This is a genomic window from Ignavibacteriota bacterium, assembly GCA_013285405.1.
Taxonomy (GTDB): domain Bacteria; phylum Bacteroidota; class Ignavibacteria; order Ignavibacteriales; family Ignavibacteriaceae; genus IGN2.
In genome coordinates, this window is sequence record CP053446.1 from 2,616,372 (window position 1) to 2,674,042 (window position 57,671).

A 57,671-nucleotide genomic window follows, 5' to 3' on the forward strand; every position below is an offset into this window, starting at 1 on the left:
AATCTATTGAGCAAAAAATATATTCCGGACAATACAGAGCTGAATCAGTTGATTATTTGCCACCTCCAACACTTGGAGTGCAGTTTGATCAAATACCAATCAAGGAAATTAATATCTGGAATAGTGCAATTTCTAATTCACTTTCACTTTCTCAAATGTTTCCTCTCGGTGGAAAGTTAAGTGCAATGAACAAAGTTGAACTTCAGAATGTTGAAGTAACAAAAAGAGATTACGACTCATATAAAATAAATCTTATTGCACAGATCAAAATGCAATACTATAATATCTGGCAGATCGAAAGAAAACTCGATGTTCAACAGGGCACAATTGATTTATTAAATAATATTTTAAGTTCTGTTGATGTCAGCTATCAGGTAAACAGAATTAATCAGGCGGATCTTTTAACAGTTAAAAGTGAAGTCGCATCGAATAATGCTCAGCTTGTAATTCTGAAAAAACAGCGTGAAGCCGAAATTTATAAACTGAACAAATTGCTTGGTAGAAAACTCAACTCAAATGAAATTGTAATTGAAAAGTCTATTGCAGAAGATTCACTCACTTATTCACAGGATGAACTGGAAACAATTCTGATTGATTCAAATCCTTCTCTCCGAAAAATGGGAACGATGATCGAAATGAACAAAGCAATGGTGAATGCAAATAATAGTGAACTTGTTCCTGATCTTATGATTGAAGGAATGTTTATGCGAATGCCGCAGGGAATGATACTCACATCTCAGTCAGATATTAGCATGATTGGTATGGAGTCAGCAAGTACTGAATATATGTACTCACTGATGGCTTCAATCACTTTACCTTTCGTTCCGTGGTCATCTGGAAAATACAGCAATAAAGAAGAAGAACTTCTATCTGATATTAAAGGTATTGAGTATGAAAAGAATAATATGCAAAGAGAAATGATAACAGAACTGCAAACAGCTTTTGTTAAACTGAAGACAGCACAGGAGTTGATTAACCTTTATTCAAAAGAAGTCATACCAAGTTATGAGCAAGCTGCAGAATCACAACTGGCAAATTATCAGAACAATCGCACGAATATCACGACTGTAATTGATTCATACAGAATGCTTCTTATGCAACGAATGAATTTTTATATGGCACAAGCTGATCGTCAAATGGCTATCGCTGAAATTGAAATGATGGTTGGAAAAAGGTTGTGATAGAAGATGTTGAGCGAACCTGCCTGCCAGTAGGCAGGGCGAAATCCCGCCTTGCGGGAGAAAATGGAAGATGGAAGATGGCAGATGGTAGATGGGAAATGGATATAATAATGAGGTAATGTAAAATGAATCCTAAAACCGAAGAATTATTAGAAAGAACATTTCAATTTGGAGTTGATACTCTGAAATTTTTAATGTCTTTACCAAAAGATAAAGTTTTTGGAATAATCGTCTATCAGTTAGGAAAATCTTCAACTTCATCAGGATCAAATTATTCACCCCGTCAAATATGAAACAAAAATATATTGTATACATTTTACAAAGCAAATTAGACAACAAATTCTATGTTGGATTTACAAACAATTTAAAGAAGAGATTAATAGAACATAATAGTGGGAAAGTTAAATCGACAAAATCAAGGAGACCTCTTGATTTAGTTTATGCGGAGGTTTGTTACAACAAAAGTGATGCGCTACATAGAGAAAAATATTTGAAAAGTTCTTACGGGAAAAGATTTATTAGAAATCGGCTGAAAAATTATTTGACGGGGTAAAGAAGCACAAGCTGCTGAATCGGCAATGGATTTCAATCATAAAATTGGAATTGTTCTTAAAGAAATCTGTGAAAGTAATTATTGGTACCGAGTTTTAAATGCAATACTAACAAATTTTAAAAAAGATATAGAGTTACAAAGACTTTTAAATGAAAGCTTTGAATTAAAAAAAATATTTTCATCTATAAAGATTAAAACCAGTTTGAGAAAGAAGGATAAATAATATGTTTAAAAAATTAAAAATACATTTTCCATCTGCCATCTACCATCTACCATTAGTAATAATTTTATTGTTAACGATATCAACAGGATGTTCATCTGATAATGGAAATGACAATGCGGAAAATAATAAAGTAGTTTACACCTGTCCTATGCATCCGCAAGTTATCTCCGATAAACCAGGATCGTGTCCAATCTGTGGAATGGATCTGGTAAAAAAATCTTCTGAAGAAGCAAAGTTAGAAGATATGGAAGGAATGATAATTTTGAGCGATCAAAAAATTGCACTCGCTGATGTAACTACTATCAAAGTTAAAAAACAAAATTTGGTTAAAGAAATCAGTGCTTACAGCTATCTCGATTTTGTTGAAGAAAACAGAAAAACGATTTCAGCAAAATTCAACGGAAGGATTGAAAAACTTTATGTTGATAAAACCGGCGACTTCATACAAAAAGGTAAACCTCTTTTTGATATTTATAGTCCCGATCTTGTTCAGGCACAAAATGATTATCTGATTGCAATAGGAAATAAACAAAGCTCAGAATACAATTCAACTGGTAATTCCGGGACTAAAAATGATCTTAAAAATTCTGCCAGAAAAAAACTTGAGCTACTTGGAATTACAGACAATCAGATAAAAGAACTTGACAACTCCGGTGAAATAAAATTAACCATCACATATTATTCTCCTTATTCTGGAACTGTAATCGAGAAAAAAGTTCAGGAGGGGATGTATGTTAGCGAAGGAAGTTCCATTTATGAAATTGCAGATTTATCCTTACTCTGGAATATTGCCGAAGTTTATGAGAACGATTTAAACGTAATAAAACCCGGAAGTAAAATGGAGCTTATTCTTCAAGCTTTCCCTGGAGAAACATTTACCGGAAGAATTTCATTTGTATATCCTGTAGTAAATCCGGAGACAAGAACAATTAAAATCAGAAGCGAAATTCAGAATAAAGGAAACAAGCTTCGCCCGAATATGTATGGTCAGACAATATTTAAAAATAATTTTGGAGATGGATTGATAATTCCGTCAGATGCAATTTTGTTTTCGGGCAAAAGAAATATAGTTTGGGTGCGATTACCCGATGGAATGTTTGAATCACGTGAAGTGAAAGTTGGCAATAAATTCGGAGATAATTATCAAATTCTTTCCGGATTAAAAGAAGGTGAAGAAGTTGCGGCAACTGGCGGATTCCTTATTGATTCTGAAAGCCAGTTGAAAAGCGGAATGCCTACCGGACATCAGCATGGAGAAGTTGATCAGGAAAAGAAGGAAGTAAATGATCATTCCCAGCATTCATCTGAAGAAATGAAAAATATGAATGAGGAAAAAGATATTGTTAATAAAAGAGACGTAAAAGTTTCTACTCTCGATATAAATAAAGATGGTTTTGTTTATCAATGTCCGATGGATTGGGAAGTAATTTCTGATAAACCGGGAACCTGTCCTTTATGTAAAATGGATTTGAAAAAATTCACAGTCAATGAAGCTCAGAAGAATTTAATCGAATATCCTTAATTATGTTAGAACTTATTCCGCAGAGAAACTTTTGCGGAGTGGAAAGTTTTAGAACTGAATTAAAATTAGAATTATTTAAATAAACAATTAACACTATATTTATTAATAAACCGGAGAACAAAATGTATCAAATAAAAAATCTCAACTCAATTCTTTTAATTGCTGTAATAGTTTTTTCTATTGCACTAATTTCTTGTGCACAGGATGAAGGACATAAAAATCATAATAACGATATGCAGAAATCAGATGCAGTAAAAGTTGATTCGTCAATTGTTCGTGAAGGTGTAATTGATCTTGCAGTTATTGATGAAAATACAGACGGAAAAGTTTATCAGGATCAAATGTGTTGGAACGTTGTTTCTGATAAACCTGGTGAGTGTCCTTTATGCGGAATGACTTTGAAAGAAGTTTCTCTTCAAAAGGCTGAAGAAAATCTTCTTAAACATAATTTTAAAGTAAAAGAGAATTAAACATTATGGAAATACTTATCGGTTTAAGTTTTATAGCAATAGTAGCCATATTTGGATATTTTAAGTTCAAGCAAGCAAGTAAAGGTAAAGATTGTTGTAAGTGAGTGAAGTTGAATCAACTAATTATTCACAAAAAAATAAACAGAGATGACATCTTCTAAAAGGATATCATCTTTTATGAAGGAGGATATATGAAAATCTTATTAAGTGTTGTCATAACATTAGTAGTTCTTTTTGGGCTTCTAATGATTTATATGTACAGCGGATGGCATGATGTAAGTGCAATGCACGAGGATCACGGGATGATGAAATGGATTATGAGAACTACAAAAAATAATTCAATTGAATCCCGTATAAAGGAAATCTCGGTTCCAAATCTGGAGAACCCTGAGATGATAAAAGAAGGCTTTGAACATTACAATGCAATGTGTGCGGGCTGTCATGGTGCACCTGGAATGGAAGAAACAGAATTATCAAAAGGGTTAAATCCCCACGCTCCATATTTGCCAAGAGTGGCAGCATTTATTGAACCCGCAGAAATTTTCTGGGCTACAAAAAATGGAATAAATATGACCGGTATGCCAGCATGGGGCAAGACACATTCGGATGAAAAAATCTGGGCGATTGTTGCGTTTACAAAAAAACTTCCGGATATGTCCGCCGATGATTATAAAAAAATGGCAAATGAAACTGAAGAAAATGAAAATCATCATAATGGAGAAGAACATAACAACCATTCTCACAATTAAAATGAAATTATTCACAGATTATTTTCAACACACTGAATGGAAAGTTTCCTGAACAAGTAGTTCATTGATTAATAAAAGATGGAACATCATACTTCACATACAGAACATAATCATCACAAAGTTGAACACCAACAACATTCAAGTCATAGTCAAAGCGGACACGACAAACACGCAGGTCACAATGTTGCTGATTTTTGGAAAAGATTTATAGTTTGTTTAATAGTATCCATTCCAGTGCTTGCTCTATCACATATGATACAACAATGGTTGGGATTTGAATTATCTTTTCCTGGTGACAAATATGTGTTAGCATTTCTTTCCACTTTCATTTTCATTTACGGCGGTTTTCCATTTTTAAAAGGATTGTATGATGAAGTGAAAGATAAAGCTATTGGAATGATGACACTCATTGGTGTGGCTATTTCAGTAGCCTGGATTTACAGTGTTGCTATCACATTTGGTTTACAAGGGATGGATTTTTATTGGGAGATGGCAACACTGATAGACATTATGCTCATCGGTCATTACTTTGAAATGAAGTCAGTTATGGGTGCTTCCCGTTCATTAGAGTTGCTTGTAAAAATGATGCCTTCCACTGCGCATCATATTATGGGAGAAAACATTCACGATATGCCGGTTAGTAATTTGCAAATTGGAGATATGGTAATGGTGAAGCCGGGAGAAAAAGTTCCTGTTGATGGTATTGTAGCTGAAGGTGAAAGTTATGTAGATGAAAGTATGCTTACAGGTGAGAGCAAACCCGTTAAAAAAGAAAAAGATGTCAAAGTTATTGGTGGAGCTATAAATGGAAATGGTTCTTTGATCATAAAAGTAATTAGTACGGGTAAAGACAGTTATCTGAATAAAGTAGTGAAACTTGTGGAAGATGCACAAAAAATAAAATCCAAAACACAAAATTTTGCAGATCGTGCCGCAAAGGTTTTAACCTTTGTTGCTTTAGGCGGAGGAGTAATCACACTTGTAGTGTGGCTGCTTTTAGATTTTCCATTTGTTTTTGCTTTAGAAAGAATGGTTACAGTTATGGTGATCTCCTGTCCTCATGCTTTGGGTTTAGCTGTTCCATTAGTTGTGGCAATCTCAACTTCTATTTCTGCACGAAAAGGTTTGCTCATTCGCAACCGGACAGCATTTGAAAATGCAAGATTGATTTCCACAATTATCTTTGATAAAACCGGAACACTTACAAAAGGTTCACACGAATTACAGGAAGTAAAAGTTCTGAACCCAAAATTTGATGAAAGAGAATTACTTCGTTTGGCAGCAGGTATTGAGCAACATTCTGAACATTATATTGCTGCCGGCTTAATTCGAAAAGTAAAAGAGTTGAATATTAAAATCCCAAAATCAGAAAACTTCAATTACCTTCCGGGAAAAGGATTGGAAGGAATTGTTGAAGAAAAAGAAATAAAAGTAGTTGGTCCGAATTATTTGAAAGAACAAAACATCGGCTTATCTGAAATGAATGATGAATTTATTGGAACTGTTGTTTATGTGCTGATAGACAATCAAGTCTCAGGTTATTTTATATTTTCGGATCAAATAAGAGAAACCGCATTTGAAGCTATTCAAATACTCAAAGAAGTTGGAATTAAAAATTTACTTCTCACAGGCGACAACGAAAAGGTAGCAAAAAAAGTTAGCACTGAACTAAAAATGGACGGCTATTTAGCAAATGTTTTACCGCATGAGAAATTAGAAAAAGTAAAAGAACTTCAGCAAAAAGGTGAATACGTTGCTATGACAGGCGATGGTGTAAATGATGCACCGGCACTGGCACAAGCAGATGTAGGTATTGCCGTTGGCTCGGGAACAGATGTAGCAGCAGAAACAGCGGACATTATTTTAGTAAACTCAGATCCGAAAGATATTGCCAGTTTAATTTTATTCGGTAAAGCTACATACAATAAAATGATACAAAATCTTTGGTGGGCTGCTGGCTATAACATTGTTGCAATTCCATTGGCAGCAGGTGTTTTGTTTAAATGGGATATTTTGCTCAGTCCGGCAATAGGTGCTGTGTTGATGAGTTTAAGCACCATTGTGGTAGCTATAAATGCACAACTTTTAAAAAGACAATTACATTGAAAAATTATAATTTGCAATCCCGGATTTTTAACAGAAAAAGTTAAAACCGAATAATATTATATTGCACTGGTAGAATAAAATTGTCATCAATTATATAATTAAAACGTAAATAATCACTAACAATTAACATAATATATACAGAAAGGAAAAACACAATGTTCAAACAACTCATCTTTATCATTTCAATGACAGTAGTTTTAGCTGCATTTGCATTTGCGCAAGAACAACCCGAAACTACGAAATCAGAAAAGAAAGAATGTTCAACCAATTCGAAAGGCTGCTGCAGTACAAAAGAAAATCATAGTGAAGTAAATATGGAGAAGACTGATGAAACTGAAGTCGTTCAGATTTGGAATAAATTCTGCCCGGTAAAAGGCGAAGAAGTTGATGCAGATGTTCCAACCTTTGAATACCAAGGAAAAGTAATTGGCTTTTGCTGTCCGGGATGTGATAAGAAATTTCAAAAAGATCCTGAAACTTATTTGAAGAATTTAAATGAGGATGGATCAGAATTTATTGGCAGTTAATTTCAAAATTAGGGATGCTTTTGTGCTTCCCTTTTTATTTTAATAATGCAATGAAAAGTTTAATCAAAAAAGCGTTCGTACTCAGCTTAATTACAATCTTCTACAATCTTGCAGAAGGAATTATTTCAGTTTATTTCGGTGCGAATGATGAGACCCTTGCTTTGTTTGGTTTCGGAGTGGATAGTTTTGTTGAAGTTATTTCCGGAATCGGAATTGCTCATCTGGTATTCAGGATGAAATATTCAAGAGTGGAAAATCGTGATGCGTTTGAAAAAACTGCTTTGAGAATTACCGGGACTGCATTTTATTTGTTGGCGATTGGTTTAATTGTTGGATCAGTTCTCAATATTATTAATAATGTAAAACCAGAATCAACATTACCCGGAATAATTATCGCTGTGATATCCATTGCAACTATGTATTGGCTGATGACTTCGAAATTAAAAGTTGGCAAAGCATTACACTCCGATGCGATAATTGCCGATGCAAATTGTACTAAAACATGTTTTTATCTGTCATTCATTCTTCTTGTAAGCAGTGGATTGTATGCATTATTTAGTATTGCATATTTTGATATTCTTGGTTCAGTAGCAATAGCTTATTTTGCTTTCAAAGAGGGCAGAGAAGCATTTGAAAAAGTTAAGAGTGGAAAGCTGATGTGTAATTGTGAATCTGAATCTGTGTATATTGCCTGAGTCATTTAAATAATATAATAACATTTGAATAGACTTTTACCATTAATAATAATTTTAGCTGAACATACCCTGACTCCAATTAATAAAATACTGTCAATCATAATATTAGCAGGACTTGTCTTCAATTTCACTCATTCAGAAATTATTGATCAGATTGAAGGAAACAGCGAATGTAAAACTATGTTTGATTATTGTACGCTCGTCAAATCAGCTTCGATAAGTACTTACTCTGTTAATAAAATTCTGGGGAATGATTATTTCTTAATAGATATTATCTATCAGGATGATACTTACCATTCTCAAAACTCAAATGCATTTTATCAAAAGCATCAGAATTTTAATTTTCATCATTTAGAAAATCCTGCAATTCATATTATTAACCAATCATTTCTTATCTGATTTTTACCGGTCAACTTATCTAATCCAGCTATTGGCTTTCTGCCGATTGACATAATATTAACATTCAGGAATATCTATGAACAAAATATTTATCTTGTTTATATCTATAAGTTTATTTTTGTATGGATATGCACAGGATTTAAACGAGAGTAACAGTATCACTTTAACCGAAGCGATTGAAATCGGATTAAAAAATAATCCGGTTATCAAATCTGCTTATGAAAATATTTCAGCAGTTGAAGGAAAATTCTGGAGCGGGATATCTTTACCATCTCCGGAAATAGGTGTCAGCTATGAATTTGTTCCGCTTGGTTCGGGTTTAAACAATTACGAAGAACGAACTTTTGGAATCAGTCAGGCATTTGAATTTCCCACAAATTATTTTTTAAGAGGTTCTATCTCTGGTGATGAAAATGATATCGCTTACTTAAATTTTAAGCAGAGTGAAATTCAGATCACTCGTCAGATAAAAACTGCATACTACAATGTACTTGCAAAGCAAAAACTTCTTGCGATTGCAAAAGAGAATCTGCAAATCGCTGATGATTTTTCTAAGAAAGCTGAAATAAGATATAATGTTGGCGAAGGAACTAATCTTGAAAGATTAACAGCAAAAGTTCAGTTTACTGAAGCAAAGAATATTCTGGCTCTTGCTCAGAATGAATTGAAATCTTCTTTCGCCGAATTGAATTATTCATTAGGGTACAGCAGACTCTCAGATGAAAAATTTATTTTAATCGATAGCCTTGCTTTTTCAAAATTCGATACTCTGTCATTTGAAAATTTGTATCACCTTTCATTAAGCTCAAACCAGCAGATAAAAATATCCGAACTAAACGTCAATGCTTTGTCAACAGAGAGAACTCTTGCATGGTCTTCTTTACTTCCTGGTTTTAACATTTCATATTTCAGGCAAAGTCTGGGAAGTGATAATAATTATTACGGAGCTTCGCTTGATATTTCTGTTCCGCTTTGGTTTCTTTTTGATAACCGTGGTCAGATACAATACGCTTCTGCAAAAGTTAATATCGCTGAATCTGAGTTGGTATCAGTGAAGAACGAAGTTTATCTCAATCTGACAAATGCATATAACGATTATTCAAATAACCTGCAGCAGGTCAGTCTTTATCAAGAACATATTTTACCGCAGGCAGAAGAAGTTTATCGCTCAGCTTCCGCAAGCTACGATGCTGGTGAGATTACCTATATTGAATATCTGCAGGCACGTCAAACTATAATATCCTCAGAGAAAAATTATACTGAAGCATTACTTAATTATTATCGTTCGATATTTTCTCTCGAAGAGATTGTCGGACAAAAACTTTTGAACTAATATGAAGGAGTTTTAAGTGGAAATAAAATTATTAAAAATCATTCTTGCGACCATTATTTCACTGTCATTGATGAGGTGTGGTAGTGAAGAACAAGTACACGATGAGCATTCTGAAGAAAGTCATCACGAAGAATCACATTCTGAATCGATAATGATACCGGAGGTATCTATAAAAGAAATTGGTTTAAAAACTGAAACTGTTACATTAAAACCTTTTACTGGCTTAATGAAGATTCCGGCAATAGTCACAACGAATCAGAATTTTGAGGCTCAGGTCGGTTCTTTGGTTCAGGGACGTGTTCACAAGGTTTTTGTAAATGCTGGTGATTATGTAAAAGCAGGTCAGGAATTGATGCTCGTTGAAGGATTGGAAATCGGTGAAATAAAAGCTGGCTATTTAAAAGCAAAAGCAAATCTTGATTTTCATCTGGCAAACTTTGAACGGCAGAAAAAGCTTATCGAACAAAATGTTGGCTCTCAGAAATCATTTCTCGAGTCGCAGGCTGAATATGAAAAAGCACTCGCAGAATTTAATGCAGAAGATAAAAAAATTCACTCGATCGGATTAAATGATGAAGATGTTCTCAACGGAAATGGTAATCATCCTGATCAACATACTTCAGGAACCTTACCTGTGAAAGCACCAATTGATGGAATAGTTGTTGAAAGAAATGTTGTTATCGGTCAGTTGGTTGATGGAACTACAAATGCATTTAAAATAATAAGCACTGCTTCCGTTTGGATTGATGGTCAGATTTATGAAAAAGATTTTTCAAGAATAAATCAAAAAACAAAAGTTGATTTTATCTCATCAACATATCCCGGTGAAAAATTCAGCGGCTCAATTATAAATATTGGTCAGACAATAGATGAAAGATCCAGAACGATTACAATCAGGGCTGAATTCAGAAATCCGGATAGAAGATTAAAACCACAAATGTTTGGCGAAATGCTTATCCCATCAAATGAAAATTCGACAGCAATTCTTATTCCTGCTGAATCAATTATAAAAATTGAAAATCAGGATTATGTATTTGTTCGGTTAGAAGATTATTCATTTCAAAAACGGAAAGTAGTTCCGGGTTCTTTAATGAATGAATTAATTGAGATCAAGGAAGGATTAAATGAAAATGAGCAGGTCGTTATCAAAGGAGCTTTTTATCTGAAATCTGAATCACTAAAAGATCAATTAGAGGAGCATGATCACTGATGCTTGAAAAAATAATTTCATATACTTTGAAGCAGAAAGGATTTGTAATATTCCTTTCTCTTACAATTGTCATGTTCGGTATTTATTCGTTTGTGAAGTTGCCAATTGATGCGTTTCCTGATGTAACAAATATTCAGGTAGAAGTTGTGAGCTATGCAGATGGTTTGTCCGCAATTGAAATTGAGCGATCAGTTACTTATCCGATTGAAATGTCAATGCGTGGTTTACCTGGTGTAAAGCAAATGCGTTCAGTTACAAAATTTGGTCTGTCACTCATCACAATTGTGTTCGAAGATGACATGGATATTTATTTTGCACGCCAGCTTGTTTTTGAAAGACTCAATGAAGCGAAAGAAAATGTTCCTGATGGTGTGGAAGTTTCGATGGGTCCGGTTGCAACCGTGATGGGCGAGATTTATCAATTCACACTCAATGGTAAAATGCCTGAGGATACTTCCGAACGACAAAAATATTTCACTGAGTTAAGAACATTGCAGGAATGGATTGTAACTCCATTGTTAAAAAATGTTCCCGGAGTAAATGAGATAAATTCTTTCGGCGGTTATTTCAAACAATACCAGGTGATTGTGTATCCTGATAAGCTGCTCAAATATGATATAACAGTTGACGATGTATTCACGTCAATCGAAAACAATAATAAAAATGTAGGCGGTAGCATAATTGAAAGATATTCGGAACAATATATCGTCAGAGGAGTTGGTCTTATAAAGAATATTCCTGACCTCGAAAATATTGTACTTAAATCTTATAACGGAACTCCTGTTTATGTAAAAAATGTTGCGGATGTGCAAATTGGTGAAGCAGTGAGGCAGGGAGCTGCTATAATAAATGGCAAGGAGGAAGCAGTTGGTGGAATTGTTATGATGCTGCGAGGTGAAAACAGCCGCGAGGTTGTTGGTCGTGTTAAGGAAAAGGTAAAAGAAATAAATGATAACAATATTCTTCCTGACGGAATTAAAATCGTTCCCTACTATGACCGGACAGATATCGTTGATGCGAGTGTGAGTACAGTAACAACGGCATTGATTGAAGGCTCCATACTTGTATTAATTATTCTTTATCTCCTTCTAAGAAGTTTTCGTGGTTCAGTTGTTGTACTTATTGCTCTCCCGCTTTCATTACTAACCACCTTCATTGTTATGAAATTAGTTGGCTTAAGCGCAAATCTTATGTCGCTTGGCGGATTAGCCATCTCAATAGGAATGATAATAGATGCAACGATCATCCAGGTTGAAAATGTCCAGCGTCATTTAAGTGAGAATGGTCATCCCGAAAGAAAATTTTCGACAGTCTTGAAAGCAGTGCTCGAAGTAAGAAAACCAAGCATTTTTGGTGAACTAATTATTGCAGTAACTTTTATTCCCGTTCTTTCTCTTGAAGGAATAGAAGGGAAAATGTTTGGTCCGCTTGCTCTGACGGTCGCAATTGCACTTTTATCATCATTATTTCTTTCCATCTTTGTTATTCCTGTACTTTGTGCAATATTTTTAAAATCTGAACAGGAAAAAGAAAGTGTGATAATGAAATTTTTGAAAAGACGATACATTCCTGTTCTGCAGTATTGTATGAGAAAAAGAAAATCAATGCTGGCAGTTGCAGGAATTTTTCTTGTAGTATCTCTGATTATTCTTCCGCGTTTAGGTACAGAATTCATCCCGATTATGGATGAAGGATCTTTTGATATGGATGTTGCTCTTTTACCAGGAGTATCTTTGGAAAAAGCATTGGAAATAAACAAACTTGTTGGTGAAAAATTGAAAAAGTTTCCTGAACTCAAAACTGTTGTTTCCAGAACGGGTCAAACAGGAGTTGCGCTTGATACACGCGGTGTTGACAAAACAGGATACGTTGGAGTGTTCTATCCAAAAGATGAATGGGTAAGTATTAAAAGCCGTGATGTTATTACTAATGAAATGAGACAATCAATTGAAGAGATTCCGGGAATCGGTATTGGATTTAGCCAACCTATTCAGTGCAGGATTGATGAAATTGTTGCCGGAACACGTGCACAATTAATTATAAAACTTTTTGGTGAAGATATTAATCTGCTTAAAAGCAAAGCTGATGAAATCGCACGCATTCTCTCAAAAGTTGATGGTGTAACTGATCTGCTGACTGAAAAAGTATCCGGTCAGCCGTATCTTACAATAGAAACAGACAGAAGTAAAATTGCACGCTATGGTTTGAATATAAATGATGTTCAAAAAATAATTGAGGTAGCAATTGCTGGAAAATCAGCTTCAAAATTTTATGAAGAGAATCGTAATTTTGATATTATTGTTCGTCTTCCGGAAGAAAACCGCAATTCCATAGAAACCATCGGAAATATTTTGATTCCAACAAATTCAGAATTAAAAATTCCACTCAGTCAGCTTGCAGAAATTTCACTGAGTGAAGGTCCGGTTCAGATTAGCCGCGAAGATGGTTTGCGAAGAATTGGTATCGAAATGAATATTTCCGGAAGAGATATTGGCAGCTTTGTTAAAGAAGCAAAAGAAAAGATCAAAGAAAATGTTGATCTTCCAGCCGGATATTTTTTAACATGGGGCGGACAGTTTGAAAATCAGCAGCGCGCAATGGCTAAACTTATGATCATCGGACCTGTTGCAGTCGGACTGATCCTGCTTTTATTGTTTGTAACTTTTCGATCTTTAAGATTAGCGTTACTTGTTATTTCAAATTTGCCATTTGCATTAATTGGTGGTGTGTTATCATTATGGATATCAGGTTTATATTTATCAGTTCCTGCTTCAGTCGGCTTTATCGTATTATTTGGTGTTGCAGTGTTGAATGGGGTGGTACTTGTATCTTACATCGCTCAATTACGTGATGAAGAAGGACTTAGCATTAACGATGCTATTCTAAAAGGAAGTGTTAACAGATTAAGACCTGTTTTGATGACAGCTTCCATCGCAGTGTTTAGTTTGCTCCCCATGTTATTTACAACCGGCACTGGTTCTGAAATACAAAAACCACTTGCAACTGTTGTAGTTGGCGGTTTGATTACATCAACACTTTTAACACTGCTTCTGATTCCATCTATGTACAGCTGGTTTGAAAAGAAAAAAGTCAAAAATGGAATGTAAGATTTGAGGGGATGCCATTTAATTAATTCATTCTGAAATATGCCGTGCTGCAGTTATCAAAATAAAGTTATGTGCTTAAGTTTGATTATGCACTGGAGGAAATGCTGTCACGATATGAATAAAAATTGTCAAAAGAAATAAATTGAATATATTTATCAGTAATAAAAATGACGCATAATCATTCACATACACACAATACTGAGAATTATAGCAGAGCTTTTATAATTGGCATAGCTCTTAATTTTATTTATATCCTTATAGAGGTAGTGTATGGTGTTATGATAAACTCAATGGCATTAATTGCCGATGCCGGTCATAACTTTAGTGATGTGCTTGGACTTCTTCTCGCCTGGGGAGCTGCTTATCTGGCTAAAAGTGCTGCAACAAAAAAAAGAACTTACGGTTTCAGAAAATCAACAATACTTGCTGCACTGTTCAATGCAATATTATTATTGATTGCCGTTGGTGCAATAGCTATTGAAGCAGTCAGAAAATTTTTTTCCCCAGAACCTGTTCAGGGTTCCGTTATGATGATTGTTGCAGCGATTGGTGTTGTGGTGAATGCTGTTACTGCATTTCTGTTCATTAAAGGCAGAGAAAAAGATTTGAACATTCATGGTGCTTTTCTTCATATGGCTGCTGATGCCGGAGTTTCTCTCGGAGTTGTACTTGCAGGACTAATCATTGTTTCAACAGGTTGGCTCTGGGTTGATCCTGCAATTAGTCTTGTTATCGTCGTTGTCATCACAGTTGGGACATGGGGATTACTCAGAGATTCTTTTCATCTTTCTATGGATGCTGTGCCGAAAGGAATAGATCTGAATCAAGTTTCTGATTATCTCCAATCAATTAATGGAGTCAAGGAAGTTCATGATTTACACATCTGGGCAATGAGCACTACGGAAATTGCTTTAACTGCACATCTCGTAATTCCTGATGAAACCAAAGATGATTTCTTTCTGAAAAAGATTTGTGTTGAACTGCACTCACGTTTTGGGATAGAACATTCAACAATTCAGGTTGAAAAATCGGCGCAGAGTGCAAATTGTGAGCACCGAAACGTTTAGCAGCTCTGCAAATCATATATTCCCAATATAATTTCTTTATTTCGTCCCTTACGGGACTTTCAGTTTTTGATATGATTATCGTGTTTTATAAATATTATGTCCCTAACGGGACAAAAAAACTTTTTATATTTGTTTAACACTGCAAAAATCCCGCAGGGATTTAATAATTATAGACATGTTTCCAACCGTATGAATAAAAGTCCCGTCAGGGACGACATGGCTTTTCATCAATAAGCAATTTAGAAATTCATTTGCACAACTAAGCATTATTATCCTTAAATTTCGTTAGTAATTTTCCTCTGATTATTAGGAGATTTCTGATGAAAGACACACCAATCAACTACGAAATAGTTTCAAAAAAAATAAAAGAAAGCCGTATTGAAAAAATTGGTACGGCATCTATTCGCGAATTAAAAAAACTTGTTGATGATATAGAAAAGTCAACCGGTGAAAGATTCGTACGAATGGAAATGGGAATTCCGGGATTACCTGCTGCGGAAATTGGAATTAATGCCGAGATTGAAGCAATGAGAAAAGGTATCGCCAATACTTATCCGGATATTCAGGGAATTCCACAATTAAAAACAGAAGCTTCCCGTTTTGTAAAATTATTTTTGAATATTGATGTTGATCCGGAAGGTTGTATTCCCACTGTTGGTTCGATGCAGGGAAGTTTTGCTTCCTTCCTGATTACCAGCCGGATGAACGCCAGACAAGATACAATTCTCTTTCTTGATCCGGGATTTCCGGTTCATAAACAACAACTAAAAGTTCTCGGACAGAAGTTTGAAACTTTTGATGTGTATGATTTTCGCGGCGATAAATTAAAAGCCAAAATTGAATCGTATTTATCAAAAGGAAATATTGCTGCAATGCTTTATTCCAATCCTAATAATCCTTCCTGGATTTGTTTTACGGAAAAGGAATTGAAAATCATTGCTGAACTTGCTGATAAGTATAGTGTTGTTGTGCTTGAGGACCTTGCATACGTTGCGATGGATTTCAGAAAAGATCTTTATCATCCGGGAAAACCACCTTACCAGGCAACAGCAGCAAGATACACAGATAATTATATTTTATTTATCTCGAGTTCCAAAGCTTTCAGTTATGCCGGGCAAAGGATCGGACTTTTGATTATGTCAGATAAACTCTATGAAAAAAAATGTCCTGATTTAAAAAGATATTATACAACTGATATTTTCGGAAGAGCAATGATTTTTGGAACAGTTTATCCTTTGAGTGCCGGTGTTACACATTCCGTTCAGTATGCATTTGCAGCAATGCTTAAAGCAGCAAATGATAATGAATTTAATTTTGTGGAGATTGTAAAAGAATACGGTGAGAAGGCAAAGATCATGAAAAAACTTTTTACCGATAATGGTTTTTATATTGTTTATGATAAAGATGAGAATGATCCGATTGCAGATGGATTTTATTTCACCTATGCTTATCCTGATTTCTCAGGTGAAAAACTTCTCGAAGAGATGCTTTATTACGGAATAAGTGCTATTTCACTTGCGATCACCGGAAGTCAGCGATTGGAAGGTATCAGAGCTTGCGTTTCTCTTGTTCAACGTGATCAATTTCCTGACCTGGAAAATCGCTTAAAAAAATTCCACGAAGATCATCGACCGAATTGATTCTACAAAATGTTTGTTAAACGAACTGATGATGACTAAATTCACAATTAGAATTCAAATTATTATACCAAACATTTTATTATGAAAGTTCACGAGTTACTAAGCACAGGAAATATTTTAACCAATTTCAAAAGTGTACATAAGGATGACGTTATTAATGAACTCATCGATTTACTTAATGCTGATAGTCGGGTAACTGATCTTGAAGAAATAAGAAAATGTGTTTTTGAAAGAGAAGAAAAAATGTCAACAGGTGTTGGAAAAGGATTTGCAATTCCTCACGGCAAGACAAATTCAGTTACGGATATTATTGCTGCTTTTGGTAAAAGTGAAACTCCAATTGAGTACGATTCCCTCGATGGAGAACCTGTTCATCTTATCTTTTTGCTTATTGGAAAAGAGACGTTACTTGCTAAACACATTAAGCTGCTAAGCAGAATCTCGAGGTTGATGAACAATGAAGAGTTCAGGAAAAAACTGATTGATGCAGATAGTCCTGAATCTATATTGAAAATATTCCATGATGAAGAACAGAGCTATTCAGATGTTTAATCAGAACATCACAAATCTATTCCTCCCAAAAAAATGATTAAGGCAGTAACCGGAACAAAAGATATTCTTCCATCTGATATTCCACGATGGAAATATCTTGAGAAAACTGTTGAAAGAATTTTCAGTAATTTTAATTATAAGGAAATCCGAACACCGGTATTTGAAGAGACATCATTATTTGCAAGAGGAATTGGTGAAGAAACTGATATCGTTGGAAAAGAAATGTACACTTTTAAAGATAGAAGTGATACAAGTTTAACTCTTAAACCTGAAATGACAGCATCGGTCGTACGTTCTTTTGTTGAACATTCACTCGGTGCACAGCAGTCATTAGTAAAATTATTTTATATCTCACCGATGTTCCGGCAGGAAAGACCACAGGCAGGAAGGTTCAGACAATTTCATCAGTTTGGTGCTGAAGCAATCGGAAGCAAGTCTCCTTTGCTCGATGCTGAAATGATACAGATGGCTTATGAAATATTTAAATCACTTGGATTAAAAAACCTCACGGTAAAAATAAACTCACTTGGCACTCCTGAAACGAGGGAGAATTATAAAAAGATTCTGAAAAATTTTCTGGAAGATAAAAAGAATAATCTTTCTGAAGACAGCAGAAGAAGATTTGAAACGAATATCCTGAGAATATTTGACAGCAAAGTTGAATCAGATCAAAAAATAATTAAGGATGCACCGAAGCTAATCGATCATCTTGATGAAGAAAGTAAAAATGATTTTGATGTTGTGAAAGATCAATTAAAAAAATCAAATATTCCGTTTATAATTGATTCAACTCTTGTAAGAGGATTAGACTATTATACAAAACTTACATTTGAAATAGACAGCGGGAGTGTTGGTGCACAAACAGCTTTGTGTGGTGGTGGAAGATACGATTTGCTTATTGAAAATATCGGAGGAAAACCAACTCCTGCAACCGGATTTGCTGCAGGTATCGAAAGAATTCTACTTGCCTGTGAGAATGAAAAAAGTTTTATTGTTCCGATTGCTACGATTGATGTTTATCTGATCAGAATTGATAATGATTTAGAGATTGTTGTCAGTGAACTCGCAGTAAAATTGCGCAAAGAAAATCTCTCCGTTGATTTTGATTATCTGCAGAGAAGTGTTAAAGCACAAATGCGCGAAGCAAATAAGTTGAATGCAAAGTATGTGCTATTTATTGGCGGCGATGAATACAAACAAGGAATGATAAATTTGAAAAATATGGCTACCGGTGTTGAAGAGAAAGTTGCAATTACTGAAATCAGTAAAACAATTACAAGAATTAAAACTAACCCAATTTCTTAAAGAAATTGGGTTAGTCTGAAAGTTAAAATGCCATATCGAATAAATTCCTCCTATAAAAATCAGTTCTATCATGTTTATAATCGAGGTAATAATCGGAATAATATTTTTTTTGAACTAAAAAATTATTATTACTTTCTAAGAAATATTAAAGAAAAATTTTATGATGGTATTGAACTGATTGCGTACTGCCTTATGCCAAATCATTATCACCTGGTGGTAAGAATTAAGAATGATGGTGAACTTGAAAAAGCAATGCAAAAAATATCTACCGGTTATACGAGGGCAATAAATAAAGCTTATCAGAGAACAGGTCACTTATTTACTGGAAGATATAAGAATAAACTTATTCCGGGTGATAATTACTTGATCCATTTAGTCAGATATATCCATCTTAACCCGATTAGAGCAGGATTGGTAAACAAAATAGAAGATTGGGAGTTTTCAAGCTATAACGAATATTTGAATTTGAGGGGGAGCGAAGTTATTAATACAAATATTTTATTTGAATATTTTAAAACAAAAATGGCATTCATAGATTTTCATAATAATTTTCAGGAGGAGCAGAATCACTATGTCAAAGATCTATTATTGTATTGAGAGGGAGGAACAAACCCAATTTCTTAAAGAAATTGGGTTTGTGTCAGTTAAATGAACATAATCATCGGAAGAAAACCTGTACTTGAAGCTCTAAACTCAGAAGAAGAAATTGAACAAGTTTACATTCTTTTTGGTCAGCAGGGAAATATAATTAATGCGATCCGGGTTGCAGCAAAAAAACGAGGAATAAAATGCAACCAGATTCCACTTGAAAGATTTAAAACTTACACACCAGACCTACCTGACCGGCAGGCATGCAAAAACTCGCAAGGTGTTATTGCACTTAAACAGGATTTCAAATTTTCTACACTTGACGAAATACTTCGAAAAGCCCTCTCCTTCGGAGAGGGTTTGGGAGAGGCACTTATTTTAATTCTTGATGAAATTCAGGATCCACATAACGTTGGTGCAATACTTCGTTCTGCTGAATGCAGCGGAGTGAACGGGGTTATTCTAACAAAACATAATAGCGCAACAATCACATCAACAGTTGTAAAAGTTTCTGCAGGTGCAACTGAACATTTGAAGATCTGCCAGGTAAATAATCTTTCGCAAACAATTGATGAACTGAAAGAAAAAGGTTTCTGGATAGTTGGTTCATCGCTTGAAAATGCAAAAAACTACAATGAAGTTGATTACAAAATTCCGATTGCATTGATAGTGGGCAATGAAGAAAAAGGAATCAGAAAACTCACTGCAAGCAAGTGTGACTTTTTAATTAAGATTCCGATGAGTGGAAAAATCCAATCGCTGAATGTTTCTGTTGCAACAGGAATTTTACTCTTCGAAATACTCCGCCAAAGACAATTGAATTAACTGGTGTCATTCTGAGGAACGAAGTGACGAAGAATCTTTAATAGTAGTTAGTATTGAGACTCTTCATTTTGCTCAGTGAGACAGAATTTTAATCGCTTTTTAAGTTGACATCCTCGTAATATTTCCTTACGTTTCATACCAACAATCAGGAGGAGTTATGAAAAAGTTAGCAGCAATTTTATTTGTTTGCTTATTTACAAATAATTTTTCACAAACAAACGTCTCACCGCAATTCTCTGAGCTGAAGGGAATAGAAGATCAGCTTGGTAACACACATTTGTTTTATAGGATTTATGAGTACTTTTCTAATCAATATGGTTTCTCACAGGACAATAGCATTTATCATTTTATTCCTGCTACAACAATAGATAGTCTGTTTTTATCTGACTACATTTACTCAAGTCCGGTTATGGAAGCAGGTAGATTTGTATATGACTATGATTTTTGGGATGAAAATTTTATTGAATTTATTTTTTGTGGTATGACTGCATTTGGACCAGAGCCAATAGCATACATTGAAAGATTTGATGGTAATACAAATTATTATCAGTGGGGTGAGATTAATAGCATTGAGATTTCAAATCAGGATGACAGCTTGATATATGCCGGAGGAGAAATTTTTTCCGCTTTGGAGAAGTCAATTGTCAGCACAGATGGTGGATGGAATTGGACCTCAATAGATGATACTCTCACTTTTTTATCATTAAATCCGTTCAATGATAATATTTTATTTCTTGAAGGTTTCTATGGTTTCTTATATAGATCAACAGATGCAGGAAACACTTTCAATTTAGTTGATGTTTTAAATCAACCGGCTCATTCAACATCATTTATCTATGATCCGGATCAATTACATATTTACAGGTTGTTTGCAAATCAAACTTTACGAGTTTCTTCAAACAATGGCGAACCATTTTCCTGGGCAACAAAATATTCCAGCGATTCTGAAATTTTTATAAGTATCGATGAATCAACTTCAGGAACAATTTATTTAGCTGACAAGAAAAACATTTTAGTATCGACAGATTACGGTAACAACTTCACTCTTTACAAAACCTTGGAAAGAAAAATCGTTGGCATTTACAAAAAGCCAAATTCCGATAAACTCTATGCTGCAACAAAGTATAAGATTTATGAAATAACTCCTGATACAATTCAGGTAATAAAAAGCCTTCCAGCGATTGATGACCTCCAGTGGTATCCATTTTCAATTGGCAACAAGTGGGTCTTCGAAAATTATCGACAGGAATTTAATCCTCCAGGTATTAAAGAATTTATCGGATTAAGTATAATGGAAATAGCAGGAGATACATCAATCAACGGTAAGATCTATTATAAATTAATGAATGAGCCATTGTATTGGAATATTGATGTTGGTTTAATTAGACAAGATTCTTTAAATGCAAAATTGTTTATTTACTTACCTGAAGAAAATGAGGAAGTACTATATGAAGATTTTTTAGCACAGGTTGGAGACACTATCTGGGTTGACTCGATAGAATATAAAATTCTTCAAAATGAAGAACCTTTTTCTGTTTGGGGAATAAACACTTACAAAAGAACAATAGATTATCAATTTCGATTTCAGGAATATGAATTAGTAAAGGATATTGGTTTGTATGAATTGGGATTTTCCGATTTCTTTGCGAGATATACAATGGAACTAAAAGGCTGCATAATTGATGAAGTAGTTTACGGTGATACAACAACTGTTGGAGTCGATAATGATGAAACACAAATAGTAAGTGAATTCAAACTCGAGCAGAATTATCCAAATCCGTTTAATCCAAATACAGTAATCAGTTATCAGTTACCAGTAACCAGTAATGTCACACTAAAAGTTTATGATATTCTTGGTAATGAAATAGCGACACTTGTTAACGAAGAAAAACAGCCCGGAACTTATGAGGTCGAATTCAATGTAGGGACAAGTCGTAACTTGTCCTTGACGAGTGGAATTTATTTTTATCAGTTAAAAGCCGGTTCATTTATTCAAACTAAAAAAATGGTTTATTTAAAGTAGGGAGACTACAAATGAAAAAGTTTTCTATAATCTTTTTACTGCTGTTCAACACTTACTTATTTTCTCAATCATATTCTCATATTACTGAATTGAGGGGACTTGAAGATTCACTTGGTACCACTCATCTGTTTTACAGATATATCTCTCCGCATTCCGGTTGCTGGTCAAGGAATATTTTTCACTATGATTTGCAAAATTATATAGACACACTATTTATTCCGGATTTCGGTTACGAGGTGATACCGGAATGGGGATGCGAAGGAGATTTTGTAAATGATTATGAATTCTTCAATAATATCCCTGCAAAATATTTTTATTGCGGCTATCATCTTTGGATTGATCCTGTTGCATTATTGAGGAGATATGATGGTGATATCCCGATTGAAACATTTGCCTTGACAGAATTAGAAATATTTAAATTTAATGAAAGCCTCGTTTATGCATCAGATGGCCAGAGATTATTTAAATCAACAGACGGTGGTTACAATTTTGAATTCGATGATAGTTCGCAGCTTATTGATGCTTCGATAATTTCACTAAGTCACAACAATGATTCCCAGATTTACGGAGTAAACAATAATCAACTCGTTCGTTCTGAGGATGATGGTTTGAGCTACATTATTGTTGATAACTCATACTGGGTAGAAAACTCTGAATTATATTATGATGTCGACGGTGAACATATATATGGATTATCTGGAGCATTCAATTTTCAATTACAGACGTACTTATCCAATATTTATATATCTGATGATGATGGAAATCCATTCACCTGGAATAGTATTTTAGAATACCAGGGCAGAGTTTGGTTTGCAAATGACGAAATTAACACTGGAGAAATTTATTATTCAATGAGGAATAAAATTTTTAAATCAACAGATTTTGGGAGTTCATTCCTTTTATACAGACAGCTAGATAGAAACATTTCCGGGTTGTACAAAAAATCAGGGACAAATGTTTTATATGCATCAACTCCACTAAGAATTTACGAAATCACTCCTGATACAATTCTGGCGATTAAAAATTTGTCAGTACCGGAAACGGCATTAAAATTTTATCCTCTCGAAATCGGTAACCGATGGGTTTATGATAAATACACATATATTGAATGGAACACTTATCATGATTTTTATATTCGGGAGATAACTCGGGATACTGTACTATCAAATGGAAAAAAGTACTATCAGATAGAAGAGTACGATTTCGGTCAACCTTATATAAATTATTCTTTTGAAAGGATTGATTCATCCCAGGGAATGATTTACAGATACGACAATACTCAAGGATTACCTGAAGATGAATATTTAATAGATGATTTGCTTGCAATTATTGGGGATACTATACAAAGTTTTAGGATGGGCTATCCATGGATAGATGGATACACTTTACTCCTGGAAGAAAGTATTTTTACTAAATGGGGATTAAGCAAACCGAAAAAAATCTTCGAGCAATATGATCTTATGATGCCACGATATTCATTAACACAGGATATAGGTTTGGATAGTTTAACGTATTCATTCGATTTTGGCTACACTGAAGCTTATCTTAAGGGTTGTGTAATCAATGATATTCTATTAGGAGATACAACAGTCGTTTCAGTTGAGGATGAAGAAATTCCAATCGCAACTGAATTCAGACTTGAGCAAAATTATCCCAATCCTTTCAATCCAAGCACAAAAATTAAATATCAAATACCGGCCACCCTAAATCCCTCCAAAGGAGGGACTTTAGTTCAATTAATTGTATATGATATTTTAGGGAATCAAATTGCAACACTTGTCAACGAGGAAAAACAATCGGGTGTTTATGAAGTAGAATTCGATGGTAGTAATCTTCCAAGCGGAATTTATTTTTATCAGCTTCGTACTGGAGACATTGTTCAAACAAAGAAAATGGTTTATTTGAAGTAGGAGGAATTATGAAAAAGTTAGCAGCAATTTTATTTGTTTGTCTGACGGCAAATAGTTTTTCTCAGACAAATATCCCACCACAATTCTCTGAGTTGAAGGGAATGGAAGATCAGCTTGGTAACACACATTTGTTTTACAGGATTTATACTGCAGGATCTGGATCAATGGGTTACTATTATTCAAATAGTATTTGGCGATTGGAACCATTTACAGGAATTAATACTTTCTTTTTAGGTGATGGTGGATTTGCAGATCAATTTGATCAGGTAAATGATCTTGAATTTTGGGGAAATGATTTCGAACGATATACTTATGCAGGCACACATATTTATATTGAGCCATTTCCTGAGGTTCATCGTTATGATCAATTGAATCCGATTTTTGCACCGCAAATTTGGGGAGTAAGTAGAAATATTGAGTTATCAAAACAAGATACTAATTTAATTATGTTTTCAGTTGATAATGGATTCAACTATAAAAGTACTGATTGGGGAAACAATTGGGATTCGGTTTCAATCGGTTTTGAAATATTATCTCTTTCACCATTCAACGATAAAATTTTATTTGCAAATCAAGTAATATCACTGTTGAAATCTACAGATGGCGGTAATACATTTTTCACTGTTGATACTGGGAAAATATATTCTCCGAATTTTATTTATGATAATGATGTATTACACATATATGCACTCAATAACAGATTTGGAAGTCATCTCATAGTATCAAATAATAAAGGTGAACCATTCTCCTGGCAAACAAAATATTCAAGCGATTCTGAAATTTTTATAAGTATCGATGAATCAACTTCAGGAACAATTTATTTAGCAGATAAAAAAAATATTTTTATCTCAACTAACTATGGAAATAATTTCAGTCTTTATAAAACTCTTGACAGAAAAATTGTTGGCATTTACAAAAAATCAAATTCAAATAAATTGTATGCTGTAACAAAATATAAAATTTATGAAATCACTCCTGATACAGTTCAGATGATTAAAAGTCTTCCGATACCACAAGAAATTTTAAACTTTTATCCACTTGCAATTGGAAATAAATGGATTTATAATACGTGGGGATGGTGGTGGGATGGTACGTATCATTCTTATAGTGGAATAACATCAAGAGAGGTTGTCGGTGATTCCATTATGCCAAATGGAAAGTTTTATTATAAGTTAAATGATCCGACAACGATGAATTATCCTTTTATTCTCTTTGAAAGGATTGATACAACATCAGGAAAAGTCTTTAGGTATGATAATACATTGGGATTGCCTGATGATGAATATCTGATTGAAGATTTATTTGCGGAAGTAGGAGACAGTATTTGGAGCAGCAGACACCAATATCAGGATTATGCACCATTTATTTGCATTGATGAAAGACCGTACAATTTTTGGGGAATACAAGGAGTAAGAAAAATATTTACAATTTATGATCTAACAGGATTTACATATTCACTTGCGCAAGGAATAGGAGTTGATAGTATGTATAGCAGCTTTGATTTTGGAGAAAATTTTACAACTCTCAAAGGCTGCATCATCGACGGAATTGTTTACGGCGATACAACAACAGTTGGAATTGAAGATGAAGAAACACCGATGGCAACTGAATTCAGACTTGAGCAGAATTATCCCAATCCTTTCAATCCAAATACAGTAATCAGTTATCAGTTACCAGTGATCAGTAATGTTACATTAAAAGTTTACGATATACTTGGAAATGAAATTGCAACACTCGTTAACGAAGAAAAACCTGCCGGCACTTACGAAGTTGAATTCAACAGTCATTCCGGCTTGTCCGGAATCAGAGATTTACCAAGCGGAATTTATTTCTATCAGTTATTAGTCTCGGCTGGGCGAAGCCCAGACGGAAAAGCTGGTTCGTTTGTTCAAACAAAGAAAATGGTTTTACTCAAATGATATGATCAGTTTCAGCTTCAAATACATTCTGCTAATCATATTATTTGTAAATAATAATGGTATTACACAAACCCTTTGGCAGAAATATCCTCAAAATCCTGTGCTTGGAAATGGAGCACAAGGTTTTTGGGATGATAGTGGTGTTTATGCCCCTTCAGTCGTTTTTGTTAACACAGTTTATAAAATGTTTTATGCAGGTTACAATGGTTTCAACTATCAAGTAGGTCTGGCTACTTCCACAGATAAGTTAAATTGGACCAGACATTTTTCTCTCCCGGTTCTTGAATATGGATCACCCGGAAGTTGGGATGCACGTTATGTAACTCAACCATCTGTATTGTTTATTAATGGCATCTATAAAATGTGGTATACAGGTTCTGCAGCTGATTTGCTTCCATTTTTCAAGATAGGTTATGCTATTTCTTCAAACGGAACTAACTGGGATAAATACGACTTCAATCCTGTTCTTTCGGCAAGCACTATTGGTAACTGGGACCCCGAAGGAATATCGAGTCCCTCCGTTATTTATAAAGATGGAATATATTATATGTGGTTCACTGGTCATAAAAATATCAGTTCAGCCATCGGTCTAGCAACATCTTCAAATGGAATAAATTGGGACTGGTACCAGGGAAATCCTGTACTGGAAGGCGATATTAATTCGTGGGATAAAAATGTTGCAAATTGCGAAGTACTCGAAATCGGTGGAAATTTTTTAATGTGGTTTTCCGGAAAAGATGGCAGCACTTCCAGGATTGGATTTGCAAATTCTGAAGACGGTGTTAACTGGGAAAAGTATCAAGGTAATCCAGTACTCGAAAATGGTCCGGGTTTCTGGGAACAGTTTTCAGTCGATGAGCCTGATATACTTTATATTGAAGGAGAATACTTGTATATGTGGTATTCAGGATTTGATAATCCGAATCATTCGCAGATTGGTTTTGCAAATCAACTTACAATTGGTGTTGAACAGGAAGGATTTCTATTAAATGAGTTTAATTTATTTCAGAACTATCCCAATCCTTTCAATCCAAATACAGTAATCAGTTATCAGTTACCAGTGATCAGTAATGTTACATTAAAAGTTTATGATCTTCTTGGAAGAGAAATTGTAACTCTTGTTAACGAAGAAAAACCTGCGGGCACTTACGAAGTTGAGTTCAACAGTCATTCCGGCTTGTCCGGAATCAGAGATTTGCCAAGCGGAATATATTTCTATCAATTAAAGACTGGAAATTATATCGAAACTAAAAAAATGTTGATGATTAAATGATGAAATCATTTTATCAGAAATCACGACCATTTCGGGAATTCTCTTAAAATAGGAAATGTTATGAAAAATATTTTACTCTTATATTTAATTTATTTTTCGGTTGCTTACTCACAATACATTCCAACTTATGTCGAATCGTCAAGTGGATTGAATAATCCATTTCTTGAGGGTGGAAGAACAGAAGTCGAACTTGCCGATATGAACAACGATGGCAATCTGGATATAATTTCTGTTGGTGATCACGGTTCGCCATATATTAATACTGCCGAACACGGAGTGATGATCTGGTTTGGAAATGGATCAGGTACCAACTGGTCGGTTGTTCAGATTGGAAATTTCGGATATGGCGGAGTTGCAATCGGCGATGTCAACAACGATGGAAAACTCGATGTTGGCTATGGAATTCATCATAATTATTCTGGTGAAGATCTTGGTGATCAGATACTCGAAGTTGCACTCGGAAATGGATTCGGAACAGACTGGACTGCCTGGGATAATGGACTTGCAACTAACGGAGAAAGCTGGGGAATGTTCTGTACTGATTTTGCTGATGTTGACTGCGATGGTGATCTTGATATCGGTTCAAATGCATTCGGTTGTTGTGCTGGTGTTCATATTTATTTGAATAACGCAAATGGAAGTTGGACTCAGTCATTTGGATTCACAGGTGGAAATTCTTCTATGGATTTTGTTTTTGGTGATGTTAATAACGATGGTTATCCTGATTTCGCAACTTCTCATCAGAATGGTACTGTTTACATCAATGATCATACAGGAAATTTTACAGTGGCACGTGCTGGTTACAGCGATGGACCTGATCTTGGTGATATTGATAACGATGGAACCGATGAACTTTCAATCGTAAATAATAACGGTGGTGTTGAAGTATGGAAATGGAGCGAAGGAAATAACTGGACTTCAATATCTAATGGGTTGCCTGTTTCAGGTGGATATGAAGCAACTCAGATTTATGATATGAATTCAGATGGTTTTGGTGAAGTTGCAGCTTTTGGAACCGGATTAATAACAATATGGCTTGGTGATGGTACAGGCAGCTGGATACAGGCTGCACAATTTAATTTACCATCACCTGGATATTTTAAAGCATTCAGAATTGACGGCGATGCTGATCATAATGGTTATGCTGATATTGTTCTGGTTGATGAAGAGGGAACCTGGATTAATTATCAAAATCATCTTCGGTTTTTCAAAGAGAGTTCACCCGCTGACAGTATCACAATCAGACCTGTTTATCCTTTCACAAATAAAAAAATAAATGTTCAAAGTGTTCAGACAATAAAATGGATTAGCGAAGTTCCATCTGGAGTTTCATCTCTCGTAAAACTTGAATTATCAACAAATGATATAAATGGTCCCTGGAATACTATTGCCGTCGATCTTCCAAACAATGGTCACTATCAGTGGATCATTCCGGAATCAGCAGCATCAACTGATACTTGCAGGATCCGATATACAGTTTATACCAGCACTGATACTATTTCCTCAATCAATCCTGAAGGATTTTTCATTATTGGTCAACTAGTAATATCAGACGAACAAAATAAAATTCCGGAAGAATTTATTCTTTATCAAAATTATCCTAATCCGTTTAATCCAAGTACAGTAATCAGTTATCAGTTGCCAGTAGCCAGTATTGTAACATTAAAAGTTTATGATATACTTGGTAATGAAATTGCAACTTTGGTAAACGGAGAAAAACCCGCCGGCAATTATGAAGTTGAATTTAACAGTCATTCCGGCTTGTCCGGAATCAGAGATTTACCAAGCGGAATTTATTTCTATCAGTTATTAGTCTCGGCTGGCCGAAGCCCAGACGGAAAAGCTGGCTCATTTGTTCAAACTAAAAAAATGGTTCTCATGAGATAAATTTCTTAATAAAAAAGGTTGGTACTTCCGAAATTATTTTTTAGTTTAGCTTTCAAGTTCATTTTTTTGAAGCACAAATCATTTCTTATTTATAAACTAATCACAGGTGGTTAATTATGAAAAAAACTATACTGTCATTTAACTTTGCGCTAGTTCTGGTTTTTTCATTCCTTTTTTCAGGAAATATTTTCTCCCAGACAGCACCACTCAAATATTTCATTCAATCCTATCAGTTCGAATCTCAAAGCTACGATGGCAATGGAACAATTGGTTCTGATTTTTCAGAGATTTTAATTGGTGAAATTGAACTGCATAACATTCCCTGGTTAAGATTGCATTTTTCTGACCTGAACCTGGGCAACGAGAGTTACTTAATAATAAGATCGCTTTTTGATGATCAATGGCAAAAGCTTGACGCTGTCTCGATAAAACAGTGGTATAATTACAGTGCATACTTTAACGGTGATGTTGTTGAAATAAAATTATTCCTTTCACAAACAGACCGTAATGTTTTTATAAAAATAGATGAAGTTGTTGTCGGTGAATGGTCTGATGGAAACAATACCGAATCACAATGTGGACCTACTGATGACAGAATTTCATCCAACCAGCCTGCGACTGCAAGATTGTTAAGTATTGGATGCACAGCCTGGATAATTCCAAATGGAAAATTTGGTACTGCAGGTCATTGCCTTGATGGAAGTGGTGCAGACGTTGTTGAATTTAACGTACCTCCTTCATTACCAAATGGAACATTGCAGCATCCCGGACCTCAGGATCAGTATTCTGTTAATGTTGCGACTAAAATTTTCAGCAACAGCGGTATCGGAAATGATTGGGGAGTTTTTGAAGTATATCCGAACTCAGTTACCGGTTTAATGCCCAAACAAGCTCAAAATGCTTATTGGCCTTTGGTTCAGGATTTGGGTCCCGATTCAATCAGGATTACTGGTTATGGAGTTGATGATGGCACTGCAAACCAGACTCAACAAACTCACATTGGTCCAAATGCAGGATCAAGTGGAACGACGATGAGATATGTTACAGATACTGAAGGTGGAAATTCCGGCAGCCCTGTTATTGATGGTTTAACTAATGTGGCAGTTGGAGTTCATACGCACGGTGGCTGCTCGAGCAGTGGCGGAAATAATAATGGAACAAGTTTGTTTAATTCAGCTTTCTGGGCAGCAGTTGATCAAGGTTCCGGAGGTTGTCCTGTAGAATTGCCATCTAATCCAAATCCTGCAAATGGAGCAAACGGTATTCCACTTAATCTTGCTCAATTGACCTGGTCAAACGGTGCTGGTGCTGTTACTAATGAACTCTATTTTGGTACTAACCCATCTTCTTTAACTCTTGTGCAGAGTGGTTCTCTGGCAACAAGTTGGACAATTACAGGTGTGACATTTACTTATGGAACAAATTACTATTGGAGGGTGATTGAAGTAGGTGATACTTGTTCAACAAATGGTCCGGTATGGAGTTTTAAAACCGTTCAAGATCCTAACTTAGTGCAGTGGTGTGATGCATTTACAAATTTAAGCAACTGGACAATTGTTGGCCCGCTTGGTACAGCAAACTGGACTGCAAACAGCTCAAGTTCTGCCGGAGGGACACCCCCGGAATTAAGATTGAGCTGGTCTCCATCATTTACCGGTGTTTCGAAGATAAGATCAACTGTTATTCCTTTACCAGCTAATCAGTTCATGACTTATTCATTTAACTACTTTTTTGATTGGTATGCAGATCCAAGTGGAGTAGTTACCGTTGGTGTTACTTATGATGGTGGTGCAACAAGTACAATACTTTATAACCAGCCTGATGCAACAGGTAATGTTGGACCAACTGTAATGACTGGTAATTTCACAACACCTGTTACAGGATCAGCAAATACACAAATTGAAATCACTTATAACGGATACTCATTTAATTATGATTATGTTTATTGGGATAATTTGTGCCTTGAATATATCACTCCGGTTGAATTATCTGCATTTACTGCTTCACCCAATGGTACTGATGTAGAGTTGAGATGGACGACTGCAACTGAAACAAACAATAAAGGATTTGATATCGAGAGAATGATTTCTTCCGATGTTTTCGAGGTAGTAGGTTTTGTTCCCGGTTTTGGCACAACAACAGAACCAAAAACATATTCCTATACTGATTCCAAGCTCAGTTCGGGAAAATATTCCTATAGATTGAAACAAATTGATTACGACGGTTCATTCAGTTATTCTAATGTGCTAGAAACTGAAGTAATTACACCAAGCACGTTTAGTCTGGAGCAGAACTATCCGAATCCATTCAATCCAAGTACAAAGATTAAATTCTCAATACCTGCTGAGTCTAATGTTCTCCTGAATGTTTTCAATACTTTAGGACAGGAAGTAGCTCAGATATTGAATGGCAGATTAAAAGAAGGATTTCACGAAGTTGAATTTGAGGCTGGTAATTTAACATCGGGAATTTATTTCTACCGGTTGGAAGCTGATAAATTTGTCGATGTGAAGAAGATGATAATAATCAAATAGTATTTGATAAATTCCAGTAACCCCTCCCAAAAAGAGGGGTTTTTATTTTAAATGTGATTGTTCGAAAAAAATATTAATTCAGGATTAATCCAGACTAATTTTTCTATTTGAGTGTGATTAGGAGATTTAACTGAAATGGTGATTACTTCAATCAGTTCTTTATCGCACTGATAGTAAACTTTCTGACTTCATTATCAGGCAAGTCACTGAAATTGTAAAGTATATACTTTTCTTCTTTCAGTTTTTCAAGTTCATACCATTTGTAGCGTATTTGTTTGAAACCGAGCAAACGGAGATCATTAGCAACGGTGTTGTGGAATTTTTCTAAAAGAGTGCGTTTAGTAAAACTGTCATGGGTGAATACAATAATTTTATTTCGTTCATCATTCAGAATTGTAATTTTGTAATCAAGACCTGCTAATCTGCTGCTAAGATATTCACCAAAATATTTTCTTATTTCGGGTAGGAATCTTAATTGATGTCTGATAGCTAAATCTTTTACATTCTCCTGCATTACCAGAACATCCTGATCTTCTTCGCTTATCGCATCATACCTTGGAATAAAATCAAACCAATAGTTCAAATCGACAAGAGTGTTTCGTGCGCTTTCCCAGCTATTAATTACTTTGTCATAATTATTTACTGCAGTATGAATCTCTTTCAACTCACGGAAGTATTCTGACTTTTTTGAGGGAGAGAAACTCGAAACCGTAACTCCAACTACTCCAAGAATAACCATCGCCAGAGTAATTGATATGAAGATTCTATGTCGTTCGAAAAGGTCCATTAAATATTTTTTTTGTAAATGTCGTCAATTATTTCGGATTTATTCACCATTTATGCCAACCTGCTGCTAAAGTAATTATTAAAAATTAGAGCAAATACTTTCATTCATTTGTAATATTTACGAAAAACAAAGTTTAAGCGGTTAATAGTGACTGATTTTAACCGACAATTAATTCGGATGGCGACAATTTGAACAAACGAATTCTTTAAGTTTGAAAAATGATTTTAGTCTGATTAAATCAGATATTAGTAAGTCAGTGAAGATTGCTTCACAGTAAAATGAATTCAGATTCGGTCTGAAAAATAAGATTGAATCTTATCCCGAAGATTATATTCTGATGACATCACTTCACCATAAGCACCTGTTGATCTGATTGCGATCAGATTTCCGCGTTCAGTTTCAGGAAGAAAAAAATATTTAGCAAAAGTATCAGATGATTCACAGATTGGTCCAACCACATCGTATCTTTTTGCTTTTCCATTTGAAGTGAGATTTTCAATTTTATGATATGATTGATAGAGTGCTGGTCTGATTAATTCTGTCATACCGGCATCAAGAATTATAAAGTTTGTGTTGATACCTTCCTTTACATAAAGAACTTTTGAAATCAGCGAGCCGCATTGTCCAACAATTGCTCTTCCGATTTCAAAATGAACTTGCTGATCCGGGAATCTTACCAAAAATTTTTCAAAGACCTCGAAATAGGATTTAAAATCCGGAATTGGTTCTGAGTCAGGACTTTCATAATTGATTCCAAGACCGCCACCTGCATTTAAATACTCAAAGCGAAAGTTACGATCTGAAAACCACTTTTGTATTTCATTGATTCTTAAACACAATCCTTTGTAAACATCAAGATCTGTAACCTGTGATCCAATGTGGAAGTGCAATCCAATCAGCTTGATATTCATCAATGAAGAAATTAAATCAAGTACCTGAGATAGTTCCCATATATTTATTCCAAATTTATTTTCTTCGAGACCTGTGGTTATATAATGATGAGTATTTGCATTAATATTAGGATTAATTCGTAAAGCAACATTTGCAATTTTGTTCAACGAAATAGCTATTGAATTAATCACTTCAAGTTCCTGTTTCGATTCAACATTGAAACATAAAATATCATTTGTAAGTCCGGTTAGAATTTCTTTATCAGATTTGCCAACGCCTGCAAATACTAATTCGCTACTCTTAAAACCAGTTGAAACAGCTTTAGTAATTTCATTCCCGCTTACGCAATCTGCACCTAAACCAGCATTACTAATTATTTGTAAAATCCTGTCATTTGAATTTGCTTTGAGTGCATAATGTAATTTGTAATTTTTTTTTGATGATTCTTGAACTATCTCATCCAGAGTTTTTTGCAAAAGTTTAATATCGTAGTAATAAAACGGAGTTTCGATCTGACTAAACTTTGATATAATTTCTTTGGTTAACATTATTACTCGTCCGGTTCAGATGGAAAAATACAATTAAGTGAGTTGAGCGCAGCCTTCTTATCACTGGCACCAACTAAAATTGAAATGCTGTGTCTGCTGCCGCCATAAGAAATCATCCGAAGATTATAATGTTTTAAAGCTCCAAGCACTTGATTGATGATTCCTTTCTGGTCGATTAAATTTTCTCCAACAACGCAAATAATTGTCTGATCAGAATCAACTTCAACAGCTCCATAATATTTAAGTTCTTCAACAATTTCAGAAAGATAAGTTGTGTCATCAATAGTAACCGATACCGCAACTTCGGAAGTAGTTATCATATCTATTGGAGTTTTAAAACGTTCGAATACTTCGAAAACTTTTCTTAAAAATCCATACGCAAGAAGCATTCTTCCTGATTTTATTTTGATTGCCGTAATTCCATCTTTAGCTGCGATTGCTTTAATACCTTTACCATTTGCTTCTGCTGAAATTAAAGTTCCCGGGTCTTCAGGTTTCATTGTATTCTTTAATCTAACAGGAATGTTAGCGAGTTTTGCCGGAAGTACGCTTGATGGATGCAAAATCTTTGCACCAAAATACGCAAGCTCTGCGGCTTCATCAAAAGAAAGTTGCTCGATGGAATGAGTTTTCTCAACATATCTCGGATCGTTGTTGTGAAAGCCGCTGATGTCTGTCCATATTTGTATTTCTCCGGAATTAATTGCAGCACCGATTAGCGAAGCGCTGTAATCACTTCCACCACGTTTCAAGTTATCAATCTCACCATACAAATTTCTGCAGATGTAACCCTGAGTGATGAATAAAGTTTTCCCCGGATATTTATCCAATTCTCTATATAAATTTTCTTTGATATAGTAAGTATCAGGTTCGCCGTTCGTGTCAATCCTCATAAAATTTAATGCAGGAAGAAGGACTGAGTCAATTTTCTGTTCCTGTAAATAAAGATGAAATAACGCGGTTGAAATTAATTCTCCCTGAGCGAGTATTGCTCTTTCTTCATGAATTGTGAAAAGATCTTGTGTGAAAGACTTTATATAATCTAAGTGTGAATCAATAAGTGTTGTTGCGTCTTTACTAATTAACGGATTAACATATAATTCGGCAATGACCTGCTTGTATTTTTTTTCAAACTGATTAATGAATTGATTGGCTTTTGAATTCTTCTTTGTATAAAGTGCTTCTGCAATTTGAACGAGGGCATTAGTTGTCCCTGACATTGCGGATAGGACAACGATTTTCGATTCGCTGCTATTAATTAATCTTGCAACTTCTTTCATTCTTTCTGCCGAGCCAACCGAAGTGCCGCCGAATTTCAGAACTTTCATTTATCCTGTTTACTCCTTAGTAAAATTTGAGGCAAATATAATGATTAAACTTAAATTAGTTACCTATTGCAAATTGACTGTGGGAATGCGATAGGCACAAGTTAGTAAGTCGTTTTACTCAAATATTTCCCGTAAATTTAAACTGAAATTAATCAAGATTTGTAAAACCGGAGCTGATATGAACCAAAAAAAAATAATTCCATAATTTTAAAGCAAAAATAATTAAGGGTATTTATATGAAATCCCAGAAAGTTAATTTCTACTCATCTCTACTGCTTGCCTTACTACTATTTACATCCTTGAATTATGCACAACAATTTGCTCAAGAAAGATTTTCTAAGGTTTCAACCGACACCATCAAAGAAAAACCAATTCAATTCAGGCGAGGAATAGAATTACAAGAAGGTTACCAGAGTTACGAACAAAAATATTTAGGAAAGAACCTTATTGAAGAAAAGCGAAGATTATTTCCATTACAGAGTACAGGAGTATGGACAGAGTTAAATCCCAAAGTACCGAGAGTAGATTATCTGGGAATTAATTTTGTAAATAAAGACCTGCCTACCGGACAGGCAGGTACAGGCTGGGCAGTTGGTGATTTAGGTGCTTTAATAAAAAGTACCAATGGAGGGACTAGCTGGACAGTTAGCGAAACTAATACAACAACACCGATTTTAAAAGTAAGAAGTTTCAACGGGCAAATAGTAATTGCAAGTGGATTTGGTGGACTTATACTCCGCTCAACAGATGGAGGCGAAACATTTACACAAGTTACAAGCAATGTAACAGGTGATCTTTGGGGATTGCAAATGCTGAATGACACTCTTGGCTGGGCTTGTGGAAATGGGAACTCACTTGCAAAGACAACTGATGGCGGACAAACGTGGCAAAGAATAATTACTCCTGGTTACACCTCTGATTACTGGTGGATAGATTTTATGAATGAGAATTATGGATTTATAGCAGCCAACGGAAAAGTATTAAGAACAATTGACGGAGGTCTGAACTGGGAGATAATCCAGGCAGGAGATACATATCCTCTATTTAGTATTGATGTAATAGACAGTTTACATATAGCAGCAGGAGGATATGGAGGAACAGGTTACTCTGGAAAAAATATTTATAGCAGCGATGGAGGAAATACCTGGATAAACGGAGGGCAATTAACTAATGAAGCAGTTAATTGTATCCAATATGTAAATCCCGATACAGGATACATTGTAATGACAAATGTATCTGCTCGTAAAACCACAAACAGAGGCCAGAACTGGACAACAATACAGGGAATAAGTGACAACTATGAATTACAATTTTTACTACAGAATAATATAGGCTATAGTGTAGGAACCGGATTAAAAATTAATAAAGCTGATGGAAGTCTTGATACTTGGAATAGGTTGATAATAAACGACAATTTCTCCGATGTGTTTTTTGTAAGTGAACAAACGGGATTTGCAATAAGCAGTTCAGGATTATCCGCACCAAGTGGTTTATACAAAACCATTGATAGTGGAATTAACTGGGAGAGAGTTACTGGAGCACCAAGCGGAAGCGAACTATATTTTATTGATAGTCTTACAGGATTTATTGGAAATTATACAATATTCAAGTCGATAGACGGAGGTGTAAATTGGAGTCCTGTTAATCTCGTTTTAACAGGTGAAATTAGAAAAATATTTTTTATTGACTCATTGACAGGATGGACGGTTACTCAATGGTCACCTTCTTCGGACTCAAAAATATTAAAAACTACCAATAGCGGTGATAACTGGCTTGTCCAGGTAGAAAATGGAATCGATGCTTTCACTAGCTTGTTTTTTGTTGATTCTTTAAATGGCTGGACAACTTCGAGATATATTTGGCAGACAACTAATAGCGGTAATAACTGGATAGAGAAAACAAATATACCGATCTATTTTTCTAACGATGTTTATTTCACCAGCATTGATACTGGTTTTGTTATTGAGTTTCTTGATTTATATAATACTACAAATTCTGGAATCAATTGGCTTGCTCAATTAAATTCTCAATACGTAATCAGAACGTTTGGCTGGTTATCAAATTTGCATGGATTTATTCTTGGAGATGCGGTTTACGAAACTACTGATGGTGGAAGCAGCTGGAATGAAGTTTTAGAATTAAGAAATATAGGGCTAAGAAAATTTCAAGCGCCTGAAAATTATGTCGGCTATTCCTCCGGTTATTTAGGTTTAATCTATAAATACATAGATACTACAATTGTTCCTGTTGAATTTACTTCATTCAACGCCGAAGTAGATAATGATATTGTAATATTGAAGTGGTCAACAGCTACAGAGACAAATAATTTAGGTTTTGAAGTTCTCAGATCGACAGATAGTAAAGATTGGCATTCAATAGGGTTTATTAATGGCAACGGAACGACTACTTTTACAAATAACTACCAATTTAGGGATAGAGTAGAATTCTCAGGTATTTATTTCTACAGATTAAAACAAATAGATTATAACGGTGATTTAAATTATAGTAATGTTATTGAAGTAAGTGTTAGTAAACCATTTAGTTTTGAATTATTTCAAAACTTTCCCAATCCGTTTAATTCATCGACTACAATTATGTATCTGATAGCACAGGATGATTTTGTCAGCTTAAAAGTTTACGACATTTTAGGTAAAGAAGTGAAAACTCTCGTGGAGGAAAATAAAAAGGCAGGATATTATTCAATAAATTTTTCGGCAAACTACCTCAGTTCAGGAATTTATTTTTATAAACTGACTTCAGGGGAATATAGCCTAAGAAAGAAATTCATTTTAATCAAGTAAATTTTTTTTAAATAAAAAAGTTAGGAGAAACAATGAAAACTTCAACTATTTTCTTTGTTCTTTTTGCATTGTTTAATAATACCATTCTTTCGCAAGAACCTACTAATGCGGGTATTCCTGATGCAAGTCGTGTTCTTGTTGTATATAATTCATTTTCTGACTCTTCATTTTGGTTGGCAAATTACTATAGAAATGTGCGAGGGATTCCAATTACAAATGTGATCGGTTTATATTTGCCTGACACTACAATAACAGTAAATGGAGTAACACACCCGGTTATAATTGCCCAAGAAACAGATATAATCCGTGATTCGATTAATCATGAGCTTAACAATGGAACAAAAACATTCCACGCCTGGCGCTACTATTTGGATAATATTGCTACTCCGATAAAAACACACCTTGTAAATAACAATCTGCTTTCAACAATACGTTATATTGTCTTATGTAAAGGAGTCCCATTCAAAATACAAGCTAATGCTGATGGGTCAAATGATCCAGGAAATGTTACAGTAGATGGGTTATTATGTATGTTAAACACAGAAAACTATGATTCACTTATTAATAAAGAAGTTTATCCTAATGGGATAATTCCAAATCCGTATTTTGATCCAGATCCAAATCTCTCTATGGATTTTAGATTTCTTCCTGATCATTTTACTACCACGTGGCAAGGTTACACAGTAAAATTATCTTATCTTGTCTCTCATTTGGATGGAATAAGCTATGATGTAGTTAAAAGTATAATAGATAAATCAAAAAATCCTGATATGAGCGGAACAGCAGCCTGGATAATAGATAACGATCCAACCTGGTCAGGAGGAGATGGATACTTCACTTTAGCAAGAGACAAGTTAACTGAATTAGGATTTAATGTCTATTATGATTCAACTGATAGTTGGATTACATCTTATCAGGGAAATGTTATGGGATATTCATCCTGGGGGACGCATGCTGAAGATTACAATTGTAATTTCAATGATTCGGCATGGGTTAAAGACAGTTTACATTTTAATTTAGCAAATGGATCGGTATTCAATACTTACGAAAGCTTCAACGGAAATAGTTTGACGACGCTTAATTGGCGTTATGTACAACCCGACGATACCTGTAGTGGTCACACACAAGGATTATCTACACAATTTACTCAGATAGGCGGAACAGGGACAATGGGTCACGCTTGGGAACCATATACTAACACTGTAATAGCAAATCATATTTTCTTTCCAGCTTATCAAATGGGATATAATATTGTTGATGCATACTATCAAGGTGATACTCTTTTAGCCTGGCAAAATGTTCTTGTTGCTGATCCGCTATTAAGAATATTTAATTGTGAAAACAGTGTTATTACTTCAGACACAATAATTAGTTCAGGTGATTATCTGTGTAATATAGTAGTGCCTGCTGATGTTAGGTTGACAATTAAATCAGGTGAGACTGTTAATTTTAGACGCAATGCAAAATTAAAAATCTATGGTTTATTAGAATTAGAAGAAGGAGCAACTTTAAATTTGAATGCTTACTCAGAATTATACCTTGGGCAAAACTCCGATTTAATTATAGAGCAAAATGCACAATTTAATTTTAAAGATCATTCAACTTTTGTTATTGATGATTATTTTATTTTTAGTAATGATATGCCGTTTTCTTTTGAAGACAAGAGTAATATTATAATAGATGGATCTGCTGAACTTTCAGCGGGTTCAACATTTAGTTTAGTTAGTGGAATGAGTTTTAATATGAACGGTTCATTTATATTAAATGGTGGATCAACGCTTAATATCCAAAACAATTCTTCACTGATTTCAAATGGTAGATTAGTTGGTAATAAGGGAAGTACACTGAATGTTAATGACTCTTCAAAATTTCTCAGTTATAGAGAATTAATTCTTAATGAAAGCGTAATTATAAATTTACAATACTCTTCCCCCGGAGATTTTAAATTAGGAGGTGTAATAAAGTCACTTGGGATTACTAATAATCCTGTTTCATTTAACTGTATTCGGAATCAGGAATAATAAAGTTTTCAGAAGTTGACACACTTCTTATGCGGCACACAGAAATTAATTCAGGCTATATGGTTCAAGCAATTACAAACGGAATACAAAAACCAAGACTGCTTTCTATATCTAATTCAATATTTAATAATTCTCCTCAAAGGCATTTTTTCCATATCCAGAATACCGAGGGTGTAAATATCACATTGTCAGATAATAGTTTCACAACCGGATATCCTAACTATACTGGATGTCTGTACTTGTTTGGTTTTAATGAAGTTGAAATAATAAGAAACACTATTAATTATACTACTGATCGAATGTTTAGCATCGGGATTAATTCGACGAACAATAAATCATTAAATATTAATCATTGTAATGTAAGTGGCTTTAATACTTGTATTCAAAGAGGTTATATATTTCAGGATGACTTAGAAGATGTTGAACTAATTTATAACGAAGATATAAGAATTTATAATTGCTCACTAAATGGTGGGCAAAACAATAATGGTGCGGCGATATCAATTGGTTTAGCAAATAATTATCAAGTATCCGGAGTAAAAATAGATTTAAATACTATATCTGACTATAAGACAGGAATACAGATAAACAATGCCGATAATTTTTCTCTTGGAATAACAAACAACTCAATTACTGACTATGGATTAGTTGGTATTTTAGTTTCAAACGGCAGTGAAGCGCTAATTAAAGAAAATCTAATATCTGCCGACGCATCAACATCCGAACATTGTGTTGGTATTTCAGTCAATCAGGTTAGCAATCCAATTATATTGGGAAATACAATCGAAGCTTATAATGTATCAAGTCCCGGATCTGGAATTTCTTTAGTTTCTTGTAATAATGGAGAAGTCAGATTGAACACAATTCAAAATCATCTTTACGGAATCGAGCTTGGCAGTTCTTCGCCAAAAATCGGTGCAAATACAATTATAAATAATAAAGCATACGGTATTTACATAAGCGATAATTCAAATCCTGATCTTACCGGTTCTTTTGTTGGTGCCGATCAATTCCCGTTAAGCGGATACAATACAATCCGGGAAAATGGTTTGTGTACAGAAACGCGAAACAGTGAGCTATACTTACTAACTCACCTTACGCAAAATGGAGAGATGACATCTTTTTATAGATTAAATAAGCACTTAAATTGGAATGTCAATGTTACTTTTGTTTAAATATTTAATAAAAAATAAAGATGTCATCTCTTTGCTAATTGCTTTTCTGCGTAACATCAGTTACTAAGTTCTCTGGTCAATCTTGAAAAAGGATGCAACACAATTGCAGATGACAGGGATGGAATTCAACAACAGTGTAATAATTTGTATTTAGTGGATGGAAGTAAAATTCCAGAAACAATAATACAAGCAAGAGGCAATTACTGGGGAAATCATCCTTTCTATGGAAATGATCCATCCGGAAGATTTGGTGAAGAAGTTACAATAGATTACTCAGACTTTTTAAATGAACCTTGCACATACTCACAAGGTGAAGCGGAATTAATTTTAGCCAATTCAAAAGGCGAGGTTTATGATACAGTTTATTCTACCGAGAATACTGCAACCGGATTGTCTGACATAGAATCCAGATATGCAACGGCAAATAATTATTACTACAACAATCTTTACAATCAGGCAAAACAAGAATATGAGGGAATCATTCAGAATTATGGAAACAGCAACGCAAGTATTCAAGCATACAATCAGTTATATACTGTTGCCAATTTAACTAATAGTTCTCCTTCTGTATTCAATCAGTTAAAAGGCTTCTATTTACAGCAAGCTGCAAATCAGACTGATAGTTTGATGATAGGAACATTAAAACATTTAAGCGACTTATGTTTGGTTTCGGCAGAAGAATATTTACCAGCAATAAATAACTTTGATGAAATTGCACAGCAAAATCCAAATACAGATATCGCTTTATATAGGCAGATTGATGCTCTGACTACTTCATTACTAATGCCTCAAGATAGCTGTTTGAATAAAGGAGTATTAGGTAAGTATAGCGTGACCAATTTATCGGAATACACAAACAAGTTGAATGAGCTACTTAGTACCAGAGGCAAAAGTGGACTTGAATCGGAAAAAGAACTTCTTCCAACAGAATATACTTTGTATCAGAACTACCCGAATCCTTTTAACCCAACTACAACAATTAAATACGATCTTCCAAATACAAGTGATGTATCGTTAATCATCTACGACATACTAGGTAGAAAGGTAAAGGAACTTGTTAACACAAAACAACAAGCAGGAAGGTATGAAATACAATTCAATGCTTCGAATCTTGCAAGTGGGGTATATATCTATCAATTAATTGCTGATAAATACTTTAGCTCAAGGAAGATGATTTTGTTGAAGTAAGAACTTGAGGCTATTCTTAAAAGGTCGGGCTGAAAACTCGACCTTTTTATTATAATGTCTTTGTGATAATTCTATTCATCGTTTTACTCAAATATTTCCCGTAAATTTAAACTGAAATTAATCAAGATTTGTAAAACCGGAGCTGATATGAACCAAAAAAAAATAATTCCAGCAATAAGAACAAATAATATCACTTATGCAGTTAGGGACATTGTCGTACTTGCAAATGAAGTAGCAAAATCGGGAAAAGAAATGTTGTATCTGAATATTGGTGATCCAAATCTGTTTGATTTTCAACCACCGCTTCATCTTGTAAAAGCAACTTATGATGCGATGATGAAAAATTTAAACGGCTATGCACCATCTTCCGGAATAAAAGAAGCTGTAACAGCAATTGAAAGGGAAGCAGAGAAAAAAGGAATTAATAATGTTCACGATATTTTTGTTACAACCGGTGCAAGTGAAGCGATTGATATTTGTCTTACTGCACTTGTTAATGATGGAGAAAATGTTTTAACTCCAACCCCTGGTTATCCACTTTACACTGCTATCGCCAGCAAACTTCAGATGATGGAAAATCCATATTATTTAAATGAAGAAAATGGATGGCTGCCTGATATTGAGGATATAAAAAGTAAAATCAACAACAAAACAAAAGCGATTATTCTGATCAATCCGAATAATCCAACTGGTTCACTTTACACAACAAAAAATCTTCAGGCAATAATTGATCTCGCACTCGAACACAATCTCGTGATTTTTGCTGATGAAATTTATGATAAACTTCTGTTCGATGGAAAGAAACACATTTCGATTGCTTCAATGAACAAAGATGTTTCCTGCATTACTTTTGGTGGACTTTCAAAAAATTATATGGTTCCCGGTTTCAGAATAGGCTGGGGAATTGTAAGCGGAAGAAAAGAAATTCTTTCGGATTACATTGAAGCAATTAATAAAATTTTACGTGCAAGGCTTTCAGCAAATCATCCTGAGCAGTACGGAATTAAAATTTCTCTTGAAGGCGATCAATCACACCTCGTTGAAGCAAATGCAAAGCTTACAAGTCGAAGAGATATGACAGTTGAAATGCTGAATTCAATCGATGGAATATCTTGTGTAAAACCGGAAGGCGCTTTTTACGCTTTTCCACAAATAAATGGAGTTGATTCAGATGCTCATTTTGTTTCGGAGCTTATAAAAGAAACAGGAGTAGTTGTGGTTCCTGGAAGCGGATTCGGTCAGGTCCCGGGTACTAATCATTTCAGAGTGGTGTTTCTGCCTAACGAAAAAATTCTTGAAAAGGCTTATAAATCAATAGGCAATTTTTTGCAAAAGTATAAGCAGAAATATTCAAAGGACGTTGAAGTTTAATGACGGGCAAAAAATTTCTAAATAGTCTGGCAAATGGAAAAAGCGATGTTATTCAATTTTTTCTTGATCAATTAGAAAAGTTGAAAATTGATTACTGTGTAATCGGAGGATTAGCAGTTAATGCTTATGCTGAACCAGTCGTTAGTCTTGACTTTGATTTAGTTTTAGCGATCGGTGATATTGATAAATTTCCCGCTCAGATCGGGATATCAAAAGAAAAATTTACGGTGAAAAATTTTACAGATAGTTTAAATATTGATCATCCCGATTCTAATTTACGAATTCAGATTCAAACTGATGAAAGATATCAGCCGTTTATAAAAAACGCAGAGATAAAAAAAGTTTTAGGCTACGAGATGAAAGTTGCTGCATTGGAAGATTTGTTAAAGGGAAAAGTATGGGCTTATTCTGATCAGGAAAGAAGAAAAAGTAAACGCCAAAAGGATCTTGCTGATATTATGAGACTCGTAGAAACATATCCGGATCTATTAGGATTATTGCCCGAAAAAATCAAACAATTCATTATCTGAATCATCCGTTTCTGCTTATTGCTTTTGTTCTTATATTTGCTCCTAAATTCTAAATTTAATCAGCACAATTTGTGGAAAATTACTACTTAACAACACTTCCAAACGGAACCAAAATAGTTTCTGAATTTATTCCGCACGTTCAGTCATTCACGCTTGGATTTTGGTTTAATGTTGGGGCTCGTGATGAATCAATCCATAACAATGGTATTTCACATTTCATCGAGCATATGCTATTTAAAGGAACGAAGAAACGTTCTGCAAAAATGATTGCTGAAGAAATAGAGTCTTACGGTGGTTATCTGAATGCTTTCACTTCTAAAGAACAAACTTGTTATTACTCAAAAGGATTATCAGAAAATCTTGGAAGAACATTCTGCGTTTTATCTGACCTGATACAAAATCCTCTGTTCAAAGAAACTCACATAAAAAGAGAAGCCGGCGTTGTTATTGATGAATTAAAAGATATTGATGATAACCCGGAAGAACTTCTGTATGATAAATTTGAAGAAATAATTTTCAACGGTAATCATCTCAGTTACCCGGTGATTGGCAGAGAGGTGAATATCAGAAATTTTCATTCGAACGATCTCTTTAACTTTCACAGGAATAATTATTCAACAAATGGCTTGTTGATTGTTGCTTCTGGAAATCTGAAACACGATCACCTGATAAAACTTACTGAAAAATATATTGTTGATGATAATTCAAAAAGAAGAATAAGAAGAGAACAATTTCACACTAAGAAAGTTGAAGATACTTTTATCGAAAAGGATGTTCAGCAGGTCCACACTATTATTGGAAGAGCAACTTATGGTTATAATGATAAGAATAGAATTCCGGTAAGATTTTTATCCGCGCTGCTTGGAGAGGGAAGCAGTTCGCGTTTGTTTTTGGCAGTGAGAGAAAAACTTGGAATAACTTATCAGATTAATTCCTTCCTCAATTCCTACAATGATACTTCGGCATTCGGAGTATATTTTTCAACCAATCAAAACCAGTACGCAAAGGTTATTGATATTGTTTATAAAGAATTCAAAAAGTTGAAAGAAATTCCGATAACTGAAAAGGAACTGAAGAAAGTTAAAGAATATTTAAAAGGTGGAATACTTCTAAGTCTCGAAAGTACAACTAACAGGATGATGAGAATTGCAAATTCAATTCTTTATTACAATAAAGTTTTTACTGTGAATGATTACCTGTCAAAGATTGAAAAGATCACAGTTGAAGATGTTCAGAAAACAGCAAGAGAATTACTAAATGATTCAAAGCTTATCAAAGTAATTCTAAAATCAGAAACAAAATAATTTTAGTAAACAAAAAGAAATATGCCGAATATTAATATTGATGGAAAAGTAATTGAATTCAAACCTGGTCAAACCATTATTGAAGCGGCGCTTGATCACGGAATAACAATACCACATTTTTGTTGGCATCCGAAACTTTCAGTTTCAGGTAATTGCAGAATATGTCTTGTTGAAGTTGAGAAAATGCCAAAGCTTGTTATTGCCTGTTCAACAATTGCTTCTGAAGGAATGGTAGTTCATTTGAAATCTGAAAAAGTTATTGCTGCTCAGAATGCTGTGATGGAATTTCTGCTGATAAATCATCCGCTCGATTGTCCGATTTGTGATGAAGCCGGTGAATGTAAACTTCAGGATTATGCATATAAGTATGGTGTTGGCGAAAGCAGATTCGTTGAAGAGAAAGTACACAAAGATAAACGAGTAGCTCTGGGTCCGGGAGTAATGTTTGATGGTGACAGATGTATTTCATGTTCACGCTGTATAAGATTCTGTGATGAAATTGCCAAAGACCCCGAACTTACATTTATTAAAAGAGGAGACAGAGTTACTATTGTTACTTATCCCGGTGAAGAATTAGATAATCCGTATTCGATGAATGTAATTGATATCTGCCCGGTTGGTGCATTGACAAGCAGAGACTTCAGATTTAAAGCAAGAGTTTGGGATATGTCATCAACCGATTCTGTTTGTTTCGGATGTTCAAGAGGTTGTAACACGGAAATATGGGTCCGGAATAATGAAATCCTGAGACTAACACCAAGACACAATGAAGATGTTAACAGCTATTGGATGTGTGATCACGGAAGACTCAATACTTTTAAATTTGTAAATGCTGATACAAGAATTGATTTCCCTCAGATCAGAAAAGACGGACGATTAACAGAGATAAATTGGGAAGATGCAGCTAACGAAACGGCTAAAAGATTGAAAACCTTTAAACCCGATCAGATTGCTGTCATTAGTTCAGCATTTTTAACTTGTGAAGACAATTACATTGTAACAAAGTTTGCGCGTACGGTTTTGCAAACAGGAAATCTGGATTTTATCAGACGCATTGATCCTGGTTTTGCAGACGATATTCTAAGAACTGAAGACATAACTCCAAATTCATTAGGAGCTGAATTAACCGGTGTTCAACCTTCAAAATCCGGATTAAATATTCCAGCTATATTAAATGCAATAAAAGAGAAAAAAATAAAAGTGCTTTATTTGGTTGAAGATGATTTAATCGAATCCTATCCAGAATTTGAAAATGCATTAGCAGGATTGGATTTGTTCATTATGCATTCTACCAATCAAAATAAGAGTACTGCTCTGGCTGATATTATTTTCCCTGCTGCATCTTATGCGGAGAAGAATGGTACTTTTGTGAATATAGATGGAATGATTCAAAGAATTCGTCCAGCCGTTTCAGTTGCGGAAATTGACCGATCACTTGATGGAATGAGCATGAGCAGACTTGATAAATTTGGAACTAAATGGGATCGTTGGGCTACTGGTAAAAAAATCAACGCACTGCCCACCTGGAAAATTATTATTTTACTTGCAAAAGCGATGGGAAGCAAAATAAAGTTTAATATGGCAGAAGAAATATTCGATGAAATGTCAAATACAATTGATGCTTTCAAAGGTTTGGATTATGATATGATTAGTAATTTCGGTTTGAAGATAAAAACAGAAATTTCAAATAAAGTTAAAGTATCCTGAAAATGAGCGTACTTGAAATTATAATATTTGCACTTATAAAAATTGTTATTATTGTCAGCGCAATGCTGCTTTCAGTTGCTTATCTTGTTTACTTTGAGAGGAAAGTAAGTGCCTGGGCGCAAAACAGAATTGGGCCAAACAGAGTTGGCTGGAAGGGCGCACTTCAACCGTTCGCTGATCTTATGAAACTCGCATTGAAAGAAGATATCGTACCGCAAAATGCGGATAAAAGAATTCATTCACTTGCTCCTGTAATTGCTTTGTTGGTTGCTTTGTCAACTTATGCTGTAATTCCATTTGGACCGGATCTTCAAATTGCAAACTATAACATTCCGCTTATTGTTGCTGACGTAAACATTGGTGTGCTTTTTATTTTAGCTTTAACATCTCTTGGCGTTTACGCAATAACACTTGCGGGCTGGTCATCCGGAAGCAAGTATTCATTACTTGGCGGAATTCGTTCATCTGCACAAATGATTTCTTATGAAGTTTCAATGGGATTTTCAGTAGCAGGAGTTTTACTTTTATCAGAATCATTGAGACCAACAGCAATTGTTGAATCACAAGCTAGTTGGATGTGGAATGCAATTGTTCAGCCAATTGGATTTATTACTTTTCTTGTATCAGCATTTGCAGAGACAAACAGATTACCATTTGATTTACCTGAAGCTGAACCGGAACTTGTTGGCGGTTTTCATACCGAATACAGCAGTATGAAGTTTGCAGGTTTCTTCCTTGCGGAATATGCAAATATGATTATCGCAAGTGCACTTATTGTTACGCTTTATTTAGGTGGCTGGCAAATTCCATATCTTGAAAAGTTAAATCTATCTCCATTAGTTTATACCTTATTAAGTCTTGGTGCATTTTTACTTAAAATGGCTGCATTGCTTTTCTTCTTTTTGTGGATTCGCTGGACATTGCCGCGTTTCAGATATGATCAGTTGATGAACCTTGGATGGAAAGTGCTTTTTCCTTTATCATTAATTAATATTGTATGGGTGGCTGTTTTGATTATGATTCTTGGTTTGTAAAAAAATAGTGTTTTGGATAAATGAATAATTAAATATATAATTAGAAAAATTTTTATCAACAATGGAAACCACAAATAAAAGAAGACGAATAAAGGATTTAAACTTCTGGGAAAAGATTTACATCCCTGAAATAGCAAAAGGACTGTCACTTACTCTCAGAACTATGTTCAAACCTAAGTTCACAATGGAATATCCTGAAGTGAAATTCGATCCGCCTGGTTCTTATCGTGGCAGACCCGTACTTGTCAAAGAAGAAAATGATGTTGAAAGATGTGTTGCTTGTGGATTATGTTCAAGAGTTTGTCCGGCGTTAGCGATTGAAGTGCAAGCAGCAGAAACTGAATTAGAAAAAGAAAGATATCCTGTAAAATTTGAAATCAATATGCTTCGATGTATTTTCTGTGGATTTTGTGAAGAGGTTTGTCCCGAAGAAGCGATAGTGATGAGCAAAGATTATGAATTAGCTTTCACAAACCGGGAGGATGCAATTTATGGAAAAGAAAAACTTTTAGTGCCTGTTAAACAACTTCAGGACAGAATTGATTTTCTTCGTCAATACAAATAGTTGAACTAATCCAATTAATTAAGTTAACTTTATCAGTATGTTTAAACGAATAAACTTAATACTGTATTTCGCTTTTCTTTTTGTGATTGAATCTATATCTCCACAGGACAACTTCAAAATTTATTCACCGGAGTTTGTTCCGGAAAATACAGCTTTTGAAGTTTCCATTATCACTTCCAATAAATTTCCTGATTTCAAATCATTGAATATTTACTTTCTGCCAGACCCATCATTAATAATTAATAATGTTGAACTTTGGATAGACAACGAAAGAAAAGAGCTCCCGATTTCAAGTGAGTTTGTTCCCGAATATTCAGAACTCTTCAAGAAAGTAATTGTAGATCTTTTGGATACAAGCATTTTTAAAGGTGAAACATTTTTTCAGATAGTTTTATTTGTAAAACCTGGTTCTGCAAAATCAAATTCACTTCAATTATTCGGTAGCTATATACACAAAGATCAAACCATTAGACAATTAACAACTTCTGATCTGGATGAATACTCTGAAAATCCCGGATTATATAATCTTTTATTTAAATATTATGAAAGAACATCTATACCAGGAAATGCTGCACTTTTGGAGTACAACTCTTACTTGAATATAGCACAGGTTTATGCATTTAAAGATGTTCTGAATCTTGAATTTTGGATGAAAACAAAAAATTTCAATTCAGAATTTTTCAGGATAATCAATGGAGAGACGAATTGGGTTGAGTACTCTTTATCAATAAATGAAAATCAGATGCTCTACATTGATTCAAAAAATGATAAACTACTTTCTCCTGGACCCTGTTTTATATCGGAAAATATATGGTATCATTTCCTCATCAGACAGGACAAACAGAATAATGAAATTAAATTTTTCATTAATGGAAGTGAAGTTGCTCATTCTCAAATCAGTAATTCATTAAATCCTGATAACCTGTTCTTTCATCTTCAAAATTCCGGTCACGATGGTGAACTGATCGTTGATCAATTTCGATTAATTCTCAGCAGTAGTTCTTTATCAGAAATTATGAAGAATAGAAATTATTCAGATTATCTCGATGACAGTTCAAATGTAATTTTTCAAATGAATTTTTCACAGGAAGAACTCGATGCGTTTCGTGAGCAGAAGAAAATTTCGTATGAAATGATCAGGTTAAAAAATTCAGATGCACCACTTTTCTCAAGAGGACCGGAACTAAAAGTAAAGTTGATGAATAATTATTATGAAGTTGAATGGAGCGGCGGAAGTACTATGGATGCAGATTTTTATGTTTTAGAGAAAGCTGTCGGAAATGGAAAATATACTCAAGTGGAGAAATCAAAGGCATTAAATGAAGATGGGAAGATATATTCATTACTCAGTGAAAATAAAGATCAAAATGAAATTGTTTATTTCAGAATTAAACAAATAAATAAAGATGGTTCTTCAGTTTATTCTGATGATGTCAAAGTTGGGCAAGGACTTGTGGAAGATTTAATCGTTGATCAAAATTACCCTAACCCATTCAATCCAACTACAACTATTGAATTTGATCTGTTGCAGGACTCTGATGTTGAAGTTAAGATCTTCGATCTTTCAGGTGTAGAAGTAGCAGTCCTTCACAAAGGATTTTTATCAAGCGGTTCATATAAATATAAATTTGATGCAACAGGATTGACTTCCGGCATATATCTTTATCAGGTCAAAACTCCAACATCATCACTAACCAGAAAAATGATTCTGACCAAGTAGTAAGTTTTTGATTTTAATCGAATAAAAAACACAACTTCAATGCTTTCAAAAATATTTTCAAGTGCTACTTATGGAATAGATGCTTACCTCGTTGAAGTTGAGACACATGTTGAGAAACAAATTCCGGGATTTATAATTGTTGGACTCCCTGATAGTGCTGTAAAGGAAAGCCGGGAACGGGTAACAGCAGCAATCAAAAACAGTGGATTTGAATATCCATTAAAAAAAATTACAGTCAATTTGGCTCCAGCAGATATTAAAAAAGAAGGAAGTTCTTTTGATCTTCCGATTGCGATAGGATTACTTTCTGCAACTGGTTTAATTGAATCAAATTTGTTAATTGATTCAGTGTTTCTTGGAGAATTATCACTTGATGGTAAACTGAGACCTGTTAAAGGTGCATTACCAATTACAGTTGAAGCAAGAAAGAAAGGGATTAAAAGAATAATTCTGCCAGTTGATTCATCTGCCGAAGCCTCTATAGTTGATGAGATAGATGTATTTGGTGCTTCAACTTTAAGTGAAGTCGTAGATTTCCTTAACGGAACGAACGACATAAAAGCAGTAAAATCAGACAGACAGCAAATATTTTCAAGAGTTAACAAGTACCATCTTGATTTTGCTGATGTTAAAGGACAGGAAAATGTCAAACGTGCTTTGGAAGTTGCGGCAGCAGGTGCACATAATATATTAATGATTGGTCCACCCGGATCCGGGAAAACGATGCTTGCAAAAAGACTTCCAACGATTCTTCCACCACTTTCTTTTGAAGAAGCGTTGGAAACTACTAAAATTCATAGCATTGCCGGAATACTGTCGAGAGATACAGCATTAGTGACCGAGAGACCATTCCGCAGTCCACACCACACAGTTTCAGATGCAGCACTCGTTGGTGGCGGAAGCTTTCCTCGTCCTGGTGAAGTTTCATTTGCTCATCACGGTGTATTGTTTCTTGATGAATTACCAGAATTCAAAAAAAATGTATTGGAAGTCTTACGGCAACCACTTGAAGATTCAAGAGTAACAGTAAGCCGATCTAAACTTTCTCTGGATTTTCCTGCAAATTTTATGTTAGCCGCAGCTATGAACCCTTGCCCATGCGGCTATTTTACCGATCCAAACAAAGAATGTACTTGCACACCACCATCAATCCAGAAATATATGGCAAAAATATCAGGTCCTCTTTTAGATCGAATCGATATTCATATTGAGGTACCGGCAGTTAAATACAAGGAATTAGCTGCTGAAACAACTGCTGAGAAATCGGAAATAATCAGAGAACGTGTTTTATTTGCAAGACAGATACAAAATGATAGATTTAATGACTTAAAACATATTTTTAACAATGGAGATATGGGATCAAAAGAAGTTAGGAAATACTGTAAACTGAATGATTCTGGTGAGGAATTGCTGAAAATGGCTATGACCAAACTTGGACTTTCAGCAAGAGCCTACGATAGAATTCTAAAAGTCAGCAGAACAATAGCAGACCTTGAAAAATCAACCGATATTGAACCACAACACGTAAGTGAAGCGATACAGTATCGTAGTTTGGACAGAGAACTGTGGAAACACTAAGTCATTAAATTATGAACTGCGAATTACTTGCATTTTTACAACCCATGAAATATATTTGATGCTCGGTTTTTGGAAAATTGGGCGGACGCCGGAGTTGGAGAGCCGGGGCGGACTGTAAATCCGTTGGCGTATGCCTTTGGGGGTTCGAATCCCTCGCCGCCCACGGAAGTTTTAGTATCGTTGTTGTTAAACAAAATTTTTTAATTTTTCCTTTTTCTAGCTTCAAGATAGATTGAAATTTTTTTTCTCAAAATAATTTTTTTGGTGTAGATTCTTTTGCTCAATTCTATCTTTTGAAAGCTTTGTTCTTTGGTTGTTTAGTTTTTTGTTTTAAACTCAGGCGGGAGTAACTCAGTTGGCTAGAGTCACAGCCTTCCAAGCTGTTGGTCGCGGGTTCGAGTCCCGTCTCCCGCTCTACTCAATCGCTGACGTAGCTCAGTTGGTAGAGCACATCCTTGGTAAGGATGAGGTCACCGGTTCAATCCCGGTCGTCAGCTCAAAATAATTAGGAGCTTAATATGGCAAAAAGTAATATCAGACAAATAATAACATTAGAAAGCACTGCAGGTACTGGTTACAGATACAGCACCACAAAAAATAAAAGAACACATCCTGCAAGAGTTGAATATAAAAAGTATGACCCTGTGGTTCGTAAGCACGTGATATTTAAAGAAACTAAATAATACGTCAGTAGCTCAATTGGCAGAGCAGCGGTCTCCAAAACCGCAGGTTGGGGGTTCGAGTCCCTCCTGACGTGCGAGTATTAACTGGATAAATTACAAATGAAAGAAAAAATAAAAAATTTTTTTGAAGACGTGGTCAAGGAAATGAAAAAAGTTACCTGGCCTACGAGAGCAGAACTAATGGAATCAACAAAAATAGTAATTGTTGTGTGCCTTATTCTCGCCGGATTTGCTTATGTAATTGATATGCTCATCAGTCAGGTTATGCAAGGAATTTTTTAACAGGTATAATTGATGGATGCAAAGTGGTATGTGGTCAGAACATTCTCCGGACATGAGAATAAAGTAAAGCAAATGCTTGAAACCGGACTTCAGGAAAACGAGCAATTGAAATTAAAGATCAGAGAAATTCTTGTTCCTACTGAAAAAGTATTTGAAGTCAAGGATGGGAAGAAACGCAGTAAGACTAAGAACTTTTTTCCTGGTTACATCCTTGTTCAAGCTGAACTTGATAATCAGGTAAAAGAATTTATCCTGAGAACACAATCGGTAATGGGATTTTTAGGTACTGGTAAAGTTCCTAATCCACTTCAGCCGGAAGAGGTCAGACGAATCGTGGGAAGAATTACTCAAAATGAATCCACTGAAAGAATGGAAACTATATTTAGAAACGGTGATATTGTTAAAATAATTGATGGACCATTCAACAACTTTAGCGGGACTGTTCAGGAAGTAAACGAGGAGAAAATGAAAATGAAAGTTATGGTTTCAATTTTCGGAAGAAAAACTCCTGTCGAGATAGATTTTGTTCAAGCAGAATTAGAGAAATAAATTTTATTCTAATAAGGTAATACGTTATGGCAAAAAAAATTGATAGCTTTATAAAATTGCAAATACCGGGTGGGAAAGCTAATCCATCCCCACCTGTTGGTCCTGCACTTGGTCAAAAAGGTGTAAACATTATGGAGTTTTGCAAGCAGTTTAATGCCAGAACTCAGGATAAAGACGGGATGATAATTCCGGTTATAATAACTGTTTATTCTGATAAGTCTTTCACATTCATAACTAAAACGCCACCTGCTGCAGTTCTTCTTAAAAAATTATCTAAAGTTGAAAAAGGATCTGCTGAATCGAACCGGACTAAAGTTGGTAAAGTGACTCGTTCTCAGCTAAAGGAAATTGCTGAAATAAAGATGAAAGATTTAAATGCATTCGATGTTGATCATGCAATGAGTATGATTGCAGGTACAGCAAGAAGTATGGGACTTACAGTAGAAGATTAATTAAGTATTTATTGAACTAAATATACTTTGGTTTTAAAATGAAAATTTCAAAAAGAAAAAAAGAATTTCAATCAAAAGTAAAAACAGATAAAGAATACACACTTCAGGAAGCAGTAGCGCTTCTTAAAAACTCTTCAAAAGTAAAATTTGTTGAGTCACTTGATTGTGCTATGCGGCTTGGAGTTGATCCTCGTCAGGCTGATCAGATGTTGCGAGGAACTGTTTCTCTTCCGCATGGAACAGGTAAACAGGTTACAGTTTTGGTTATTGGGAAAGGTACTAAAGCCCAGGAAGCTTTAGATGCCGGAGCAGATTTTGCAGGATTTGAAGATTATCTTGAGAAAATTAAAGGTGGATGGACAGATGTTGATGTTATTATTGCAACACCTGATTCGATGAGTGAACTTGGCAAGCTTGGAAAAATTCTTGGACCGAAAGGCTTGATGCCAAATCCAAAAAGTGGAACAGTCACACAGGATGTATCTCAAGCAGTAAGAGAAATTAAAGCGGGTAAGATAGAATTCAGAGTTGATAAAACTGGTATAGTTCATACCTCTGTTGGCAAATTAAATTTCGAAGCCGATAAGCTTGTTGATAATGCAAAAGCTTTTATTAATACGATTATTAAGATGAAACCATCTTCCGCAAAAGGTCAATATGTTAAGAGTTTATTTTTGTCTAGCACTATGGGACCTGGATTAAGAATTTCGAAAGACGAATATACAGTTCGTCAGGTATAATAAGTTTTACGCACTTATAAATAAATGCTTCTAACCGACACGTTAACTAATTATTGAAAACGGGAGTATAATGGACAGAAACGAAAAGTCAGAAATAATTTCTGAAATAAAGGAACTTCTTGAGAGTTCATCTGCAGTTTACTTGACCGATTATCACGGAATTAATGTTGAAGATATAAGTTCTCTTCGTACACAGTTCCGTAATGAAGGAGTTCAGTACCGGGTATTTAAAAATACTTTAATGAAACGAGCCTTAAAAGAATCGGGCAAATATGAAAAAATTGCAGATCAATTAATTGGTATGACAGGATTTGCTTTTACTACAAAAAATCCTCTCGCACCAGCAAAAATCATCAACAAATATTTTGGTGATAAAGAAAAACTTGCTCTTAAAGCCTGCTATGTTGAGGGTGAGTATTTCGACGGAGGTCAGCTGAAAACTTTAGCAACTCTTCCGACAAAAAATGAATTAATTGCAGGAATAATGGGCTCTTTAAATTCACCTGTTTCCGGAATTGTTGGAGCAATCAACGCTGTGATGAGAGATCTGGTAAATGTTGTTGAGCAGATTTCTAAAAGAGAAGCAGCATAATTTTTTAATGAAATTAATAAAATCAGGAGTATAAAATGTCAGAAAAAGTATCTCAAGCATTAGATATAATTAAGGGGATGTCCCTTATGGAAGCAGCGGACCTAAAGAAAGCTTTGGAAGAAGAATTTGGAGTAACTGCTGCAGCTCCAGTAATGATGGCTGGACCAATGGCTGGTGGTGGTGAAGCTGCTGCTGTTGAAGAAAAAACAGAGTTCACAGTAGTTTTACAAAATGCTGGCGACAAAAAAATCAATGTTATTAAAGTAGTAAGAGCTCATACCGGTTTAGGTTTAAAGGAAGCGAAAGATCTTGTTGATGGCGCCCCAAGTACTGTTAAAGAGGGTATATCAAAAGATGAAGCAGAAAAACTCAAAAAAGAGTTTGAAGAAGCCGGCGCTACTATAGCACTGAAATAATCATTTCATAGCCGATATTAAATCCTTTTTGTAAAGAGTGATAGTACGGTTTTCCGTTCTATCGCTTTTTGCGTTTAGGCTGTTGCAAATTTATGCTAACAAAAATTCAAGTTTTTAATCAAAAGGAGAAGGATAATTGAATAATAACCGTATTTCCTTTGGAGCTATCAAATCTGTTATGGATGTCCCTGATTTGTTAAACATCCAGACTGAAACATTTGAAGAATTTATTCAACTGGAAAAACTTCCTGAGGATAGAGAGATTAAAGGTCTTCAAAAAGTATTCATTGATAACTTTCCGATATTCGATAATAAAGAAAACTACCGTCTCGACTTTATTAATTACACTGTTGAGAAAGCAAGATTTTCAGTTGAAGAATGCATGGAAAGAGGATTGACTTATGCAGCGCCTCTTAAAGCCAAACTGAGATTATCAGCAAAAGATCCAGATACTGAAGAATTCGTGAACAGTGTTGAACAGGAAGTTTACCTTGGCAGTGTTCCTTTTATGACTGAAAAAGGTACCTTTATAATTAATGGAGCTGAAAGGGTTGTTGTATCTCAGTTGCACAGATCACCCGGTGTAGCTTTTTCTGAAACTGTACATCCAAACGGAACTCCGATATATTCGGCAAGAATTATTCCGCTGCGAGGTTCCTGGGTTGAATTCGCAACGGATATAAACTACGTTTTAAACGTCTATATTGATAGAAGAAAAAAATTCCCTGCTACTACCTTGCTTCGTGCACTTGGCTATACAAGTAATGACGAAATATTTAACCTGTTTAACCTTGTTGAAGAAGTTAAAGTCAATAAGACAGATTTATCTTCTTATATCGGACGGGCAATTGCAAGTGATGTATTTGATATGTCCACCGGAGAGATTTTTCTTAGTGGTGGAAGTTATTTAACCGAAGAAGATCTCGACAGGCTAACCGAAGCAGAAGTAGAATCTATAAGATTCTTGTCGCGGGATACTTCGCCGGAACAGGATTTAATTGTTAATACATTAAAGAAAGATACTTCGCAGTCAAAGGAAGAAGCACTGTATGCTATCTACAGACAACTTAGATCAGGTGAAGCCCCAGATTTGGAGACGGCTGAACAATTAATTGAAAAATTGTTTTTTAATGATAAACGTTATGATCTTGGTGATGTAGGTCGCCATCGGATGAATGATAAATTAAAGCTCAATATTCCTGAAACAACAACAGTTTTAACGGTTCAGGATATCATTGAGATAATTAAATATATGATAAAGTTGAAAAACGGATTGGAACCTGTAGATGATATTGATCATTTAGGTAACAGAAGAGTAAGGACAGTTGGCGAGCAGTTGAGTCAGCAGTTTAACGTTGGTATGGCACGTATGGCAAGGACGATCAAAGAGAGAATGAATATGCGCGATACTGAAAACTTTACACCTCAGGACCTTGTAAATGCACGAACAATTACAAGTGTGATTAATGCTTTCTTCGGTACGAATCAACTTTCACAATTTATGGATCAGACAAATCCACTCGCAGAACTTACACATAAAAGAAGAATGTCAGCGTTAGGTCCGGGTGGTTTGACAAGAGAGAGAGCAGGTTTTGAAGTTAGAGACGTTCATTACACCCATTATGGAAGACTCTGCCCAATTGAAACACCTGAAGGACCAAATATCGGATTGATTTCATCTCTTACCATTTATGCACGGGTTAACCGATATGGTTTTCTTGAAACTCCATACAGGAAAGTCCACAAAGGAAAAATTTCAAAAGATGTTGAATTTCTGAGTGCTGAACAGGAAGATATTTTTACTGTAGCAC

The 57,671-nt window shown here is 34.8% G+C and carries 49 protein-coding genes and 4 tRNA genes (2 of these 53 cut by a window edge); 50 read left to right on the forward strand and 3 right to left on the reverse strand.

Annotation, left to right across the window (positions count from 1 at the left end; translation table 11 throughout):
* The 26 genes from HND39_11425 to HND39_11550 all read left to right on the forward strand — a co-directional run.
* On the forward strand, positions 1-1,181 hold the 3' portion of the coding sequence (locus HND39_11425) for a TolC family protein (protein ID QKJ96840.1). Its footprint begins 202 nt before the window's first position; only the last 1,181 of its 1,383 coding nucleotides appear in the window; the start codon falls outside the window, past its left edge; it ends in the stop codon at positions 1,179-1,181.
* A 125-nt stretch (positions 1,182-1,306) separates the two neighbouring features.
* Positions 1,307-1,474 carry a hypothetical protein gene (locus HND39_11430; protein ID QKJ96841.1) on the forward strand — a complete coding sequence of 56 codons (168 nt, stop codon included), beginning with the start codon at positions 1,307-1,309 and terminating at the stop codon, positions 1,472-1,474.
* Positions 1,471-1,734, forward strand: coding sequence for a GIY-YIG nuclease family protein (locus HND39_11435; GenBank protein QKJ96842.1), 264 nt, complete (start codon positions 1,471-1,473; stop codon positions 1,732-1,734). The genes HND39_11430 and HND39_11435 overlap by 4 nt, the downstream gene beginning before the upstream one ends.
* 25 nt (positions 1,735-1,759) lie before the next feature.
* On the forward strand, positions 1,760-1,957 hold the full coding sequence (locus HND39_11440; GenBank protein ID QKJ96843.1) for a hypothetical protein: 198 nt from the start codon (positions 1,760-1,762) through the stop codon (positions 1,955-1,957).
* Between the two features lies 1 nt (position 1,958).
* A complete protein-coding gene (locus tag HND39_11445; GenBank protein QKJ96844.1) occupies positions 1,959-3,479 on the forward strand; it encodes an efflux RND transporter periplasmic adaptor subunit in 1,521 nt (506 codons plus the stop codon).
* Between the two features lie 122 nt (positions 3,480-3,601).
* Positions 3,602-3,949, forward strand: a complete 348-nt coding sequence (locus HND39_11450; protein QKJ96845.1) for a hypothetical protein — start codon at positions 3,602-3,604, stop codon at positions 3,947-3,949.
* Positions 3,950-4,140: 191 nt separating this feature from the next.
* The gene (locus tag HND39_11455; protein QKJ96846.1) at positions 4,141-4,698 is read left to right on the forward strand and encodes a cytochrome c; all 558 of its coding nucleotides are present in this window, start codon (positions 4,141-4,143) and stop codon (positions 4,696-4,698) included.
* Between the two features lie 78 nt (positions 4,699-4,776).
* Positions 4,777-6,804 (forward strand): cadmium-translocating P-type ATPase, encoded by a 2,028-nt coding sequence (gene cadA, locus HND39_11460; protein ID QKJ96847.1) that lies wholly within the window; start codon positions 4,777-4,779, stop codon positions 6,802-6,804.
* Positions 6,805-7,118: 314 nt separating this feature from the next.
* Positions 7,119-7,331 carry a YHS domain-containing protein gene (locus tag HND39_11465; GenBank protein QKJ97983.1) on the forward strand — a complete coding sequence of 71 codons (213 nt, stop codon included), beginning with the start codon at positions 7,119-7,121 and terminating at the stop codon, positions 7,329-7,331.
* 50 nt (positions 7,332-7,381) lie between these two features.
* Complete coding sequence (locus HND39_11470) at positions 7,382-8,026, forward strand: cation transporter (GenBank protein QKJ96848.1); 645 nt, start codon at positions 7,382-7,384, stop codon at positions 8,024-8,026.
* A gap of 24 nt (positions 8,027-8,050) precedes the next feature.
* Positions 8,051-8,425, forward strand: a complete 375-nt coding sequence (locus HND39_11475) for a hypothetical protein (protein QKJ96849.1) — start codon at positions 8,051-8,053, stop codon at positions 8,423-8,425.
* A 76-nt stretch (positions 8,426-8,501) separates the two neighbouring features.
* A complete protein-coding gene (locus HND39_11480) occupies positions 8,502-9,758 on the forward strand; it encodes a TolC family protein (protein ID QKJ96850.1) in 1,257 nt (418 codons plus the stop codon).
* 16 nt (positions 9,759-9,774) lie between these two features.
* Positions 9,775-10,968: an efflux RND transporter periplasmic adaptor subunit gene (locus HND39_11485; GenBank protein QKJ96851.1), complete on the forward strand. Its 1,194-nt coding sequence runs from the start codon at positions 9,775-9,777 to the stop codon at positions 10,966-10,968.
* Complete coding sequence (locus HND39_11490; protein ID QKJ96852.1) at positions 10,968-14,075, forward strand: efflux RND transporter permease subunit; 3,108 nt, start codon at positions 10,968-10,970, stop codon at positions 14,073-14,075. The genes HND39_11485 and HND39_11490 overlap by 1 nt, the downstream gene beginning before the upstream one ends.
* Before the next feature lie 167 nt (positions 14,076-14,242).
* Positions 14,243-15,142, forward strand: a complete 900-nt coding sequence (locus HND39_11495) for a cation transporter (GenBank protein QKJ96853.1) — start codon at positions 14,243-14,245, stop codon at positions 15,140-15,142.
* A gap of 320 nt (positions 15,143-15,462) precedes the next feature.
* The gene (locus tag HND39_11500) at positions 15,463-16,782 is read left to right on the forward strand and encodes a pyridoxal phosphate-dependent aminotransferase (protein ID QKJ96854.1); all 1,320 of its coding nucleotides are present in this window, start codon (positions 15,463-15,465) and stop codon (positions 16,780-16,782) included.
* A gap of 81 nt (positions 16,783-16,863) precedes the next feature.
* Positions 16,864-17,334, forward strand: a complete 471-nt coding sequence (locus HND39_11505; protein ID QKJ96855.1) for a PTS sugar transporter subunit IIA — start codon at positions 16,864-16,866, stop codon at positions 17,332-17,334.
* Between the two features lie 33 nt (positions 17,335-17,367).
* Entirely contained in the window at positions 17,368-18,639 is a 1,272-nt protein-coding gene (locus HND39_11510; protein QKJ96856.1) for a histidine--tRNA ligase, read from the forward strand.
* Positions 18,640-18,666: 27 nt separating this feature from the next.
* Positions 18,667-19,236 carry a transposase gene (locus tag HND39_11515; protein ID QKJ96857.1) on the forward strand — a complete coding sequence of 190 codons (570 nt, stop codon included), beginning with the start codon at positions 18,667-18,669 and terminating at the stop codon, positions 19,234-19,236.
* A gap of 51 nt (positions 19,237-19,287) precedes the next feature.
* Positions 19,288-20,052, forward strand: coding sequence for a 23S rRNA (guanosine(2251)-2'-O)-methyltransferase RlmB (gene rlmB / locus HND39_11520; protein QKJ96858.1), 765 nt, complete (start codon positions 19,288-19,290; stop codon positions 20,050-20,052).
* A gap of 1,342 nt (positions 20,053-21,394) precedes the next feature.
* Positions 21,395-22,075: a T9SS type A sorting domain-containing protein gene (locus HND39_11525; GenBank protein QKJ97984.1), complete on the forward strand. Its 681-nt coding sequence runs from the start codon at positions 21,395-21,397 to the stop codon at positions 22,073-22,075.
* A 1,256-nt stretch (positions 22,076-23,331) separates the two neighbouring features.
* Positions 23,332-23,985, forward strand: a complete 654-nt coding sequence (locus HND39_11530) for a T9SS type A sorting domain-containing protein (protein ID QKJ97985.1) — start codon at positions 23,332-23,334, stop codon at positions 23,983-23,985.
* Between the two features lie 989 nt (positions 23,986-24,974).
* Complete coding sequence (locus HND39_11535; protein QKJ97986.1) at positions 24,975-25,904, forward strand: T9SS type A sorting domain-containing protein; 930 nt, start codon at positions 24,975-24,977, stop codon at positions 25,902-25,904.
* The gene (locus HND39_11540; GenBank protein ID QKJ96859.1) at positions 25,870-27,177 is read left to right on the forward strand and encodes a T9SS type A sorting domain-containing protein; all 1,308 of its coding nucleotides are present in this window, start codon (positions 25,870-25,872) and stop codon (positions 27,175-27,177) included. Before HND39_11535 ends, HND39_11540 begins: the two co-directional genes overlap by 35 nt.
* 60 nt (positions 27,178-27,237) lie before the next feature.
* Positions 27,238-29,064 carry a T9SS type A sorting domain-containing protein gene (locus tag HND39_11545; GenBank protein ID QKJ96860.1) on the forward strand — a complete coding sequence of 609 codons (1,827 nt, stop codon included), beginning with the start codon at positions 27,238-27,240 and terminating at the stop codon, positions 29,062-29,064.
* Between the two features lie 116 nt (positions 29,065-29,180).
* The gene (locus HND39_11550) at positions 29,181-31,598 is read left to right on the forward strand and encodes a T9SS type A sorting domain-containing protein (GenBank protein QKJ96861.1); all 2,418 of its coding nucleotides are present in this window, start codon (positions 29,181-29,183) and stop codon (positions 31,596-31,598) included.
* Between the two features lie 151 nt (positions 31,599-31,749).
* Here the strand turns inward: HND39_11550 and HND39_11555 are convergent, their stop codons facing one another.
* The 3 genes from HND39_11555 to HND39_11565 all read right to left on the reverse strand — a co-directional run bounded on the left by HND39_11555 (position 31,750) and on the right by HND39_11565 (position 35,152).
* Positions 31,750-32,385 (reverse strand): hypothetical protein, encoded by a 636-nt coding sequence (locus tag HND39_11555; GenBank protein QKJ96862.1) that lies wholly within the window; start codon positions 32,383-32,385, stop codon positions 31,750-31,752.
* A gap of 284 nt (positions 32,386-32,669) precedes the next feature.
* Positions 32,670-33,824: a diaminopimelate decarboxylase gene (gene lysA, locus HND39_11560; protein QKJ96863.1), complete on the reverse strand. Its 1,155-nt coding sequence runs from the start codon at positions 33,822-33,824 to the stop codon at positions 32,670-32,672.
* A 2-nt stretch (positions 33,825-33,826) separates the two neighbouring features.
* Positions 33,827-35,152, reverse strand: coding sequence for an aspartate kinase (locus HND39_11565; protein ID QKJ96864.1), 1,326 nt, complete (start codon positions 35,150-35,152; stop codon positions 33,827-33,829).
* Positions 35,153-35,388: 236 nt separating this feature from the next.
* On the opposite strand from HND39_11565, the gene HND39_11570 reads away from it, so the two are divergent.
* The 24 genes from HND39_11570 to rpoB form a co-directional block, all read left to right on the forward strand.
* Positions 35,389-37,953 carry a T9SS type A sorting domain-containing protein gene (locus tag HND39_11570; GenBank protein ID QKJ96865.1) on the forward strand — a complete coding sequence of 855 codons (2,565 nt, stop codon included), beginning with the start codon at positions 35,389-35,391 and terminating at the stop codon, positions 37,951-37,953.
* A gap of 32 nt (positions 37,954-37,985) precedes the next feature.
* Positions 37,986-39,974: a TIGR03790 family protein gene (locus HND39_11575; GenBank protein ID QKJ96866.1), complete on the forward strand. Its 1,989-nt coding sequence runs from the start codon at positions 37,986-37,988 to the stop codon at positions 39,972-39,974.
* Between the two features lie 29 nt (positions 39,975-40,003).
* Positions 40,004-41,149, forward strand: coding sequence for a right-handed parallel beta-helix repeat-containing protein (locus HND39_11580; GenBank protein ID QKJ96867.1), 1,146 nt, complete (start codon positions 40,004-40,006; stop codon positions 41,147-41,149).
* Between the two features lie 144 nt (positions 41,150-41,293).
* On the forward strand, positions 41,294-42,337 hold the full coding sequence (locus HND39_11585; protein QKJ96868.1) for a T9SS type A sorting domain-containing protein: 1,044 nt from the start codon (positions 41,294-41,296) through the stop codon (positions 42,335-42,337).
* Between the two features lie 147 nt (positions 42,338-42,484).
* The gene (locus HND39_11590; protein QKJ96869.1) at positions 42,485-43,708 is read left to right on the forward strand and encodes an aminotransferase class I/II-fold pyridoxal phosphate-dependent enzyme; all 1,224 of its coding nucleotides are present in this window, start codon (positions 42,485-42,487) and stop codon (positions 43,706-43,708) included.
* Positions 43,708-44,238 carry a hypothetical protein gene (locus tag HND39_11595; GenBank protein ID QKJ96870.1) on the forward strand — a complete coding sequence of 177 codons (531 nt, stop codon included), beginning with the start codon at positions 43,708-43,710 and terminating at the stop codon, positions 44,236-44,238. The genes HND39_11590 and HND39_11595 overlap by 1 nt, the downstream gene beginning before the upstream one ends.
* 71 nt (positions 44,239-44,309) lie before the next feature.
* Complete coding sequence (locus HND39_11600) at positions 44,310-45,542, forward strand: insulinase family protein (GenBank protein QKJ96871.1); 1,233 nt, start codon at positions 44,310-44,312, stop codon at positions 45,540-45,542.
* A 21-nt stretch (positions 45,543-45,563) separates the two neighbouring features.
* Complete coding sequence (locus HND39_11605) at positions 45,564-47,249, forward strand: molybdopterin-dependent oxidoreductase (GenBank protein ID QKJ96872.1); 1,686 nt, start codon at positions 45,564-45,566, stop codon at positions 47,247-47,249.
* 2 nt (positions 47,250-47,251) lie between these two features.
* A complete protein-coding gene (gene nuoH / locus HND39_11610; GenBank protein ID QKJ96873.1) occupies positions 47,252-48,283 on the forward strand; it encodes an NADH-quinone oxidoreductase subunit NuoH in 1,032 nt (343 codons plus the stop codon).
* A 61-nt stretch (positions 48,284-48,344) separates the two neighbouring features.
* The gene (gene nuoI / locus HND39_11615) at positions 48,345-48,848 is read left to right on the forward strand and encodes an NADH-quinone oxidoreductase subunit NuoI (protein QKJ96874.1); all 504 of its coding nucleotides are present in this window, start codon (positions 48,345-48,347) and stop codon (positions 48,846-48,848) included.
* Between the two features lie 37 nt (positions 48,849-48,885).
* Positions 48,886-50,568, forward strand: coding sequence for a T9SS type A sorting domain-containing protein (locus HND39_11620; GenBank protein QKJ96875.1), 1,683 nt, complete (start codon positions 48,886-48,888; stop codon positions 50,566-50,568).
* Positions 50,569-50,607: 39 nt separating this feature from the next.
* Positions 50,608-52,146, forward strand: a complete 1,539-nt coding sequence (locus tag HND39_11625) for a YifB family Mg chelatase-like AAA ATPase (GenBank protein QKJ96876.1) — start codon at positions 50,608-50,610, stop codon at positions 52,144-52,146.
* Between the two features lie 79 nt (positions 52,147-52,225).
* Positions 52,226-52,309, forward strand: a tRNA-Tyr gene (locus HND39_11630).
* 177 nt (positions 52,310-52,486) lie between these two features.
* Positions 52,487-52,560: transfer RNA gene (locus tag HND39_11635), tRNA-Gly, on the forward strand.
* 10 nt (positions 52,561-52,570) lie between these two features.
* Positions 52,571-52,643: transfer RNA gene (locus HND39_11640), tRNA-Thr, on the forward strand.
* Positions 52,644-52,664: 21 nt separating this feature from the next.
* Entirely contained in the window at positions 52,665-52,829 is a 165-nt protein-coding gene (gene rpmG / locus HND39_11645; GenBank protein QKJ96877.1) for a 50S ribosomal protein L33, read from the forward strand.
* A gap of 1 nt (position 52,830) precedes the next feature.
* Positions 52,831-52,903, forward strand: a tRNA-Trp gene (locus tag HND39_11650).
* A gap of 25 nt (positions 52,904-52,928) precedes the next feature.
* Positions 52,929-53,111 (forward strand): preprotein translocase subunit SecE, encoded by a 183-nt coding sequence (secE, locus tag HND39_11655; protein QKJ96878.1) that lies wholly within the window; start codon positions 52,929-52,931, stop codon positions 53,109-53,111.
* A 12-nt stretch (positions 53,112-53,123) separates the two neighbouring features.
* On the forward strand, positions 53,124-53,660 hold the full coding sequence (gene nusG / locus HND39_11660; protein QKJ96879.1) for a transcription termination/antitermination factor NusG: 537 nt from the start codon (positions 53,124-53,126) through the stop codon (positions 53,658-53,660).
* Positions 53,661-53,686: 26 nt separating this feature from the next.
* A complete protein-coding gene (rplK, locus tag HND39_11665) occupies positions 53,687-54,112 on the forward strand; it encodes a 50S ribosomal protein L11 (GenBank protein QKJ96880.1) in 426 nt (141 codons plus the stop codon).
* A gap of 38 nt (positions 54,113-54,150) precedes the next feature.
* Positions 54,151-54,852 (forward strand): 50S ribosomal protein L1, encoded by a 702-nt coding sequence (locus HND39_11670; protein ID QKJ96881.1) that lies wholly within the window; start codon positions 54,151-54,153, stop codon positions 54,850-54,852.
* Between the two features lie 70 nt (positions 54,853-54,922).
* Positions 54,923-55,444 (forward strand): 50S ribosomal protein L10, encoded by a 522-nt coding sequence (locus HND39_11675; GenBank protein QKJ96882.1) that lies wholly within the window; start codon positions 54,923-54,925, stop codon positions 55,442-55,444.
* A 35-nt stretch (positions 55,445-55,479) separates the two neighbouring features.
* Entirely contained in the window at positions 55,480-55,860 is a 381-nt protein-coding gene (gene rplL, locus HND39_11680) for a 50S ribosomal protein L7/L12 (protein QKJ96883.1), read from the forward strand.
* A 136-nt stretch (positions 55,861-55,996) separates the two neighbouring features.
* On the forward strand, positions 55,997-57,671 hold the 5' portion of the coding sequence (rpoB, locus tag HND39_11685) for a DNA-directed RNA polymerase subunit beta (protein QKJ96884.1). The gene runs 2,084 nt beyond the window's last position; 1,675 of the gene's 3,759 nt are visible here — the first part of the coding sequence; the start codon lies at positions 55,997-55,999; the stop codon falls past the right edge of the window.

What these genes read in the sequence shown, in the direction of transcription:
- rpmG (QKJ96877.1), top strand. Translation starts at nt 52,665, where the DNA reads ATGGCAAAAAGTAATATCAGACAAATAATAACATTAGAAAGCACTGCA.
- HND39_11605 (QKJ96872.1), top strand. Translation starts at nt 45,564, where the DNA reads ATGCCGAATATTAATATTGATGGAAAAGTAATTGAATTCAAACCTGGT.
- HND39_11505 (QKJ96855.1), top strand. Translation starts at nt 16,864, where the DNA reads ATGAAAGTTCACGAGTTACTAAGCACAGGAAATATTTTAACCAATTTC.
- cadA (QKJ96847.1), top strand. Translation starts at nt 4,777, where the DNA reads ATGGAACATCATACTTCACATACAGAACATAATCATCACAAAGTTGAA.
- HND39_11570 (QKJ96865.1), top strand. Translation starts at nt 35,389, where the DNA reads ATGAAATCCCAGAAAGTTAATTTCTACTCATCTCTACTGCTTGCCTTA.
- rplK (QKJ96880.1), top strand. Translation starts at nt 53,687, where the DNA reads ATGGCAAAAAAAATTGATAGCTTTATAAAATTGCAAATACCGGGTGGG.
- rplL (QKJ96883.1), top strand. Translation starts at nt 55,480, where the DNA reads ATGTCAGAAAAAGTATCTCAAGCATTAGATATAATTAAGGGGATGTCC.
- HND39_11670 (QKJ96881.1), top strand. Translation starts at nt 54,151, where the DNA reads ATGAAAATTTCAAAAAGAAAAAAAGAATTTCAATCAAAAGTAAAAACA.
- HND39_11455 (QKJ96846.1), top strand. Translation starts at nt 4,141, where the DNA reads ATGAAAATCTTATTAAGTGTTGTCATAACATTAGTAGTTCTTTTTGGG.
- nusG (QKJ96879.1), top strand. Translation starts at nt 53,124, where the DNA reads ATGGATGCAAAGTGGTATGTGGTCAGAACATTCTCCGGACATGAGAAT.
- lysA (QKJ96863.1), bottom strand. Translation starts at nt 33,824, where the DNA reads ATGTTAACCAAAGAAATTATATCAAAGTTTAGTCAGATCGAAACTCCG.
- HND39_11565 (QKJ96864.1), bottom strand. Translation starts at nt 35,152, where the DNA reads ATGAAAGTTCTGAAATTCGGCGGCACTTCGGTTGGCTCGGCAGAAAGA.
- rlmB (QKJ96858.1), top strand. Translation starts at nt 19,288, where the DNA reads ATGAACATAATCATCGGAAGAAAACCTGTACTTGAAGCTCTAAACTCA.
- HND39_11620 (QKJ96875.1), top strand. Translation starts at nt 48,886, where the DNA reads ATGTTTAAACGAATAAACTTAATACTGTATTTCGCTTTTCTTTTTGTG.
- HND39_11510 (QKJ96856.1), top strand. Translation starts at nt 17,368, where the DNA reads ATGATTAAGGCAGTAACCGGAACAAAAGATATTCTTCCATCTGATATT.
- HND39_11590 (QKJ96869.1), top strand. Translation starts at nt 42,485, where the DNA reads ATGAACCAAAAAAAAATAATTCCAGCAATAAGAACAAATAATATCACT.
- HND39_11495 (QKJ96853.1), top strand. Translation starts at nt 14,243, where the DNA reads ATGACGCATAATCATTCACATACACACAATACTGAGAATTATAGCAGA.
- secE (QKJ96878.1), top strand. Translation starts at nt 52,929, where the DNA reads ATGAAAGAAAAAATAAAAAATTTTTTTGAAGACGTGGTCAAGGAAATG.
- HND39_11500 (QKJ96854.1), top strand. Translation starts at nt 15,463, where the DNA reads ATGAAAGACACACCAATCAACTACGAAATAGTTTCAAAAAAAATAAAA.
- HND39_11575 (QKJ96866.1), top strand. Translation starts at nt 37,986, where the DNA reads ATGAAAACTTCAACTATTTTCTTTGTTCTTTTTGCATTGTTTAATAAT.
- HND39_11555 (QKJ96862.1), bottom strand. Translation starts at nt 32,385, where the DNA reads ATGGACCTTTTCGAACGACATAGAATCTTCATATCAATTACTCTGGCG.
- HND39_11535 (QKJ97986.1), top strand. Translation starts at nt 24,975, where the DNA reads ATGATTAAAAGTCTTCCGATACCACAAGAAATTTTAAACTTTTATCCA.
- HND39_11435 (QKJ96842.1), top strand. Translation starts at nt 1,471, where the DNA reads ATGAAACAAAAATATATTGTATACATTTTACAAAGCAAATTAGACAAC.
- HND39_11450 (QKJ96845.1), top strand. Translation starts at nt 3,602, where the DNA reads ATGTATCAAATAAAAAATCTCAACTCAATTCTTTTAATTGCTGTAATA.
- HND39_11430 (QKJ96841.1), top strand. Translation starts at nt 1,307, where the DNA reads ATGAATCCTAAAACCGAAGAATTATTAGAAAGAACATTTCAATTTGGA.
- HND39_11545 (QKJ96860.1), top strand. Translation starts at nt 27,238, where the DNA reads ATGAAAAATATTTTACTCTTATATTTAATTTATTTTTCGGTTGCTTAC.
- HND39_11440 (QKJ96843.1), top strand. Translation starts at nt 1,760, where the DNA reads ATGGATTTCAATCATAAAATTGGAATTGTTCTTAAAGAAATCTGTGAA.
- HND39_11490 (QKJ96852.1), top strand. Translation starts at nt 10,968, where the DNA reads ATGCTTGAAAAAATAATTTCATATACTTTGAAGCAGAAAGGATTTGTA.
- HND39_11515 (QKJ96857.1), top strand. Translation starts at nt 18,667, where the DNA reads ATGCCATATCGAATAAATTCCTCCTATAAAAATCAGTTCTATCATGTT.
- nuoI (QKJ96874.1), top strand. Translation starts at nt 48,345, where the DNA reads ATGGAAACCACAAATAAAAGAAGACGAATAAAGGATTTAAACTTCTGG.
- nuoH (QKJ96873.1), top strand. Translation starts at nt 47,252, where the DNA reads ATGAGCGTACTTGAAATTATAATATTTGCACTTATAAAAATTGTTATT.
- HND39_11580 (QKJ96867.1), top strand. Translation starts at nt 40,004, where the DNA reads ATGCGGCACACAGAAATTAATTCAGGCTATATGGTTCAAGCAATTACA.
- HND39_11465 (QKJ97983.1), top strand. Translation starts at nt 7,119, where the DNA reads ATGGAGAAGACTGATGAAACTGAAGTCGTTCAGATTTGGAATAAATTC.
- HND39_11530 (QKJ97985.1), top strand. Translation starts at nt 23,332, where the DNA reads ATGATTTACAGATACGACAATACTCAAGGATTACCTGAAGATGAATAT.
- HND39_11525 (QKJ97984.1), top strand. Translation starts at nt 21,395, where the DNA reads ATGAATGAGCCATTGTATTGGAATATTGATGTTGGTTTAATTAGACAA.
- HND39_11480 (QKJ96850.1), top strand. Translation starts at nt 8,502, where the DNA reads ATGAACAAAATATTTATCTTGTTTATATCTATAAGTTTATTTTTGTAT.
- HND39_11595 (QKJ96870.1), top strand. Translation starts at nt 43,708, where the DNA reads ATGACGGGCAAAAAATTTCTAAATAGTCTGGCAAATGGAAAAAGCGAT.
- HND39_11550 (QKJ96861.1), top strand. Translation starts at nt 29,181, where the DNA reads ATGAAAAAAACTATACTGTCATTTAACTTTGCGCTAGTTCTGGTTTTT.
- HND39_11675 (QKJ96882.1), top strand. Translation starts at nt 54,923, where the DNA reads ATGGACAGAAACGAAAAGTCAGAAATAATTTCTGAAATAAAGGAACTT.
- HND39_11625 (QKJ96876.1), top strand. Translation starts at nt 50,608, where the DNA reads ATGCTTTCAAAAATATTTTCAAGTGCTACTTATGGAATAGATGCTTAC.
- HND39_11470 (QKJ96848.1), top strand. Translation starts at nt 7,382, where the DNA reads ATGAAAAGTTTAATCAAAAAAGCGTTCGTACTCAGCTTAATTACAATC.
- HND39_11445 (QKJ96844.1), top strand. Translation starts at nt 1,959, where the DNA reads ATGTTTAAAAAATTAAAAATACATTTTCCATCTGCCATCTACCATCTA.